The following is a 57,308-nucleotide window of genomic DNA, read 5'->3' as shown; positions in this document are numbered from 1 at the left end:
TCATCGTGGGGCCAGGCACCGAAGCGATCGCCGGCGAAGGCCACCTGGTGACCGCCGGCGGCATCGACACCCACATCCACTTCATCTGCCCCCAGCAGATCGAAACCGCCCTGGCCAGCGGGGTCACCACCCTGCTGGGGGGCGGCACGGGTCCGGCCACCGGCACCAACGCCACCACCTGCACCCCCGGCGCCTTCCACCTGGCGCGCATGCTCCAGGCAGCCGAAGGGCTGCCGGTGAACCTGGGCTTCTTCGGCAAGGGCAACGCCACCACCCCCGAGGCCCTCGAAGAGCAGATCCGCGCCGGCGCCTGCGGTCTCAAGCTCCACGAAGACTGGGGCACCACGCCAGCAGCGATCGACTGCTGCCTGTCGGTGGCCGACCAGTTCGACGTGCAGGTCTGCATCCACTCCGACACCCTCAACGAAGCGGGGTTCGTGGAAGACACGATCCGCGCTATCGGCGGACGCACGATCCACACCTTCCACACCGAGGGGGCCGGCGGTGGCCATGCCCCCGACATCATCCGGATCTGCGGCGAGGCCAACGTGCTGCCCAGCTCCACCAACCCCACCCGTCCCTACACCCGCAACACGCTCGAGGAGCACCTCGACATGCTGATGGTGTGCCACCACCTGGATCCATCGATCCCGGAAGATGTGGCCTTCGCCGAATCGCGCATCCGCCGCGAGACGATCGCCGCCGAAGACATCCTCCACGACCTGGGCGCCTTCTCGATCATCGCCAGCGACTCCCAGGCCATGGGCCGGGTGGGGGAGGTGATCACCCGCACCTTCCAGACCGCCCACAAGATGAAGGTGCAGCGCGGCCCCCTGCCGGAGGATGCGGCCGCCGGTGGCCGCCACGACAACACGCGCATCCGGCGCTACGTGGCCAAGTTCACGATCAACCCCGCCATCGCCCACGGCCTCGACAGCCAGATCGGCTCGGTGGAGGTGGGCAAGCTGGCCGATCTGGTGCTCTGGAAACCCGGCTTTTTTGGGGTCAAGCCAGAGCTGGTGCTGAAGGGGGGTTCGATCGTCTGGGCGCAGATGGGCGATGCCAACGCCTCGATTCCCACCCCTGGCCCCGTGCACGGCCGGCCCATGTTCGCCGCCTACGGCGGCGCCCTCGCCCCCAGCTGCCTCACCTTCTTGAGCCAGGCCGCCCTCGACGCTGACCTGCCCAGGAAACTGGGCCTGAGGCGGCCCTGCGTGCCGGTGGTGAACACCCGCGGCATCGGCAAGGCTGAGATGCGCAACAACAGCGCCCTGCCCAAGGTGGAGGTGGACCCCCAGACCTACGAAGTGTTCGCCGACGGCGAGCTGCTCACCTGCGAACCGGCCGAGGTGCTGCCGATGGCCCAGCGGTATTTTCTGCTGTGATCAGCCTGCTGTGAGCAGCCTGCCCTGATGCAAGCCCTTCTGCTTCTGGCCCTCGCCGCCTGCCCGCCCCAGGCCAGCGCCGTGGTGCAGGACGTCTACGGGTGGTACCTCAAGAATCAGAACCGCTGGCCTCGCTCCCTGCCGAGCCAACGGGAGCGGTTCGAGCCCGGGCTCTACGCCAAGCTGAGTGAAGCGAGCAAGCCCTTCCAATCTCCCCGCAACGACGGCAGCGGCGTGCTGGATTCCGATCCCTTCCAGGGCACCCAGGCGGGCGCCCTGGGCTTCCGCATCGCCGGCTGCCAGCTGACGGCACCGGAACGGGCCGTTTTGTCGGTTCCGGTGCGTGTGGGGCGCTCCAAGGCCTCCGCCAGCCTCCAGGCCATCCAGGTGCAGGTGAACGCCACCGGCGGCCGCTGGCGCCTCGCCGACATCACCTTTCCCCCGCCCGAGGGATCGCCGGAGCAGACCCCCCGCCGCACCTTGAGCGGTCAACTGCGGCAGATCCTGGCCATGCGCAGCCCCTCATGGGTCCCCCCCGGAACGAAAGGCCCGGTCTACACGCCGTAGCTGCACCAGCCCCCAGCCGCTGGCGATCAGCCACGCCGCCGCCACCAGGGCCAGGGGCCAGGGGGAGCCGTTGCCAGGGGCGCGCAGGGCACCGCTCCAGCCCGCCCAGAGCACGAACGCCGTGGCCAGGCCATAGGTCCTGAAGGCGTGGAGGCTCCGGCGGCGGCCGGCGGGATCGACGGGATCCTCGCGGTCATAGCGGCGGGGCGAAAGCACCAGGAAGTGGGCCGCCTGCCCCAGGCAGGAGATCAGGAACGCGGGCACCGCCAGCAGGCTGGAGATGGCGAGCAGCAAGCCGCTCGCCCCCACGAACGCCGCACCGGTGAACAGCCAGAGCGCCCGCTCCCGCACCAAAGGATCAGGGCGCCGCGCCGCGAGGCCATCGAGAGCCGCATCGAGCAGGGTGTCTCGAATCACCGCCCGGGCAGCCACCCCACCGGCGAACGCGTAAAACAGCCCCACCAGCAACGTTGAAGCGGCCGCGGCAGTGCTGGTCATTGCAGATCGTCGTGGAAAGAACCACGCTCCGCCGCCGGCCCTGGATCCAAGGGCTGGGGCTGGTAGGTGGCCCCAACGAAGCGGTAGAGGGTGCGGCCGCGGGGCCCAGAGCGCGTGCGCAGATCGGCGTAGCCCAGGGTGCGGCTCTCCAGGATCTCCAGACCATCCTCGGCGCCACCCATCAATTCGCCGTAGACCCCGTCGGGGCGCCGCTCGACGATCCAGAAGGGCACCGCATGGCCGCCGAAGCAGGCCGGGCAACGGCAGGTGGGGACCACGAGCCAGGCCGCGCCCGAAGGCGACAGGCGCGGCAGGGGCAGCGCCGCGAAGAACGCCTCGGCCCGGCGGAGGCCCACGGAGGGATCGGCCACGCAGCGGGCGAACGGAGACCGGTGCTCAGGTCCGGAGGTGCCTGTGTGCCGGCGGCGGCACGCATCCGTTGCTCGAGGTCGTAGCTCTCGGCCTGGGCAGCGCTGACTCCGGGCAGCGCCAGAAGAAGCAGCCAGTGCACTGGAGCGGTTCCCCAACGTTTCAACCGTCCAGCCCTGCGGCCCCGCCGAGCGTACCGAAGGTGTGCGGCCCCGGGTCAGGCCCGACCGCAGGCATGCTGGCTGTCCGGAAGGGTCCAGGCTTCGCCCGTGCGCAGGTTGCGCGTGGTGTATCTCCGTCCGCGCCGATCGTCCTTCGCGGCCTGCCGGCAATCGGGAATGAAGCTCATGCACAGCTGCACCGCATCCCCCTCGCGGCTGCGATGGATCGCCGGCACGGTGTCATAGGAGACCTGGTAGCCGCCGTTGCTGAAGGTGATGGCGGAGCCCGACCCCGGCATGGGGATCAGGACGCCGTTGGCATCGGTGGAGCTGAGCCGGTAGAGCACCTCCTTGACGCTGCTGCGGCGGCACTCCCCCAGCCGCTGGGGCAAGGGAGCCCCCTGGGCCCCGGCGGGAAGCAGCGCCACCGGGCTGAGCAGCCACGCCAGGCCCAGCGGCCGCCAGCTTGTGGCGCCCCTGATCCTGAGCAAGGTGATCCAGGGCGCCGGTCCACCGCGACGGCGGGCAGGGGGGAACTGAAACGCCATGGGAACTCCTCGGCTTGGAGGGGATGGGGTCGACGACGATTCTGGCCATGGGCCCACCGATGGACATTGGCCGCCAACTCCGTCGCTCAGGCCGTTCCAGGGCAGGGCCCGAAGCTTGGCCCTGCACCCCGTGCCGAGGCGGCTGCTCTCCCAACGCCACCCCTTCCTGTGCCGGGCCTCGGGGGCGGTCCACCGCCTGCGTGCCCGCTTCGATGGCCGCACCTACGGCACAGCCGCCAACGTTGGCGCCGAACCGCTGCCTTACCGGATCAAGAAGCCCTAGGAATCTGTTGCGCATGCTCGGCAGCACCGACCTGCGGCTGGTGGTGGCCACCCTCGATGGCGTGCTGTTGCGCCCGGGGGAAACCTGCTCCTTCTGTCAGCTGGTGGGCCAACCCAGCCGCCGGCGCGGCCGGGCATCGGCGGCGGCATCGACCCATCAACCAACCTGCTCGACTGACTGGCTGGCGCGGAGATCCCGATCAGCGAGCGCCATCACCACACCTGTGATCCCCCCCCCCCCCCGACGAGGGCCGGGCGCTGCCCTGGTCATCGGGCGCGGCGATCATCTACATCGACCTCGACTTCCAGCTCACCAACCCCATCGAGGCCACGTTTCAGATCCGCCTCTGGCTCACGGACAGCCACCGCTTTCTCCATGACGGGACCGCCTACATCCGCAGCCATGAGCTCTGGCGCCGCGCCGTGAACCCGCCGCGGACTGGCGACTCGAAGCCATGCACCCGGAATGGCCACCTCCCTCCAGAACCTGGCCTCCCTGGGGGCCAGCCGGGGGGAGAGAGCGAAGGCCAAGGCGCTTTCGACAAGGCGGAGCCCCTCCACCGGCGCAGCCTGGGCAACCTGGCGGAGCTGCTGGACCGACAGTGACGAATGGTCTGCACTGAGTCCAGGAACCAAGCCGACTCCGATGGAACCGATCAGCACCGATACACCTGTGAAGGAAGAAATCCAGCCCAACCCGTCCCCAGGGGAGGGACACCGATGGGCCTGCGACGTCACGGGATTTCGATTGACCGCAGCGAGGCCACGTCCCGCCCCAGAGCGCTCGGTTCGATGTTCCGGGTCTTTTTCTCAAGAGCAGCCCCCTCCAGCGTTGCTCCCGCTCTTCCGGCCGGTGGCGCTGCTGTTCTCCGTCGTGCTCTTGTTCGGATGGGGGAGGAGTCTTGCTGCCCCCACCAACGACTCGACCCTCATTCCAGCCGTCGTTCAGGGAAGCCGCTCAGCAGATCGGCGCAGCGATTCCACCCTGTCAGCCTCGGTTCTGACCTGGATTGTCGAGGCCCGATCGCTCCACGAGCGAGGGGCCTTCAAAGAAGCAGCCGAGCGCTGGGCACGGGTATTGGTCTGGATCGAGCGGACCCTCGGGCCTGACCATCCGTTCGCCGCCAACGCCCTGAGCAACCTGGCCTTCCAGCACCTCAGCGCCGGTGCCTTGAACCAAGCCGAACCTCTCTTTCGACGGGCCCTGTTGATCGTCGAGAGCACGCGGGGGCAGGAGCACCCCGACACAGCCGCCATTCTCAATAATCTCGGCGTGCTTTACAACAGTCAGGCCGCCCTGGGCAAAGCCCAGCCCCTGCTGGAGAGGGCCCTAACAATCCGGTCAAAGGTCTTGGGCCCTGAACACCCGGACACGCTCCAAACGCTCAACAACCTCGCCGGCCTGACACTCAACCGCGGAGCAGCCACCGAAGCGGAGCCACTGCTGCTCCGGGTGCTGGCCCTCCGCCGCCGCCTTCTGGGGGAGCTGAACCCCGACACCGCTCAGTCCTTCAACAACCTGGCCTCTCTCTACGAGCGTCAAGGCCAGTACGCCAGAGCCTTGCCCCATGCCATGGGCGCCCTGAGCATCTGGGAGCAAGTCCTCGGACCTGAGCACCCGCAAACCGCCATGGGCCTGAACAATCTGGCCATGCTGCATCTGCACCTCGGCGCCGACCAGCGCGCCGAACCCCTGTTGCTCCGAGCTCTCGCCATCCGCAGAACCGTGTTGGGGGAGAACCATCCCGACACACTGATGAGCCTCAACAACATGGCCTTTCTTCTGGAGCGCCGTGGTGCCTATGCCAGGTCGGAATCGTTCTACAGGGAGGCCCTGGCGATCAGCGAAAAGATCCTGCCGCCAGAGCATCCAGACCGAGCTCAAGTCCTCAACAACCTGGCTGCGTTGTACGACAGTTCCGGCCAGCCAAGCAAGGCCGTGCAACTGCTGCGCCGAGGCCTCGAGATTCAGACCCTCTACCTGCAGCGCGAAATCCCCCTACTGCCGGAAACTCAGCGCCTAAAGCTGATCAATGGACTCGATCCTGCCTGGGAGGTGAGCTTCTCCTACGCCGGTCGCCAGGGCGAAGGCACGGCCCTTGCGCTGTTTTCACGCCTCAACCGTCACGGCCTGCTGCAGGACATCGAGCGCCGTCAGGCGCTTCTCTCTCGTGAGCCAGGAGCGGCTCAGGAAACGGCTGACCGGCTGATTGCTTTGCTTAGGGAGCTGAGCAACCTGGCACTTGACCCGTCCCAGAGGCAGCTCCTCCTAGAAGAGCGCAACCGGCTCGAAAGCCAACTTTACCTCCAGTTACCAGCCCTCCAGCCACGCCTGGTCCAGAGCGACCAGGTGGCCAAAGCCCTGCCCGCCGATGGTGCCCTGGTCGAGTTCCAGCGCTATCGCCCCTTCGAAGGACGTCATTCCACAGGACGGCAATGGGGACCATCCCGCTATCTGGCGCTGATCCTGCTCCGCGGCAATGCCATCCATGCGGTCGACCTTGGACCGACCACACCCCTTGAGGATCTGATCCGCCAGGCCCTGGCCGTGAGTGAGAAGGGCGAACGACCCGCCGATCCCCTCTGGCAGCAGGTCTCCAACCTGGTGCTCGGCCCCCTCCTGCCCCAACTGAGCGGGTGGCGCCGCTGGTTCCTCTCCCCCGACGGGGAGCTCAACCGCCTTCCCTTCGCCGCCCTACCTGCCCCCGGCGCCCGGCCAGCCCAACCGGGCCAAAACCAACCGCGTCTCGCCGAAACCGTGCAGTTGCGGCTGCTCACCAGTGGTCGAGACCTGCTCAAAGCCACTGAACCCACCCCAGCGTCCGGTCGCTCCCTGGTGCTCGCCGCACCCGATTTCGGAGGCCCTGCCCCCTGGGCTCCGTTGCCCGCCACCCTGCAAGAAGGAGTGCGCGTGGCGGACCTGCTCGGGGCCACCTTGATCACGGGTACGGCGGCCACCCCCAGCACCCTCCAGCAGGCCCGCGGGCCCAGGGTGCTGCACGTGGCCAGCCATGGCTTCTTCCGCGAGCGCCAGGGGGCGACCTCCACCGCCGTTTCTCCCAACCGCGCCCAAGACAGTCCCCACGGGCAGCCCCTCGATTCACCCTCCATCGGCAGCGACCCCCTGCTCGACTCCGGCCTCGTGCTCGCCGGCGCCAACCGCAGCGGCCTGCCCAACCAGCCCAACGCCCCAGCCGCCTCCCCCACCACCCGCTCAGGCGCCTCCCCCGACGACGGCTACCTCACCGCCAAGGAGGCCGCCCAGCTCCAGCTCGACGGCACCCAGCTCGTCGTCCTCTCCGCCTGTGACACCGGTTCGGGCACCTCCCAGGGCGGGGAAGGGGTCTACGGACTCCAGCGCGCCCTCACCGTCGCCGGGGCGCGCTCCACCCTCCTCTCCCTCTGGAAAGTCGACGATGCCGCCACCGCACGCTTCATGCAGCGCTTCTACGACCTCCTCAAGGCCGGCAAGGGACGCATGGACGCCCTCGTCCAAGTCCAGGAGGAGTTCCGCACCAACCCGCCCGTCCGCGACTGGCGCGACCACAGGTACTGGGCCGCCTGGCAGCTCAGCGGGGATGACGCTCCCTTGCAGGGCTTGTGACGGGGCCGCTGCTGCGCCGCTGGAGGAACCTGGGGGCTCTGCTCAGTCTCTGGAGCCTGGTCGGGCTTCCGGCCCTGGCCGCACCCCAGCCCCTGCCGGCCCCGGTGCAGGCCTGGATCCAGCGGGCGAGCGCACTCCAGGCCAAGGGGTCCTACGCCGAGGCGGCCGCCCTCTGGGAGCAGGTGGTGGCCACCATGGAACGCGAGCGCGGGGCAGAGGACCCGGACACCCTGGCGGCCCTCAACAACGTCGCGGCCCTGAAGGTGAAGGCCAGCGCCTACGCCGGGGCCGAACCCCTCTACCTGCGGGTGCTCGCCGTGCGGGAACGGCGCCTGGGCCCCCAGAGCCCGCCTGTGGCCACCACCCTCAACAACCTGGCGGAGCTGTATTTCGTCCAGGGGCTCTATGACAAAGCCGAGCCCCTCTTCCGCCGGGCCCTGGCGATCCGGGAGAAGGCCCTCGGCCCCGGCCACCCCGACATCGCCCTGGCCCTCAACAACCTGGCCGCCCTGCTCGATGGCCGGGGGCTCCATGCCCGGGCCGAACCGCTTTACCGCCGGGCCCTGGCGATCCGGGAGAAAGCCCTGGGGCCAGACGATCCCGCCACGGCCAGCTCCCTCAACAACCTGGCCGCCCTGCTCGACGCCCAAGGGCTCTATGCGAAGGCCGAACCGCTCTACCGCAGGGCCCTGGCGATCCAGGAGCACAGCCTCGGCCCCGACCACCCCACCACCGCCACCACCCTCAACAACCTGGCCCTGGTGCTGGCCAACCGGGGGCGGCCGGAGCTGGCCGAGTCCCTCTTCCGCCGGGCCCTGGCGATCCGGGAGCAGGTGCTGGGCCCCACCCACCCCGAGACCGCCGTCACCCTCAGCAACCTGGCCCTGCAGCTACAGGAGCGGGGGCTCTATGCCGAAGCCCAGACCCTCTTCGAGCGCTCCGTGCGCAGCAACGAAGCGGCCCTCGGCCCCGACCACCCCAACACCGCCACCTCCTTGAACAACCTGGCCCTGCTGTTCGACACCCAGGGCCTGCTGTCCCAGGCGGAGCCGCTCTACCAGCGGGTGCTGGCCATCCGGGAACGGGTCCTCGGGCCCAACCATCCAGAGACGGCCAATGCCTTCAACAACCTGGCCGCCCTGGCCCGCAGCCGCGGCGCCCTGGCCCAGGCCGAAACGGGCTACCGCCGCGCCCTGGCGGTCCGGGAGCTGGCCCTGGGCGCCAACCATCCCGACACCGCCCTCTCCCTCGACAACCTCAGCGAACTTCTCGTCGAGCAGGGCCGCACCGGCGAGGCTGAACCCCTCGCCCGCCGGTCCCTGGCGATCCGCGAGCGGACCCTCGGAGCGCACCACCCCGTCACGGCCCGCTCGCTCAACAACCTGGCCGTCCTGCTCGAACGCCGGGGCGCCCTGGCCGAGGCGGAAGCCCTGCTTCGACGCTCCCTGGCAATCCGGGAGAAAGCCCTGGCACCCGACCACCCCGACACCGCCATCGCCCTGAACAACCTGGCCCTGCGGCTGGCGGAACGGGGCGCCGGCGCCGAGGCCGAACCCCTGTTGGAGCGGGCCCTGGCGATCCAGCAGGGGCGCCTGGGTCCGGAGCATCCCGACACCGCCCGCGCCCTGATCAATCTGGCGGTGCTCCAGGTCAACCGGGGGTCGGAGGAGAACGCCCTCACCCTGCTGCGGCGCGGCATCCTTGGCCAGACCCTGTTCCTTCAGCGCGAACTCCCCCTGCTGCCCGAGGCCCAGCGCCAGAACCAGATCCGCACGCTTGGCAACGCCTGGGAGGCCGCCTACACCTTCACCGGGCGGTCCCCTGGCGGCACCGCGCTGGCCCTGTTCACCCGCCTCAACCGCCACGGGCTGCTGCAGGACATCGCGCGCCGGCAGGCCCTGCTCGAGCGCGCCCCCGGCCCCCAGCGGGAGCTCAGCCGTCGCCTGGCCACCCTCACCAGCCGGCTGGCCAACCTCGCCCTCCCGGCTCCCCAGCGCGCCGCCCTGGCGGAGCGCTACCAGCAGCTGGAGCAGGAGCTCTACCGCCTGCTGCCCGCCCTGGCACCGCGCATTGTTTCCGCCGCCCAGGTGGCCCGGGTCCTGCCCGCCGATGGGGTGCTGATCGAATTTCAGCGCTACCGCCCCTTCGACGGCCGCCAACCGACCGAGCGTCGCTGGGGAGCACACCGCTATCTGGCCCTGGTGCTGCAGCCCTCTGGCACCTCCAGCAGCGTCGACCTGGGCCCCGCCGCCCTGATCGACCGATTGGTGGCCCAGGCCCTCGCCCGCGCCGAGCGCGGCATCGAGCCCGTCGAGCCCCTCTGGCAGCAGCTGGTCGACGCGCTCTTCGCACCTCTCCAGCGCCCCCTCAGCGGCCAGCGCCGCTGGTTCATCTCCCCCGACGCCGAACTCAACCGCCTGCCCTTCGCCGCCCTTCCCGCCCCGGGTCAGCCCAACCAACGGCTTCCCCAGGCGGTCCAACTGCGCCTGCTTACCAGCGGCCGCGACCTGCTCGAACCACCAGGGCCTGCGGCCAAGGGGGGTTCCGCCCGGGCCCTGGTGCTCGCCAACCCCGATTTCGGAGGCGTCTCACCCTGGTCAGCGCTGCCCTACACCGCTGGAGAGGGCCGGCAGGTGGCCGCCCAGCTCGGAGCCGAGCTCCTCGAGGGCAAGGCCGCCAGCACCGCCGCCCTCCAGGACGCCCGTGGCCCCCGCCTCCTTCACATCGCCAGCCATGGCTTCTTCCGCAACCCCAGCAGCCGGGGCGGGGATCCTCTGCTCGAGAGCGGCATCGTCCTGGCCGGTGCCAATGCCCCCGGGGCCCGCCGCGACGATGGCTACCTCACGGCCAAGGAAGCCGCCCAGCTGCAGCTCGATGGCACTCGCCTCGTCGTGCTTTCCGCCTGCGACACCGCCGCTGGCCGCTTCGAGAGCGGCGAAGGCGTCTATGGCCTGCAGCGGGCGCTCACGGTGGCCGGTGCCCGCTCCACCCTCCTTTCCCTCTGGAAGGTGGACGATGCCGCCACCGCGTATTTCATGGAGCGCTTCTACGCTCGCCTCAAGGCCGGCAGGGGCCCGATGGCGGCCCTCGTCGAGGTGCAGGAGGAATTCCGCTCCACCCCGAAAGTCCGCTCCTGGCGCGATCCCAATTACTGGGCCGCCTGGCAGCTCAGCGGGGATGACGCTCCCTTGCAGGGCTTGTGAGACGGCAACACACTGAACCTGCGCACCCCCTCCCGTCGTGTTCCAGCCCTCGATTCCCTGGTCCCTGATCACGGGTCTCCTGATCGCCTCCTGCGCCGGTGCGGTGGTCCCTGCGGTGGCCCAACCCGCCCCGGACCCTCCGGGAAACCTGGAGGCCAGCGTTCAGGATGTCGGTGGCCGCCTGCGCCAGGCCTGGACGAGTGATCCAGCCACCGCCTCCCTGGCCTGGCCCAGCCTGCGGCTGGTCGCTTCGGGCGGCGGACTGCTCGCCAGCTGCCCCAGCGCCCCGGGCGCCAGCACCGACACCACCGCCCTCTACTGCCCGGCCAGCGGCGAGCTGCTGCTCGATGGGAAGGGAATGGGCGGCGAGCAGGAGCGCTACGGCGCCTGGGGACTCGCCTACTGGATCGCCACCGGCCTGGGCCAGGCCTTCCTCGCCCGCCAGAGGGCCGGCACCGCCCCCGAGGGGCCGGCACGCAATCTCCAGGCCGTCTGTCTCGCAGGGGTGCTGCTGGATTCCAGCCCGGGACTCAGGCCCAGCACCCCCGCCCAGAAGCTTTCCCCGGCACGCACCGCCTACGGCAGCGCCGATGCGGCCCTGCAGGGCACCCGCAGCCAGCGGGCCTATGCCCTGCTCAGCGGCTTTGGCGCCACCGCCAGCCCCTGCACGGCGGCGGCCATGGACGGCCTGGCGAACGACCGTGTCAGCGATCCGAAGTTGCTGGCCGAGGTGGGCGTGGATCCCGGCAACAGGGCCCTCAGCAGCGTCAGCAACGCCCCGATCGCCTCCTGTCGTAAGCCCCTGCGCTGCCCCCGCCGGGTCGGTGAGGTCTTCTCCGCCGCCCGGCCCTGAGCGATGGCCGCGCCAGAGCAACCGCCCACGCCGACACCCCCCGCACCGGCAACAACCGCCCGAGCATCCAAGGATCCGGTTCCCTCCTGGGTTCGCTCGAACCTGCTGCACAACTGGATCCAGTCGATCGGCATCGTGGTGGCGGCCACCTGGGGGGCCTACACGTTCATCTGGAAGGAGATCCTGGTGCCGGACATGGCGCCCGCCAGCCTCAGCCTGAAGATCACGGTGAGCCCCAGCCGTCGGCTGCGGCCGACCCGGACGCCGGGGCAGGCCAATCTGGAACTTGACGTGGAGATCACCGCCTCCAATGCCAGCAGCCGCAGGCTGTACCTGCTCCCCAGCGTCTGGCAGCTGAAGGGAATCCGTCTCCATCAGGGGGGCGAGGATCCGGACTTCGCCGAACGGGCCACCGAGGTGCTGGTTCTGCTGGGACCCCAGGACCGGGCCGAGCGCTTCGCCCCCGCCGAACCCGGCCGCACCCTCTCCACCGGCTGGCTCTTCCTCGACGACGTGATCCACCCCGGCGAGACGTTGAGCCGCAACCTGCTGCTGCGACTGCCGGCCAAGCGCTTCGAGGCCGCCAGCTTCGATCTGCTGATCCCCGCGCTCACCCAGCCACCGAAACCATCCCTGTTCGGGGGCCGCGCCCTGCGCTGGTCCTATGACCCACGGGCGACGGCGGCCATGGAACTGGTGCCCAACCTCTGCCCCCGGGATCCTTCCCAGGATTGCGCTCCGATCAGCCTTGAGGCCCTCACCCGCCAGGTGAAGGCCTTCGATCCCAAGTCGATCTTCTTCAAAGCCACCCGGGAGGTGGCCCTGTAGCGGCCGAGCCACTCCCTAGGCCAGGGAGGGCAAGCGCTCAAAGGGCTGATCAAAGCCCACGCCGAGGCTCACCAGCAGGCCACCCTTGACGAACCAGCGCAGGCCCACCGGGAGCTGCTCGATGCCAAAGCCTGGCTGGCTTCTGAGGTTGAGGACCAGGTGCGCGTTGGGCTCGAAATCCTGACCCGCCATGAGCACAAGGCAAAGGCCTCCCGTGCTGAGATCGAGGATGTCGGCAGAGATCCAGGGGCTGATCGGCTCGCCCTGGGGGGAGGCGAGCGCCAGGCCGATGGGTCGGGTGACCTCGATCGGGCTGCGGAAATGTTCCCGGCGGTTGCCGAAATCGACGTCCGCCTGCGTGGCCCTGAGCGCAGTGCCGGCGGCCAGGGGCTCGCTGAGAACCTGGCAAGAGAGGCTTTGCTCGCTTTCCAGTGTGGACATCCCCGCACCTTTGAATGGTCGAGCCGGGGGGCCGATCATTTCCCTCACATTAATGGTGTCTCCCCATGGATGCACGTCAAGCCCTGCACCAATCCGAACCGTTTGCAGGCTTGACAGCCGCCCTCCCATCCCCCTCGATTCGTATCAACGGTCACCAGAGCGGTCCCCACCGCTGCCCATGATCACGACCTGCGCGGGGCGCCCATGTTCACGGACTACAAGCCACAGAAGGGCTACGACGAATACTTCAGTGCCACCGCCCAGCCCCGCAAGGCCCTCCAGCCCCTGCTCTCCTCCCTGGGTCAGCTGGGCCTCGATCAGCTCAACACCAGCCATGCGGCAGCCGGAATTCTGCTCAAGCGCCTCGGGGCCACCTTCCGCCTCAACGACGCGGACCAGAAGGGAGGTGAACGCATTCTGCCCTTTGATCCCCTGCCACGGCTGATCTCCACCAGCGCCTGGCAGCGGCTGGAAAAGGGCCTGATCCAGCGCCTGGAGGCCATCGATGCCTTCCTCGCCGATGTCTACGGGCCCCAGAAGATCCTTCAGGATGGTGTCATCCCGCGCGAGGACGTCGAGAGCTCCCAGGGCTGGCGGCCCCAGATGATCGGCTTCAAGCCCCCCCTGGGTCGCTGGTGTCATATCTCCGGTCTGGATCTGATCCGCGATGGTTCCGGCACTTGGAGGGTGCTGGAGGACAACCTGCGCTGCCCCTCCGGCGTGGCCTATTTCCTGGAGAACCGGCGCGTGATGAAGCGCATGTTCCCCAGCCTGTTCGTCGGGCGGGCTGTGCAGCCGATCGACGACTACCCCTCCCACCTGCTCCAGACCCTGCGGGAGCTGGCCCCCTGGACCGACACCCCCAAGGTGGTGTTGCTCACCCCCGGGGTGTTCAACAGCGCCTACTTCGAGCACAGCTACCTGGCCCAGCAGATGGGCATCCAGCTCGTGGAGGGCCGCGACCTGGTCTGCGAGGGCAACCGGGTGTGGATGCGCAGCACCGCGGGCCTGGAGGCGGTGGATGTCATCTACCGCCGCATCGACGATGACTTCCTCGATCCCGCCGTCTTCCGCGGCGATTCAATGCTGGGTGTTCACGGACTGATGGAGTCCTACCGGGCCGGACGGGTCGCGATTGCCAATGCCCCCGGCACCGGTGTTGCCGACGACAAGCTTATTTATGCGTATGTGCCGGAGATGATCCGCTACTACCTGGGCGAGGATCCGATCATCGAAAACGTCCCCACCTACATCTGTGCCCGCGACGACGACCGCGCCTACGTGCTCGCCCACCTCAAAGAGCTGGTGGTGAAATCAGTGGCTGAAGCCGGCGGCTACGGCATGCTGATCGGCCCCCATTCCAGCGCAGAGGAGATCCTCTCCTTCGCCGGGAAGATCCAGGCCGATCCCCGCAACTTCATTGCCCAGCCCACCCTGGAACTCTCCACCGTGCCCTCCTTGAGCGAGGGCGAGCTTTACCCCTGCCATGTGGATCTGCGCCCCTACGTGCTGCGCGGCAAGGGGGCCTGGGTGAGCCCCGGCGGCCTGACCCGCGTTGCCCTGCGCCGGGGCTCGCTGGTGGTGAACTCCTCCCAGGGGGGCGGCTGCAAGGACACCTGGATCGTGGACGAAGCCTCATGCTGAGCCGTGTTGCCGACTCGCTCTACTGGATCAACCGCAATGTGGAACGGGCCGAGAACATTTCCCGCTTTGTTGAAGTCAGTGAAGCGATGGCCCTGGACTGCCCCCCCGGCAGCGCCGAACCCTGGCTGCCGCTGATCGACGCCAGCGGCGAGCGGGAACTGTTCGACAAGCTCTATCCCCAGGGGCAACCCGACGATGTGGTGCGCTTCCTGGTGCGGGAAGAGGCCAACCCCAGCAGCATCGTCAACTGCATCGGGGTGGCGCGGGAGAACGCCCGCCAGATCCGCGAGGTGATCACCACCGAGATGTGGGAGCAGATCAACGACATCTACTGGATCCTGCTGGAAAGCGACCGCTTCTGGAACCAGCCGCTGCAGGAGCAGCTGCGGGAAGTCCGCCGCGCCTGCCAACTCTTCTATGGCATCTCCGATGCCACCTTGAGCCGCGATTTGTCGTGGCACTTCAGCCGCCTGGGCCGATTGATCGAGCGCGCCGACAAGACCAGTCGCATCCTCGATGTGAAGTACTTCCTACTGTTGCCCAGCCCGGAGGAGGTGGGCGGAGTGCTGGATGAGCTGCAGTGGATCGCCCTGCTGCGCTGCACCGGGGCGTACCAGATGTTTCGCCAGGCCCAGCAACAGGGGATCAGCCCCAAGGCCGTGGCGGCGTTCCTGCTGCTCGATCCGATCTTCCCCCGTTCGGTGCGCTACTGCCTGGAGGGGATCAACCGCGCCCTGGGGGTGATCCGTGGCACCCCCGTGCCCGGCCCCCCCGATGATCTGGAATCCCTCGGCGGCCTGATGCTGGCCTCCTGGAGCTACGTGCGGATCGATGAACTGATGGCCCAGGGGCTCCATGAGGCCATCGATCGCTTCCAGAGCGATCTCAACCAGCTGCACGGGCAGATCGACGAGCGCTACTTCGTCAGGCCCACTCCCTCCACCCCCAGTCCAGCGGAGCCGGCATGCGCGCCCGACTGAGCCACACGTTCAGCTACAGCTACAGCGCGCCGGTCCAGCTCGGCCCCCATCGGCTCTGCCTCAAGCCCCGCGGCCATGGCTTCCAGCGCCTGATCAGCTTTGGGGTGCGCCTGTCTCCCGAGCCCAGCCGCTTCTGGCCCCTGGTGGCGGCCAGCGGTGATGAAATCCTGCGCGCCTGGTTCCTGGGCCACACCGAGAGCTTCGAACTGCAGTCGATCAGCGAGGTGGAGACCCAGATGCCGCCCCCCCTGGAGCAGTGCCTGGAGTACGACGGTCTCGCCCTGCCCTATCCCGTGGGCCATCTCAACGGGGATCTGATGGGCAGCCTCGAGGGCTGGCTCCCCAATGGGCAGCACGATCCTGCCGCCGTGGAACTTGCCCAGGAGGCCCTGATGGGCAGTGATCAGCGGGCGCTGATGTTCTTGAGCCAGTTGGTGGAGACGATCCAGGACAGAGTCAAGTACACCCAGCGCCACAGCGGTCCGGCCTGGCCCGCCGGGCGCACCCTCAAAGAGCGCGTGGGCTCCTGCCGCGACCTGGCGATGCTGATGGTCGAGGCCTGCCGCTGCGTGGGGCTGCCGGCCCGCTTCGTCAGCGGCTACCACCTGGTGGAACCGGCCCCCGAGCGCTACGACCTGCACGCCTGGGCGGAGATCTACCTGCCCGGGGCCGGGTGGCGCGGCTTCGACCCCAGCGGCATGGGCCCCATCGATGACCGCTACATCCCCCTGGCCACCTCTTCGAAACCCGACCTCACAGCCGCCGTCAGTGGCAGCTATTCCGGTCCACCGGGTGTGAAGAGCACATTCGACTGGTCGATCACAGCCGAGGTCCTCGACGAGACTTCCCTGGTGATGTTGATCGAACCGAGCCTCAGCCGATGACCCTCGCCGGCAACCCGATCCAGTCGAACCTGGCCGAGGAGGTCAACCGGCGCCTGGTTCGCATCATGGCGTTGGTGGGTCTGCTCGGGAGTGCTCTGATCGCGGCCTCCACCGGCACCCTGGCCCTGATCGCCGCCAACCGCAACATCGTGCGCCAAAGCGATCAAATCAGCGCCGCGATCAGCACCTTTCTGCAAGCCGAGCAAAATGGAGGGAAGCAACAGCGGATGGTGCAGCTGTACCGCAGCCAGCCGCTCAGCTCCGACGCCGACATGCTCGATCAACTGGTGGTCTTCGATGGGCGGGGTCGGGTGCTGTTGAGCTCAAGGCCCTCCCTGCTGGGACAGTCACTCAACGACCTTCTCGACAAAGGAGCCTTGGGAGCCGGCGCCGATCCAGCCACCCTGCGCTGCTTCACCCAGCCCAGCTCGGGGTGCCGTCTGGCGGACCGTTCCTTTCACCTGCCGTGGCAGAGCACCCAGACGGAGTGGCGGGTGCTCAAGCCCCTCAGCTTCGACGCCAGTCCGCGGGAGCAGCGGTACCTCGTGCTGATGACCTTCAACTCGGAGGCCACCAACCTCCTGGTGTTTCAGCAGGTTGTCTTGCTGGCGAGCCTGAGCATCCTGATCCTGGGCAGCCTGCTGACCGTGCTGACCCTGACCCTCAAGCAGAGCCTGCTTCCGGGCTTGCACAGGGTGGCGGAAACTGATGGGCTCACAGGGCTGGCCAACCGCCGCACCTTCATGGAGATCAGCGAGAAGATGCTCAACCGCGGCCTCGATGAAGGCCTGCCCTTCGTGCTCACGGTGATCGACATCGACTTCTTCAAACGCATCAACGACACCCACGGCCATGTCTGTGGCGACGCGGTGCTCAGGGGGGTGGCCCAGCAGATCCGCTCATCGCTGCGGGGACGAGATCTGGTCGGCCGGCTCGGGGGCGAGGAATTCGGCCTGCTTCTGCCCAGCACCAGCGCCATGGCCGATTCGATTCTTGAGCGCGTGCGCCGTCAGGTGGAAGCCTCCTCAATCGATTGGGAGGGAGAATCCGTGCGCGTGACGATCAGCCTGGGGGCTGCCAGCAGCGAGCGTCTGGACCATCAGCTCGATCACCTCTATGCCGCCGCCGATACGGCCCTCTATGGCGCCAAGGAGGAGGGGCGGAACCGGGTGCGCTGGGCGACGGTGCCGAACCCAGATTCCAGCGCCGCCACCAGCCCACCGAAAACCCCGCGAGCCGAACGCCGATGACCTCACCCCCCTGGCTCGCCGGGTCCCTGGCGGTCGCCCGCGAGATCGACCGGCGCCTGAGCGCCGCCGGCGTGCAGCTCACCCTTGGTGGTGAACCCACCTACGTTCCCAACCGGCCGGAAGGGGCCGAATGGAGCGTGGCCGCCGATGGCCCCACCAAGCTCGGTTACGCCAAAGCCCTGGGCCAGGAGCTGCAGCGACGGGTCTGGCCCGAGAGCACCTTGATCTATTGCCCCGGCAAGCGCTACGACGGCGAGGTGAACCCCCGCTGGGCCCTGCGCCTGATCATCGGCGCCAACGGTAAGCCGATCGTGCGCTGGCCCCAGGACGGGGGCTCCGAGGATGACGCCACGGCCCCAGGGCCCCTGCTCGAGGCCGACGCCCTCACCTTCCTGGAGTCCATCGGAACAGCCCTGGGCTGCGGCCTGCGGCCTTTGGCCTTGCGCGACACCCTCGATCCAGATCGGCGGGTCTGGGCCGCCCCCTTGTGCCACCACGACCTTGAACTCGATCCAGAGGCCCCACCGGGCTGGGAAGCGTCCGAATGGCCGCTCGACGACTCCTTGAGGGAGTTGCTGCCCGCCGCAGGTCCGGCGGGTCTCCGCTTGCCGCTGCAGCACTTCCCCGAGGGGGTGCTGCGCCAGGTGCTCACCCTGGAGGTGCACCCTGGTGGCTGGAGCTTGTTCCTGCCGCCCCTGGCCCGGGAGCCTCTGGAGCAGTTGCTGCGACTGATTGCCGCAGCCAGCGCCGGCCACAGCCAACCCGCCCTCAGTGGCGTGCTCCCCCTCGACATCACGGGGCACTGGCAGGTGCTTGGCCTGACCGCCGATCCCGGCGTGCTTGAGGTGAACCTGCCCGTCTGCGCCAACTGGGAGGCCTACGCCGGCTGGATGGCTGAACTGGAAGCGGCGGGGGCGACGGTGGGCCTGCGCTCCTGGAAGGACGACGAAGGCCACGTGGTCAGCACCGGCGGAGGCAATCACCTGCTCTGGGGCGGCCCCGATCTGGAGACGAACCCCTTTTTCAGCCGCCCGCGCTGGCTGGTGGGGGTGCTGCGCTTCTGGCAGCGCCATCCGAGCCTGGCCTATCTGTTCAGCAGCCCCTCGGTGGGCCCCGCCTCCCAGGCCCCGCGGCCCGATGAGGGAAGTGCCTCCTGGCTCGATCTGGAACTGGCCCATGGCGTGCTTGAAACCCTGCCGGAGGGCGACCAACGGGTGCTGATCAGCGAAACCCTCCGCCACCTCCATGCCGATCGCAGCGGCAACACCCACCGCAGCGAGATCAGTCTCGACAAGTTCTGGAACCCCGCCTGGGCCGCCGGCTGCCAGGGGTTGATCGAGTTCCGGGCGATCGAGACCCTCCCGACCGCCGAAGCGATGGCGACGATCGCCCTGCTCTGGAGCGCCCTGGCGGTGCACCTGCTCGAGCCACGGAATCGACCAGAGGCGATGCAGCCCTTCGGCCCCCGGCTCCACGACGAAACGATGCTGCCCAGCGCCCTCCTGGCCGACCTGGAAGGCCTGTTGGCGCGGCTGGCGGCCGATGGCCTCAGGCTTGATCCCAAGCCGTTCCGGACGATCTGGGAAAGCCATTGCCCGCGGCTGCTGGCTTGGCAGCAGGGGGCAGCAACGCTGGAGATCCGCCGGGCCCGGGAGGCCTGGCCGCTGCTCTGTGACACGCCTGTGGAAGGAGGCAGCACCAGCCGCTTCGTCGACAGTTCCCTGCGCCGCTTTGAGCTGATCAGCAACGGGGCCTTCCGCGAGCGGTTCGGGGTGGTCTTGAACGGTCGACCCCTGCACCTGGGGGCAGGCCCCGTGGCCGTGCGTTACCGCCAGGATCAGCTCTACCCCTGCCTGCACCCGGCGATCGCTCCCCATCTCCCCCTCGCGCTCTCGATCCTGGACACCGCTACGACGACGCTGGCGGGCCATTGGACGCTGACCTGCGAGCGCGACGGTTTCAAGAGTGCCGCCATCGCCGATCCTGCCATCGCCATCCCATGGCTGAGCGCCGCCCCCTGGCGCGTCGCCAACCCCGGGGAAGTCACCGTGGATCTGCGCCTGGAGCCCCTGCCAGGCTGAGCCACCCCCCGGCCGTGGTTGGGAGCCCAGGGGCTCCGCCAGGCGCTACCAGGTCACCCCGTGCAGCTTCGGCAGCGGCGCCGTGCGGGACGTGGTGGCGAACAGGCGCGGGATGCGGCTACTGTTGTACACACGGAACTCCCTCACCAGGCTGGCCCCCTCCTCCCGCACCGCCTGGTTGAGCACCAGGGAGCCATTGGGGTCAGAGACCGAGCGGTGGAAGGTGCCGGGCGGGATGCGGAGGATGTCACCTCCCATCTCCAGGCGCACGATGTGGAAGGGATAATTCCAGCCCAGGTTCACCAGATAAAAGGTGCGGCCACCCTGCATCGCCAGCAGGTTGTCCTCCTGGTGCGGGTGCAGATAGAACTGCCAGGCGCCGGTCTCGGGGTCGTCCGGGGGGCTGACCGCCGGTCCGGTGTGGACCACCAGATCACGGGCATTGGAGGTGGGCACGGTGATATCGAAGAAGCGCACCGCCGGGGTGTCGCGGAACTTCTCGTAGGGGATCAGCTCGAACATGGGCGCCGGCCGCGGCGCGCGCTGGGCAGGATCCTGGAGCAGGCCGGAGTTGGGCATGGGAAGCTCCCTTCCGTTACTGAAAGGTTAAGTCGTCCCACATAAACGAAAGGCACCTCCCCCAGGGAGTCCAGTTCGCTACCGAACGGGCAAGATTCCCCCGTTCGCAGCCGGTGTCGCAAGTGGCGTCACCCGCCATCCGTCTACCCCCAGGGACGTTGCTTCAATGAACAGCTCACCGTGCCCGAGCCCGCCGTGCCCTCCCTGCGTGCGTTTCTGTCACCGCTTACGGCCTTGCTGCTGCTGGCGGGCCAGGGCTTGAGCCCCCTGGCCGCCGGTGCCCAGTCAAGCCTGCCGATCCGCTCCAACCAGCGCCGACCCACCGTCTCGGTGCCCGACTTCAAGAACAACGTGACGGCAGGCACCTGGTGGTGGCAGGGGCCCGTGGCCCAGGACCTGGCCGCCGCCCTGGCCAACGAACTCCAGGCCACCGGTGATCTGCAGGTGGTGGAGCGCCGCAACCTCAAAGAGGTGCTCTCCGAGCAGGAGCTGGCCGAACTGGGCATCGTGCGCAAAGGCACGGGCAGTTCCGCCGCCCAGAAAAGCCAGATGACCGGCGCCCGATACATCGTGCTCGGCACTGTCAGCTCCTACGACAGCAACGTGGAGAGCAAGGGCTCCGGCAGCAACTTCGGCCTGATGGGCGTGGGCACCGCCAAGGAGCAGCTGGAAACCAAGGACTACGTGGCGATCGACATCCGGGTGGTGGACAGCAGCACCGGCGAGGTGGTGGGCTCCCGCACCGTGGAGGGCCGGGCCAGCAACGCCGCCGAAGCCCAATCAACCGGGGTCAGCCTGCTGCCGGCCGCGGCCCTGGCCCTGCTGCTGGCCCCCAACATGGGGCGCACCGGCCAGGTGCTCACCGGCGCCGCCGGCACGCTCAACTTCGGCAACCGCAACAGCCAGAGCCAGCGCACGCCGGCCGCCAAGGCGCTGCGGGCCGCCCTGATCGATGCTTCCAGCTACGTGAGCTGCCTGCTGGTGCCCAAGCCCGGCTGCCTGGCCGCCTTTGAGGCCCAGGAGCAAGAGCGTCGCGAGCGCACCAGGGGGGTGCTCAAGCTGGACTAGATCACCGTTCGCCCACCCGCCGACCCCGTGCCCTTCGTGATGTCCCCCCAGGTCGGCAGCCAACGGCTGCCCAGCCGTACGGCACTGGCGCTCCTGGGGCTGACCCTGCTGGCCATCGGCGGCAATCAGCTGGAGCTCTCGCCCTTCTTCGGGTTGAGGCTTCAGCTGGGTTCGATCGCGGCGGTGTTCGCCTTGCTGCGCTATGGCTGGTGGGGGCTGACCGTGGGCGTGGCGACGGCCCTGGTCAGTGCCCAGCTCCGGGGCGTGCCCGCGGCGGCGATCATCTACAGCCTCGAACTGCTTTGGCTGCAGCTGTATCTGGTCCACTTGAACGGCGGCAAGCGCAACGCCGACAACGGCCGCCTCCTGCTCGCCGACATCGGCTATTGGCTGGTGGTGGGCCTCCCCCTGGCCACCTTTCTCTTTGGACGGCTGGCCACCCTCGAACAGACCAATCTGCTGACGATCGCCCTGGGCCAAGCCGTCAACAGTGTCATCAACACCACCATTGGCTTCACTCTCTTCCTGGCTGCCAAGCACTGGTTCCCGCGCCTAACCGGCGTCAAGGGCGTCTCGATCCGGGGCATCACCATGGGGGCGATGCTGCTGGCGATCACGATCCCGGCGCTGTTGATCACCTCCCTCCACTCGCGCAACCTTCAGGGCAGCGTGGAGCAGGGGCAATTCGCGAAGTTGGGCCTGATCAGCTCCACAGTCGCCAGCCTGCGGATCAGTGAACTCGCGGAGCTCAGCGCCAGCCTGCCCAAGGGCGAGCAACGGATCGACATTCAGCGCTTGGATCTCCAAGGGAATGTGTTCGAGACAGCTCCGGAGCTGTTCCGGCAGCTGGAGCGCAATGACCAACCTGCCGAGGAACGGGCGACGCAACGGCCCGGCCTCACCCTGTTGCTGCCGCCGAAAAAGGCGCCACTGACCGCCCGGCTGATGGAGGCCTATTGGCTGCGCGAAACGCGGATTCATCACCGCCATCCCCTCACCCCCGACGTGATCATTCGGGTGGTCGAACCCGCGCGCTCCACGGTGCTCCAGCTGCAGCGACAGAGCCTCGAATCGGCCGCTCTGCTGGCCTGGGTGATCCTGATCGGATCCCTGCTGAGCGAATGGTTGAGCCGCAGCCTGGATGGTCAGTTCAGCAAGGTGATGGCGCCGATCTTCCGGCACCAGGCCCGGGCGGGCGCCCACGATCCCAGAGTTGAAACCTCGTACACGATGCCGACCCTGGCCACCTCGTTCATCCGTGAACTGAACGGCATGGTCAAGCTGATCAACAACCGCATCGGCCGCGTCAATCGCCTCACCGCCTACCTGGAGGACAGCAACCGGGCCCTGGATGCCTCAAAGCAGGAGCTGGAACTGCTCAGCACCACCGATCCGCTCACCGGCTGCTTCAACCGACGGGAACTGATGCGCCGGCTCAACGAAGAGATACTGCGGGTGAGTCGCCAGGGCGGTGATCTGAGCTTCCTCTGCTTCGACATCGACCACTTCAAGGCGGTCAACGACACCTACGGCCATCCCATGGGAGATGCGGTGCTGCGCAGTCTTGCCGATGTGGTGCGCAGCCGGCTGAGGGCCTCCGACTGCTTCTGTCGCAGTGGCGGTGAAGAATTTGCGCTCGTCCTGCCCGTCTGCGATCCAGAGGCAGCCCGGGGCTATGGGGAGTTGCTGCGCCTCAGCGTGGCCAGCCACACCACCCATCACAACGGCCAGGCCGTGAAGGTCACCTTGAGCATCGGGATCGCCAGCTTCCGCCCCGACGACGACGCCGACCAGCTGATGGCCCGCTGTGACCAGGCCCTCTACAGAGCCAAAGAAACGGGACGTGATCAGGTGGTGGTGGCCCCCTGAAGCGGGGAAAGCCACTCAGAACGGAATCGGCATCTCGGCATCGGCCGGCGGAGGGGCGCATTCCGGCACCCGCTGCTCCACCACCTGACCGATCACCACCACTGAGGGGGAGCCAAAGTCCTCAGCTTCCACCCGGTCCGCCAGCTCCCCCAGCACCGTCACCAGCTGGCGCTGGCCGAGCACTGTGCCCTGCTGGACGACAGCGGCGGGGGTGGCGGCCCCCAGGCCTCCCGCCATCAGCTCCTCGCAGATCCGGCGCAGGTTGTGCAGACCCATGTAGATCACCAGCCCGTCGCTGCTGCGGGCCAGACCGCGCCAGTCGACCCCGGGGCGCCCCTTGTCGATCTCCTCATGCCCGGTCACGAAGGTGACCGAGGAGCCCGCCCGGCGATGGGTGATCGGGATGCCCACATAGGCCGGCGCCGCGATGCCGGCGGTCACCCCGGGCACCACTTCCACCGGCACCCCATGGCGCACCAGATGGGCCGCCTCTTCGCCACCGCGGCCGAACAGGAACGGGTCGCCGCCCTTGAGCCGCACCACGGAGCGGTGCCGCTGGGCCAGCTCCACCAGCACGGCGTTGGTGCTGGGCTGGGGCACCGAATGGTGGCCCCGGCGCTTGCCCACGAAGTGGCGCTCGCAATGCTCCGGCGTGAGCTCCAGCAGCGTCTGCGGCACCAGGGAGTCGTAGACGAGGGCATCGCACGCGCATAGGAGCCGATGGGCCTTGAGCGTGAGCAACTCGGGATCCCCGGGACCTGCCCCCACCAGGTACACCTTGCCGGGGATCGACTCGCTCATGGCAAGTCGCCCAGCACATCCAGCAGCAGCGCTCGGAAACGGGGGCGCTGCAGCAGGGGCGGCCCGAGCAGAGCGCCCAGGCTGTCGGTGAGTCGGTTGGCCGCCAGGGTGAGGGGCAGGGCTCCAGTGGGGATCGTCAGCGTCAACGCCTCCAGATCTGCCGCACTGTATGGACTGGCCACGCAGATCGCCCCGGTGACCTCGCTCAGATGGCGCAGGTAGCGCTGCCCCAGGGCGCCCTCGACGGGGTGATGCAGCAACCGGGGCGACTCCGGGCCACTGGACACCGGGGTCCCCTGGGCCTGCTCGGCCCGTTCGGCCAGTTCAGCCCTGAGGGCCCGCTGCCAGGCGGGCCAGGCCCCCAGAAACGGCAGCCGCCGCAGCGGCCCCGCCTGGCGCCAGGCGGCGGCGATCACCGGCACGTCGTGGCGCACATGGCCGCCGGGCAGCAGCAACAGCGGCACCAGCAGCCAAGGGGGGCGGATCCCCTCAGCCGTGCCCGCCGGTGCTGCCACTGCCGTTGCTGCTGTGAGGGCGTGGAAGCGCACCGGGGCCCCACGGCGGTGCTCCAGGACCTCGGCCAGCTCCAGCAGCTCGGGCGGAATCACCCCCTCCGAGCGCCCGTGCACCACCAGCAACAGGGGACTGGCCGCCGCTGCCGCCAGACGCCTGTGCAGGCGAGCACCCACGGCGGGATCCAGGGGCCGGCGGGCCAGACGCGCCAGGCCGGCGCGGCCAGCGGGAAGACGGGCCAGCAGATCCACGGCCTCGGCGGCCAGGGTGCCGTCGAGATCCTGGGCCAGCCGCTCCAGGAGCTGACGCAGGGGGGCGAGGGGCCAGGCGCTCAACCCCACCGCCAGCCCTTCGAGCGCTCCCCGGCGCAGGGCCCTCGGCCCTGGGTCACCGGCCAGCCGCGCCAACAAAGGGAAATCGTCGCCATCCCGCTGCAGACCCAAGGGCGGCAGCAGGGCCGCCAGCAGGGGGAGGTCAGCGTTCTCCAACTTCTCCACCGCCAGGCGCAGGGCCCGGGCGCAGGCGGGGTGGCGCCGGCGGCCGATCAGGGCCAGCTGTTCCGCCTCTCCGGGCGCCCCGAAGCGGGACCCGCCGGGGCCATGGTCATTGAGCCAGCCAACCAGCAGTCGTGCGGCATCGGCCCCCTCCAGCCGGTCGGCCAGCACCGCCAGCAGGTCAGTCTCGGGGGCGAGGGATCCCGCCTCCAGCGCCCGCAGCCAGGGCTCCAGCTCGCTGGGCTCCAGGCGCCGCAGCTGCTGCAGCATCGGCCAGCGGCCGCCATCGCCGGGGGGCGGCAGGAGGGCGGGGAGCGGCGGATCCTTGGGGGCGCCGTTCAAGGAGCTGTGCACGCGCTCAGGAATCGCCCACCCCCAGCCAGGAAGGCCCACACCTTGGCACCCCTCCAGCGCCAGCGCTGGTTCCCTGGCGGGGGCTGCATCGAAGGCCGGGGGCCCGTTGACCGATGGCGCCTCATTGGTAGCCATCGCTACGTTTCATGTGCTGGTGGCGGTGGGGCCTGAACCTCGGTGGCGGCGTGAGTAGCACTGGGACAGGACTGAGCTGGACGGGCGCCATGGCTGGGAACCAAACCGTTGTTGGGACCACAGGATCGAGGGCCTGCCCCCAGCTCAGCTTCACGGACTTGAAGGAACGGCATCTGGTATGGCTGCTGGTGCGGCAACTGGGCCATGGGCAGTTCGAGCGGGCTGATGCCGCCCTCAGCCAACGGCTCTGGCAGGAGGTGGCGGCCCTTGGGATCGATCCCGAGCGCATCTGTGCCTTGCTCTACGGCGGCCACGACCTGGGCGACCAAGGGGCGCTTGAGGAGCTGGACCGCAGCTTTAGCCAGAGGTGCCGACCCAAGCTCAGCAGCAGGCGCGGGCCACGGGGCTGGCTCCCGGGACGCCCAGGCCGCTCCCTCAAAGGGGCTGCGTTCGCCGCCGGGCCCCGAAGCGCTCCACCAGCAGCGCCTCAAGCACATCGGGCAGCTGGCTGAGCGGAACGGGCGTTTCGTGCACTTCGCCCAGGCGGGGATCCCCCGCCATGGAGCCGTCCAGGAAGATCTTGACCGCTTCCACCATCTGGCCCTCCAGGCGGGCTTTGGCACCCATCAGACCGATTTCGCCCATGTAGGGCTGCCCGCAGGCGTTGGGGCAGCCGGTCCAGTGGGTGCGCACCCCATGGGGCAGCTCCAGCCGTTGCTCCAGTTCATCGACCACGGCCTGGGCCGTGCTCTTGGTGGGGATGAGCGCAAAGCTGCAATAACGGTTGCCGGTGCAGCTCACCGCTTCGGCCTGCAGGGGCCCCGGGGTCACCTGGAAGCGTTCCAGCAGGGGCTCCTCCAGCAGGGCCTCCAGCTGGCCCTGGGGCACATGGGCGATCAGGACGTTCTGGCTTTCGCTCAACCGCAGTTCACCTGTGCCGTGCTCCCTAGCCAGGCGGGCGAGCTCCACCATGTCGGCGGCCTCCAGCCGGCCCATCGGCACGTGCAGGCCAACCCAGTGGAGGCCCTCCTGCTTCTGGCCATGGACCCCACAGATGTCCCGCGGGGCCCGGTCCACCAGGTGGGAACCGTCGTGGCCTGGCACCGCCGCCGCTGCCGCCGCACCGGCGAACTCGCCGTAGGTGCCCAGCACCTCGCTGCGATAGCGCTCGAGGCCGAGGGCATCGATCAGATACATCAACCGGGTCTTGTTGCGGTTGGTGCGATCTCCCTGGCGCTCGTAGTGACGCAGCACCGCGAGGCTGAACTCGGGCAACTGATCGCCTCGCAGCCAAACACCGAGCGGGATGGCCAGCTCGTTGCGCTGGGCCGAGAAGAACCCCCCCACCATCACGGTGAAGCCGAGTTCGTCGCCGCGATAGGCCGGCAGGAAGGCCAGATCGTTGTGGAGCAGGAAGCTGTCGGGCGCGCCCCCTACAGCCACATTGAACTTGCGCGGCAAGTTGCGGGGGCCATCGGGCCCGAGCAACGCCTCCTGGATAGCGTCGACCAGGGGGCGGGTGTCGACGAACTCCTCCGGATCAATCCCCGCCAGGGGATTGCCGGTGATGTTGCGGGGGTTGTCGTGGCCGGACTGCCGGCTGGTGAGGCCCACGGCCTCCATCGCCGCCACCAGGGGCGCCATGTCTTCGAGCAACAAGCCCCGCAGCTGCAGGTTCTGGCGGGTGGTGATGTCGGCACTGCCATGGTCGCCGCAGCGGTCCAGCACCTCGGCCAGCACCTCGAGCTGGCTCGCCTGGATCAGCCCATTGGGGAGCCGCAGCCGCACCATGAACCGACCGGGGGTCACCGGCCGGAAGAAGATCCCCAGCCACTTCAGATGAATGGTGAGGGTGGCTTCGTCGAGGGATTCCCAGCCGGCTTGACCCAGCTCGGCCAACCGGGGCTGGAGATCAAGGCCGCAGAAGTCGGCCTTGGCCTGCTCCACTTTGTTGCGCTTGGCCGGAGTGCCGGGGGAGGGGGCTGTGATGGGGGTTGTCACGGAGCGGCGCTGGGGCCAGTCATTCTTGGGGACAATGTTTCAGGGGGCGCGCCCAGCACTTGTCGCAACCATCACTCAAGGCCATCAAGGGGAGCCACCCCTCTGAGCTGGAGCGACGGCCGGCGATGGCGGCCCCTGGCCTGCGCTTCCGTGAGTTGCTTGCCAAAGTGGGCAGTGGCGAGCACACCAGCACGGGCCTGAGCCGGGGCGAGGCCCGTGAGGCGATGGACCTGATGCTGGCTGGCGAAGTGGGGGAAGCCCAGCTCGGCGCCTTCCTGATCGCCCATCGGATCCGGCGGCCTTCGCCGATCGAGCTCACCGGCATGCTCGACAGTTACCGCGCCCATGGTCCGGTGTTGCGCAGTCCGGGCCGCAGGCCGCTCTGCTTCGGGGTGCCCTACGACGGCCGCAGCCGCACGGCGCCCCTGGTGCCCATGGTGGCGCTGTTGCTGGCGGCCAGCGGCCAGCCGGTGGTGCTCCACGGCGGCGATCCGATGCCGGTGAAGTACGGAGTCACCCTCGCCGAGCTGTTTGCGGTGCTGGGGATCGAGTGGCGGGGTCTGCCGCTGGCGGCGGTGCAGGCGCGGCTCGATGATCACAACCTGGCCCTCACCCACCAGCCCCTGCACTTCAGCGCCGCCGATCGCCTCCGGCCGGTGCGCGACGCGATCGGCAAGCGTCCGCCGGTGGCCAGCCTGGAGCTGCTCTGGACACCCCACCAAGGCGAGCACCTGCTGGTGAGTGGTTTCGTTCACCCCCCCACCGAGAGCCGGGCCTGGGAAGCCCTCGCCGCCGCAGGGGAAACCGACCTGCTCACGGTCAAGGGGCTGGAGGGCTCCACCGATCTGCCCACCACCCGCGCCGGCATCACCGCCCGGGTGCGCCAGGGGGTGGTGGAACGGCTGATCCTGCACCCCCGCGACCACGGCATCGCCAGCGAGGAGGTGCGCTGGGAGTCGCTCGAAGCCTGGGGCACGCAGGCCCGCCAGGCCTTGGTGGGGGAGGGGCCCCTGGCGGAGGCCCTGGTCTGGAACCTGGGGGCGCTGCTGTGGCTTTCGGAGGCCTGCTCAGGCCTGGAGGAAGGGGTGCAGCAGGCCAGGGCCCTGCTGGCCGCCCGGGCCGGCGAGCGCCTGCGGGCCGCCCTGGCGGAGGTGCGCTGAATGGCACCGGGGGCTGAGGGGCTGCACGCGCGCGATTTCGCCTTCGAGGCCGACTTCGCCTCCAACCTGCGCTGCATTCCGATGGCGGTGCGGCGCAAACTCGATCTGGCGGGGGTGAAACTGAAGCTCAGCCATTGGCTGGCGCTGCCGGAGCCGGAACGGCACACCCTGGTGGAGTGGCCCGACGACCCCGGCGCGATCACAGACCTGCGCCGGCATCTGCTGGCTCGCACGGCCGCCCTGGCGGACGGGCCCGCCCGCCCTATGCCCCCCGCCAGAGACGAGCCCTGGCAGCAACGGGGCAGCGTGCCCGAGGCCGTGCTGGCCGCCTGCATTGCCCTGGGACTGCGGCTCGATGACGTCGACTGGGCCGGGCTCGACGAACTGCAACGCTTCGTGCTGGTGAAGCTCAGCCAGCCAGGGCATGAACACCGCAACCTGGCCGCCGCCGTTGCCGAATTCCTGACCGACCCGGGCCGTCCGTAACAATCGTCACCCTGCGGGCCTGCTTCACGTGGTGATGTTTAGACGTTGGTCAGCTTGAGCGCCAACACGATCCTTGATCCATCGGCACTGGTCGCCGCGTTCTGAAGCCAGTCCGATCGCGCGCGTCCTTCCGGCCCTGGCCGCCAAGGGAAAGTCATGCCGCCCACCACTGCTGTTTCGCCTGCCTCCGTGCCTGCCGCCTCCATGCCGCCTCTCTCCCGTCGATCCTTCCTGATTCGCACCAGCCTCTCCACCGCCTGCCTGGGACTCTCCCTTGGGATGGCCGGCACCGGGCTGCTGGCACCCCTGGCGGCCCAGGCGGCGCCCGGCAAACCGGAAACCACCGAGGTGGACCTCGGCTTCATCGCCCTCACCGATGCCGCACCGTTGATCATCGCCAAGGAGAAGGGCTTCTTCGCCAAGCAGGGGATGACCGGGGTGACGCTCAAGAAGCAGACCTCCTGGGCCGTCACCCGCGATAACTTGGAGCTCGGCAGCAGCAAAGGCGGCATCGACGGCGCCCACCTGCTCACCCCGATGGCCTACCTGCTCACCACCGGGGCGATCGCCAAGAGCAAGCAACCGGTGCCGATGAACATCCTCGCCCGCCTGAACGTGAATGGCCAGGGCATTTCGCTCTCCAATGCGTTCCTCAAGGACATGTTCACAGTCAAGTCTCCGGGCCTGAGCAAGGCTGTGGCCAAGAAGAACGCCACGGGTGACAAGTTCAAGGCCGCTGTCACCTTCCCCGGCGGCACCCACGACCTCTGGATGCGTTACTGGCTGGCGGCCAACGGCGTCGATCCCAACAAGAATGCCGACCTGGTGGTGATCCCACCGCCGCAGATGGTCGCCAACATGCAGTCGGGAACCATGGACACCTTCTGCGTGGGCGAACCCTGGAACGAGCGGCTGGTGAACAAGAAACTCGGCTATTCCGCCCTGATCACCGGCGAGCTCTGGAAAGACCATCCCGAGAAGGCCTTCGCCCTTCGGGCCGACTGGGTCAAGAAGAATCCCAACGCTGCCCTACGCCTGCTGATGGCCGTTCAGCAGGCCCAGAAATGGTCTGACAACCCCTCCAACACCAAGGAACTGGCCACGATCCTTGCGCAGGACAAGTACGTCAAAGCGACCGTGGACGACCTGCTGCCCCGTCTCAGGGGGGACATCGACTACGGCACCGGCAGGGTGGTTAAGAACAGCCCGTTGAAGATGAAGTTCTGGGCTAACAACGCCTCCTTCCCCTACAAGAGCCACGACACCTGGTTCGTGACCGAGGACATCCGCTGGGGCTACCTGCCCAAGGGCACCAACATCAAGGGCCTGGTGGCGAAGGTGAACCGCTCCGACCTCTGGCGCGCCGCCGCCAAGGCCAACGGCTACAAGGAGATCCCCAGCGGCGATTCCCGTGGAGTGGAGGTCTTCTTCGACGGCGTCAAGTTCGATGCCGCCAACCCCCAGGCCTACCTCAAGGGCCTGAAGATCAAGGCCCTCAAGTAGGCCTGCCTGGGCCCATGGCTCCGCTCCGGAGGCGTCCCTAGGCCTCCGGAGCCTTCTTTGTTCTCTCCACTCGCACCGGTCCCGATGATCACGGCCTCTGCCCCCCGTCGCGCCGCCGGTCAGACGCGCGGTCGCCCCTCCCGGCCTCCTGCGCCGACCTGGCTGAGCAGCCCCCTGGCCCGGCAGATCAAGGCTCCGGTGATCTGCATCGGGCTTACTTTGCTGGTGTGGCAAGTTGTCTGCAGCCTCAGCGGCAGCGCCTTCCCCGGACCGATCCAGGTGGTCACCCAGACCTGGACGCCCTACATCAGCAAGCCCTTCTACGACGACGGCGGCACGGCCAAGGGCATGGGCTGGCAGATCCTGATCTCCCTGCAACGGGTGGCAATCGGCTACAGCCTGGCGGCGGTGGTCGGCATCGCTGCGGGCATGGCCCTGGGTCTCAACGGTTTCATCCGCAAGGGGTTTGATCCGATGATCCAGGTGCTGCGCACGGTGCCGCCCCTGGCCTGGCTGCCGATCTCGCTGTTGCTGTTCCAGCAGGCGGATTTGGCGGCGATCTTCGTGATCTTCATCACGGCCGTGTGGCCGATCGTGATCAACACCGCCGTGGGCATCCAGGAGATCCCCCAGGACTACACCAATGTGGCCCGGGTGCTGAGGCTGAGCAAACGTGCCTACATCCGAGAAATCGTCATTCCCTCCACTGTTCCCTATGTGTTCACGGGCCTGCGCATTGCCATCGGCCTGGCCTGGCTGGCGATCGTGGCCGCTGAGATGCTCAAGGCTGATGGTGGCATCGGCTACTTCATCTGGGATGCCTACAACGCCGGCGGCGACAGCAGCACCAGCCAGATCATCCTGGCCATCGTCTACGTGGGCATCGTGGGCCTGATTCTCGATCGGCTCATCGCCTACATCGGCAGCCGCCTGAACACCGGAGCCCACTGAAACCATGCCTGCCCTGTTCACGGTCGACAACATCACCCAGAGCTTTGCGCTCAAAGGCGGGGGCCAGTACAACGCCCTGAAGGATGTTTTTCTCGACATCGCCGAGGGCGAGTTCGTCTCCCTGGTCGGCCACTCGGGCTGTGGAAAGTCAACGCTGCTCAACCTGCTGGCTGGTCTCACCCAGGCCACAGAAGGAGGCATCCTGATGGAGGGGCGCCAGGTCACCGATCCGGGGCCGGACCGGATGGTGGTGTTTCAGAACTATTCGCTGCTGCCCTGGAAAACAGTGCACCAGAACATCGCCCTGGCCGTCGACAACGTGATGGCTTCCAGCAGCAAGGCCGAGCGGGAATCGATCATTGATCACCACATCAAGCTGGTGGGGCTCAAGGCGGCGGCCGACAAGTATCCCCATGAAATTTCAGGAGGGATGAAGCAGCGGGTGGCGATCGCCCGGGCCCTGGCCCTGCGCCCCAAGCTGTTGCTGCTTGATGAACCCTTCGGCGCCCTTGATGCCCTCACTCGGGGCAACCTTCAGGAGCAGTTGATGCGCATCTGCGAAGAGGCCAAAGTCACCACGGTGATGGTCACCCACGATGTCGATGAGGCCTTGCTGCTCTCCGATCGCATCGTGCTGATGACCAACGGCCCAGAGGCCTACATCGGCCAGATCATGGAGGTTGATCTGCCCCGGCCCCGCACCCACCTGAGCGCGGCGGCGCATCCCACCTACTACTCCCAGCGGGGGGAGGTGGTTCAGTTCCTCAACCAGCAGCGACTGGCCCGGCTCCAGCGCCTCAATCCAGCCACCGCCATCGCCGCCAACACGCTTGAAAAGGTGAATCTGGAGATCGGTTTCATCCCGCTTACGGATTGCGCTCCCCTGGTGGTGGCCCAGGAGCGGGGCTTCTTCGCCAAGTACGGCCTGGAGCAGGTGACGTTGCGACGCGAGACCAACTGGAAGACCCTCGAAGCCAACGTGCGCCAGAAGGTGCTGGATGCGGGCCAGATGGTGGCGGGGATGCCCTTCGCCATGACCCTCGGGTGCGGCGGACAGCCACCAACGCCTGTGATCTCGGCGCTCACCCTCTCACGCAACGGCAATGCGATCAGCTTGCATCGCCGTTTTGCCGAGGCCGGCGTGCACAGCCTGGCCGACCTGAAGGCCTGGACCGTTGCCAACCCCGGCCGCAAGCCTGTGCTGGCGATGGTGCATCCCGCCTCGATGCATAACCTGATCCTGCGGGCCTGGCTGGCCTCCGGCGGCATGGAACCCGGTCGGGATGTGGAGCTGATCGTGATCCCGCCGCCCCAGATGGTGGCCACGCTCAAGGCCGGCAGCATCGATGGTTTCTGTGTTGGGGAGCCATGGAACAGCCGCGCCGTGCAGGAGGGGCTGGGCACGGTGATCGCCACCGACGGGGAGCTCTGGAACGGCCACTGCGAAAAGGTGCTGGGCGTCCGTGAAGACTGGGCCGCCGCCCACCCGCTCACCCACCAGGCCCTGATCAAAGCCCTGATCGAAGCCTGCCGCTATTGCGATGATCCCGCCAACCGCGCCGATCTCAGCGAGCTGCTGGCCCGCAGGGAGTATGTGGGCGCCGACGAGTCCCTGCTGCGCCCGGGCCTGATTGGTCCTTTCGACCGTGGCCTGGGCGAGCCGCAGCCGATGCCGGAGTTCTTCCGCTTCTACGGGGCCCAGATCAACCCGCCCGACCCCAGCGATGCGGCCTGGATCCTCACCCAGCTGGCGCGCTGGGGCATCAGCCCCTTCCCGCTCAACTGGCAGGAGGTGATCGAGCGGGTGCAGCGCCCCGATCTTTACGCCGCCGCCGCCGAGTCGCTGGGCCTGCCGCTCCAGAGCCGGGCGTCCACAGCGCTGCAGCCGTTCGGAGCGCCAAGGCTCGACCCCGGCGACCCCCTGGGCTACCTCGAGGCGCTCGGCACCAACGGCGCGATCAGCCGCGAAACGGTTGTTTTGCCGCCCAGACCCGGCCCGATCCCCGTCTCCCCGTCCCCACTTCGCTGAGTCGCCAAGCCCATGCAGACCGAAACCATCACGGCGCCGCTGGCCGAACAGACCCGGGAACCCTTCCTGGTGATCGATGGCGTCTCGAAGGTGTACCCCACCAAGACAGGGCTCTTCCCCGTTCTCGACAACATTCAACTCAGCGTTGCCGAGTGTGAGTTCGTCTGTCTGATCGGCCATTCCGGTTGCGGCAAGTCCACCCTGCTCGACATGGTGTCGGGATTCCGCCAGCCCACCGAGGGAGAGGTGCGGCTGGAATCCCAGACGATTCAGGAGCCGGGGCCAGACCGGATGGTGGTGTTCCAGAACTATTCGCTGCTGCCCTGGCTGAGTGCCTACGACAACATCGCCCTTGCGGTGAACCATGTGTTCCCGGAGCTGAAACGCAACGGCCAGGCCCGGGAGCTGGTGGAGCGGAGCCTGGCCATGGTGGGGCTCACTGAAGCGGCCGACAAGAAGCCGGCAAGCCTCTCGGGGGGCATGAAGCAGCGGGTTTCGATTGCCCGGGCCCTGGCGTTGAGGCCCAAGGTTCTGGTGCTCGATGAGCCGTTCGGTGCCCTCGATCCAATCACCCGGGAGGAACTGCAGGAGGAGCTGCTGCGCATCTGGGCCGACCACAAGGTGACGGTGCTGATGATCACCCACGACATCGATGAGGCCCTGTTCCTCGCCGACCGGATCGTGATGATGACCAATGGCCCAGCCGCCACGATCGGCGAGGTGCTGGAGCTGCCGTTTGCGCGCCCACGGGATCGGGCCCGTCTGATGGAGCAGCCGGAATACTTTGATCTGCGCAATCGCGCGCTTGATTTTCTTTACCGCCGCTTCGCCCACGACGACGAATGAGCCGGGCCTCCCTGCTCAGACCCGCCCGACCCGGGCTCAGGCTGGAGCAGGGCCAATCCGTTCTGTTGGATGCCAACACGCCCCTGCTGAGCCTCGGCCTACGGGTGGAAGCGGGATTGGTGCGGGTCTACCTGCCCAGCCCCGAAGGGGTGGAGATCACGATCGGCTTCCTGCAGAGCGGGGAGGGCCTCAACCCGGAGACCGTGCTCCGGGACTGGGTGGGGCTGGAGGCGCTCTGTCCGGCCACCCTCTCCACCCTGACACCGGCCGATCCGCCCCCGAAGGCGGGCGAGGGCGTGGGCGACTGGATGCTGGAACTGCTGCTGATCCGTCACCTCAACCCATGCGAGCAGCGCCTCCAGGCTCTGCTGACCCTGCTGGTGCTGCGCTTGGGGCGACGCAACGGTGCCTGGTACGAACTGCCCATGCGCCTGACCCACGAACGCCTCGCTGAACTGATCGGCAGCACCCGGGTCACGGTCACCAAGATGATGTCGCGATGGCGGGAGACCGATCTGGTGGCTTACGGCGATGGCGGCAGCACGGGGCTGCGCCTGGCGCCGGCCCTGGTCGAGTCGGAGCGACTGGTGGCCTAAACGTCCACCGCCTCGAGGAACACCGCCGCCGCTTTGAGCTCGGGCTGCCTGGAAATCGGGCAACCCAGCTCGTGCATCAGGCGGTTGGCCTCACAGGGAGTCGCCTGGGCTGCCCCCCAGTGCATCGGCAGGAAGACCGTGCCCGGGCGGATGCGCCTGGTGATCGTCACCGTGGCCGTGAGGCTGCCCCGCCGGGAGCTGATCAAGGCCAGGCCACCCTCACGGAGGGCGGCGAGCTCGGCATCGTCGGGATGGACCTCCAGCAGCGGCTCCGGTTCCATCGCCAGCAGACGTTCCACCTTGCCGGTGCGCGTCATCGTGTGCCACTGGCTGAGATGGCGTCCCACGGTGAGCACCAGGGGGTAGTCGTCGTCGGGGGGCTCAGCCAGGCCAAGGGGTTGATCGGCCAGGAACCGCGCCCGGCCGCTGGGGGTGGGGAAGCGGCCCTCGGTGTACAGGCGGCTCCCACCACCACCGGGACGGGTGCCCAGGGGGAACGGCCACTGCTGGGGGCCGTGCTCGGCCAGCAACGGGTGGCTCAAGCCGCCATGGTCGCAGAGCCGGCCGCGGGTACAGGCGGTGAACTCGTCGTAGACCTCGGCGCTGGAGCCGTAGCTGAACAACTCGACGAACCCCAGGCGGCGGCCCAGCTCGGCGAACACGGCCCAGTCGGGGCGGGCTTCACCGGGGGGCGCTCGGAAGGCGGAGCAAAGGGTGACGCGGCGCTCGGAGTTGGTCATCACCCCGGCCTTCTCGCTCCATTGGGCCGCCGGCAACACCAGGTGCGCCACGGCTTCGGTTTCGGTGCCCACGTAGGCCTCCGACAGCACCACCAACGGGCAGCGGGCGACGGCGGCACGCACCCGATCGAGGAAGGGCAGACTCACCAGCGGGTTGGTGGCCGCCACCCACCACAGCCCCAGTTGATCGCGCTCCATCGCCTCGATCTGCCGCCACACATCCAGCCCCGGTTCGGCGGAGATCGCGCCCGGGGCCAGGCCCCAGTGGCGCTCCAACTCGGCCCGGTGCGTCGGCTCGGCCACGGCGCGGTAGCCGGGCAGCAACTGGGCCAGGCCCCCCGCCTCACGGCCACCCATGGCGTTGGGCTGGCCGGTGAGCGAAAAGGGCCCCGCCCCCGGCCGACCGATCTGGCCGGTGAGCAGGTGCAGGTTGATGATCCCGCTGACGGTCGCCGAGCCCTCCGCCGACTGGTTGACTCCCATCGACCACAGACTCAGCACCGCGCGGCTGCGTCCCCAGAGCCGAGCCACCTCCTGGAGCTGCTCTTCGCTGATGCCGCAGAGCTGGGCGACCCGGGACGGCGTCCACTCCTGGAGCAGCGCGGCGTAGGCGGTGAAGCCCTCGGTCGCTTGCTCGATGAAGCTGTAGTCGATCGCGGCCTGCTTCAGCAGCAGATGGCCCATGCCATGCAGCAGCACCAGATCGGTGCCGGGGTGGATGGCGAGGTAGTGGTCGGCGATGCCGATGGTGGCGGTTTCGCGCGGATCGACGACCACCACCCGAAGCTCATCGGGGTCACGGCGCTTGCGATGGCGCTTGACGAGCCGCTGGAACAGAACCGGATGGCACTCAGCGATGTTGGCACCGATGACGAACACCGTGTCGGCGACATCGAGATCGTCGTAGCAGCAGGGGGGCCCATCGGAGCCGAGGCTGCGGGCGTAGCCCGACACCGCCGAACTCATGCACAGGCGGGAGTTGGCATCGAAGTTGTTGCTGCCCAGGGCCCCCTTGAACAGCTTCTGGGCCAGGTAGTAGTCCTCGGTGAGGAACTGACCCGATCCATACATCGCCAGGCCCTGCGGCCCCAGCTCGGCGCGCACGTTCTGGATCTGCCGCACCAGAATCTCGAAAGCCTGCTCCCAGTCGATCGGGGTGAAGGTCTCATCGGTGCGCTCGCGGTACAGGGGCGTGGTGAGGCGGCCGCGGTCGAGCGTTTCGCCAACGGTGGCCCCCTTGATGCACACCTGCCCCAGGGAGGAGGGGTGCTGGCGATCACCCCGGGCCGTCCAGCTGCCACCCAGTTCGGCCGGGGGTTTGAGATCGAGGCCGCAACCCACACCGCAATAGGGACACTGGGCGCGGGCGTTGCCGGACTCGGCGCCACTCACCACTTGCGGTAGGGCAGGAACTTGCCATTCATCGTCACCTTCACCCGATCGCCCTTGGGGTCCTCCATCCGATCGACATGGAGGGTGAAGTCGATCGCCGACATGATGCCGTCGCCGAACTTTTCCTGGATCACATCCTTGAGCGGCAACCCATAGACCTGCAGGATTTCAAAGAAGCGGTACAGCAGGGGATCGGTGGGAATCACCGGATTGAGGGCTCCCTTCAGCGGGTAGGCGGTGAGCTCATCGAGCAGGGAGGCCTCGAGCTGCAGAGCCGTCAGCAGCGTGGAGGCCTCCTGGGCGGTCGCCGTCGCCTGGCCATGCAGCAGGCTCGCCACCCAGACCTCATCGGTGCCGATCAGGGCGCCCAGATCAGCGAAGCTCAAACCAAGCCGACGCTTGGCCGCCAGCAGCGTGGTGGTGAGCTCGGAAGGGACCGAAGCGGCGGCCATGGCTGGTGGGAACGGTGGCCGGACCCTACGGAGCGACCAGGGCCGCTCCAGTGGCAACCACTACGGAATCGATGGGCTCGGCGCTGCCCTCGGAATGGGGGCGCCATAGGGTGAGCCGCTGCCGCCGTTGGCCTTGGACCCGCGGACCATGCCCCCCCTGCGGACCTGCCTGCTCAGTGGCGGCGAGAGCCGCCGCATGGGCCGCGACAAGGCCCTGCTGCCCCACCAGGAAGGGGGCAGCTGGCTAGAGCGCAGCCTGCGCTTGCTGGCCCTGGCTGGCGCCCCGATCACTGTGCTCAGCCGGCACCCCAGCCACCTGGAGCTGGCCCGAGCCATCGCCCCCTCCCTGGCGGTGCCGCTGGAGGTGCTCGAAGAACCGGCCCCCTGGGAGGGGCCCCTGCGGGCCCTGGCCCGGCTGATGGAGCACCACCCGGGTGCCCTGCTGTTGCTCTGTCCCGTCGACATGCCCTGGCTGGATGGCGCCAGCCTCGACATCCTTTGCCAGGAAGCGCATCGCGACCCCGGGCAGGTGCTGGTGGCCCACGATGGCGAACGCCTGCAGCCGCTGCTGGGGATCTACCCAGCCGATCGACAGCAGCGGACCTCGGTTCAGGCGCACCTCGCCCTGGGCCGCCGCAGCCTGCAGGGCTGGCTGGAGGCGGTGGGTGCCCGCAGCGTGCCCTTGCCGGCCGCCGCCCTGCGCAACGCCAACGACCCCGCCACCGCCGCCGCGCTCTGGCCCTAGCGTGCGCCCCATGGCGCAAGGTCCCCTGGATCAGCTCGGCCGGCCCCTGGGGGTGCTGCGCCTGTCGCTCACGGCCCGCTGCAACCTGGCCTGCCCCTACTGCTGCCCGGAGGGCACGGATCCCCCTGAGCTGCTCAGTCAGGGCGAGCGCGTTCAGCTGGTGGAGACCGCCGTATCCCTTGGGGCGCACACCCTGCGGCTCACCGGTGGTGAGCCCTTGCTGCATCCAGGGCTCGAAGCACTGATTGCGGCCCTTCAACCCCTGCGCCAACGGGCCGAAGGCGATCGCCGCGGCCGTCTGCGCGAGATCGCCCTCACCAGCAATGGGGTGTTGCTGAGCGCTGAACGGGCCCGGGCGCTCAAGGCGGCGGGGTTGGACCGAATCACCCTCAGCCTCGATGGCAGCGATGGCGCCAGCGTGGCGCGCATGGCCGGGCTGACCGGGGGGACCGCCGCCGGAGCGGTGGTGCTGGAGAAGGTGCTCGCGGCCATCGAGCACGCCCGCGCGGCGGGCTTTGATCCAGCCACCGGGGCGCTCAAGCTCAACGCCGTGCTCACCCGCGGCGGCAACGGCGACCAGCTGCTGCCCCTGGCGCAGCTGGCCCGGGAGCGGGGGCTGGAGCTGCGCCTGATCGAGTTCATGGATGTGGGCCATCGCAACGGCTGGTCAGCCGATCAGGTGCTGAGCGCCGCCGAGATGGTGGCCCGCCTCGGCGAGCGCTGGCCCCTGGAACCCATCGGCCGCAGCGCCCACGGCACCGCCAGCCGCTGGCGTTACCGCGATGGCGAGGCGCACGTTGCCGTGGTGGCCTCGATCAGCGCCCCCTTCTGCGGCGACTGCAACCGCTTGCGCGTCACCGCCGATGGGATCGCCTACGGCTGCCTGTTCGCCACAGGCGGCACCGATCTCAAACCCTGGCTGCGGCCCGCCCTCGATGGGAGTGGCCTGGCACGCAACCTGGGGGGCCTGTGGGAGGCGCGCACCGATCGCTACAGCGAGGAGCGCCAGGAGCAACAACGGGTTGCGAGCAGCCCACAAGCCGCGGCCCCACGGGCCGAGATGGCCTACCTCGGGGGTTGAGCACTGGTGACCCTGCTGCGCTACTTCGCCAACCTGCGCCCGGGCAAGCAGGTGCTCTGGTGCTACCTGATCTGGTACCTGGTCAGCGCCTTCGCCCTGTTCGAGCCCGACCCCCTGCTGTGGCTGAACTCCCTGGGCCTCAGCGTGATCATCGGTGTGGGCCTGATGCTCAGCGTCTCCAGGGATGTCGCTTCGCCAACCGATCCCTGGCAGACCCTGCGGCTGTTCCTGATGCCGTTCTGCGTGTCGAGCTTCGCGGCGCTCACCAAGGGGAAGGGCTACGTGCTGCTGGTCCCCGCTCGAGGAGAGGTGCTCACCGTTTCCCTGGTCGCCTGCGGCGGATTTCTGCTGGCCTGCCGACTGCTCAAGACCCAGCGGCGCGCGGGCTGAGACCGAACGCGGGACGTTGGTTCTCAACCGGGCGCCGCGGCGTTGATCAGCACCGCTGCCGCCTCCCGTGCGGCCTGGGCCGCACGGGGATCGCGCTCGAGGAACGACAACACGAGTGCGCCTTCGAGCAGGAGATGCAGCTGACGGGCCAGATGAGAGGGATCAGCGATCCCGAGTTCGTGGCATTGCTCCTCCATCAGCGCGCGGCAACCTGCCTTGAATGTCTCCGCGGCCTGGCGGGGGCGATCGGTGGCCTCGGGGTACTCACTGGCCGCCTTGATGAACAGACACCCGTGGAAATCGGGGGAGCGGACCCAGTCCGCCAGCCAGTCGAACACCGCCAGGAGCCGGCCTTGGCTCCCTCCCGCCGCGCGGGCAAGCCGGGCGGTGAGCGCCGCACTGATCTGCCCGGCCAGGCGTTCCAGCACGGCGGCGATCAGCTCTTCCTTGGAGCCGAACTGCTTGTAGAGCGTCATTTTGGCCACCCCGGCCTCGGCCAGCAGGGTGTCGATGCCCACGGCCCTGTAGCCCTGACGCGAGAAGAGATCCTGGGCCGTGCTCAGCAGGGCCTCACGCTTGGCGGAAGCCCGGTTAACGGTGGCGCTGGCGGTCATGGCGCTCATGTTGTGAACAAAGCCTAGACAGTAGACAGAACAGTCTGCTACCTATAAGGAGACAGAACGATCTGTCTGATCTCTCTCGGTCTGTGCCGTGGGCCCCCCTTTCCCTTTACGGGGGCTCCACCTCAGCCATTGCACCCCTTCGCGCCTCACTGCCATGCTTCGTCTCCACGGCCACGAACTCTCCGGCAACAGCTACAAAGTGCGCCTGCTGCTCGAGCTTCTCGGGGTTCCCTACGAATGGGTGCGCGTCGATCTGATGCAGGGCGAGCACAAGTCCGAGCCCTTTCTGGCGCTCAACCCCTTCGGCCAGGTGCCCGTTCTGGAATCGGACGACACCATCCTTTCCGATGCCCAGGCGATCCTCTACTACCTGGCGGCCCTCCAGGGCGACGGCGAATGGCTCCCCAGTGAGCCTCTGGCGCAGGCCAGGGTGGTGCGCTGGCTCTCCACAGCCGCCGGGGAGGTCAGGCAGGGCCCCGAGAGCGCCCGTCTGCACCACCTCTTCGGGGTCACCAGCCTTCCGATCGAGCGCGCCTTGGAGAAGGCCGCCTTCATCCTCGACCAGTTGGAGCGCCACCTGAGCGATCGACTCTGGCTGGAGCTGGATCGCCCCACCATCGCCGACATCGCCGTTTTCCCCTACGTGGCCTTGGCGGGGGATGGGGGCATCGATCTGGCTCCCTATCCCAACGTTTGTGCCTGGATCGGACGCATCCAGGCGCTGCCGGGCTACAGAGCGATGGCGGGCCTGAAGGCCTGAGCGGAGCATCCACCGATGACCCAGCACTACCTGCATCGCCATCTCACCCCCGCCGTCGGGGAGGCCCAGCGCCAGGCCTATGGGCAGAGCCAGGCGGTACCACCGGCCCCCGCGTCCGATCGGCTCGGGGCGAAGGAAACCGCCTTCATCCAAGCGCGCGACAGCTTCTACCTGGCCAGCCTCACCGAGACGGGCGCGCCCTACCTCCAGCACCGCGGTGGCCCGGTGGGCTTTCTGAAGGTGCTGGATGACCACACCCTTGGTTTCGCCGACTACGGGGGCAACCGGCAGCTGCTCACCACGGGACACCTCCGCCGCGATCCGCGGGTGGCTCTGTTCCTGATGGATTACGGCGCCCGGCGGAGACTGAAGCTTGACGGCGAGGCCGCGGTCGTTTCCCTCGACGGCGATTCATCTCTGCGGCAACGGCTGTGGCTGGATGAGTCAGAGGCCGGTGAACCTGAGCGCCTCTTCCGCATCAAGGTGGAGGCCTTCGACTGGAACTGCCCGCAATTCATCACCCCCCGTTTCACGGCAGCGGAGGTTGAGGCGCGGGAACGGCCGTTGCGGGAACGGATCGCGTCCCTGGAGCAGGAGCGGCTCCAGGCTCAGCATCCCGCTTGCGAACCTTCGTCGCACCAACCCGACCGTTGAAGGAGCCTCTGCTGGGGATTCAAGTCCCCAGGCAGATTGATCGCCGGAATCCCCGGCCAGAGGCCCGGCGCTCAACCGGGCATCCAGCCACCGAATTGCAGCTCCAGGGCTTTGAGCGGAGCCAGCAACTCCTGGAAGGACTGCTGCGAAACGGGATCAGGCAGCACAACCTCTTGACCGGTAAGGATCGCCTCCAGGGAGGCTTTGGCCACATCGATCGGGGCGACCTTCTCCACGGGAAGACCCTCGGCCATCGCCGTATCCACGGGCCCTGGGTAGACCCCGACCACCAGGGTGCCCTGGGAGGCCAGTTCAGCACGGATTCCCTGGGTCAACGAATGGAGGGCGGCCTTGGAGGCGCTGTAGGAGCTGAACAACGGTGCATTGGCAACAGCAACCACAGACATCATGTTGACGATCGCGCCGCCGCCGTTCGCCTTCAGGACCGGCGCGAAGGTTCTCACCATCGACAGCGTGCCGAAGTAGTTCGTTTCCATTTCCCAGCGGGCCGTCTCGATACTGGAGGGGGTGAACAGGCCCCCTGAGCCAAGCACCCCAGCGTTGTTGATCAGTAAGGAGATGTCTCCAGCGATGGCGGCGACGTTCTGAACCTGATCGATCTGAGTGATATCGAGGGCAAGCGGCAGGATGCGCTCCGGGGCGAGGGCAACCAGCTCTTGCAGGCTCTCCAGGGAGCGTGCTGTGGCATGGATGCGGCGCACGCCGCCCTCGAGCAGGGCCTCGACGAAAGCGCGGCCGATGCCGCGGTTGGCACCGGTGACGAGGGCGCTGGTGTTCGAAAGCTCCATGGATCGCTGGGCTGAGTGGTCAGACCAAAGCGTGTTCCATTCCCATGGATTTGAGAAGAGGGCCAATGAGACTAGAATTCATTCCATTGGCGAATGATTGAACCGTGGATCGGCTGACCCTGCTCCAGGTCTTCGTTCGGGTGGTGGAGCTGGGGAGCTTTTCGGCCGCCTCCAGGGAGCTGGGCACGTCCCAGCCCACCGTGAGCAAGCAGATCGCCAGCTTGGAGCGCAACCTCGACGTGCAACTGCTGCGCCGCTCCACCCGTCGGTTGAGCCTGACCCCCGAAGGAGAGCGGCTCTTCGCCCATTGCCAACCAGCCCTGGATGCGCTGGCAGCAGCAACGGCCAGCGTCGGTCAACGGAACCGCCTGGAAGGCTGCCTGCGGGTGTCGTGTCCGGTGGCCTTCGGCCAGCAAGTGGTCATGCCATTTGTGCGCTCGTTCCTGGAGCGCCATCCAAGACTTCAGCTGGATCTGAAGCTCAGCGACGCCTTCGTCGATCTGGTGGAAGAGGCTGTGGATGTGGCGATTCGGATCGGCGAGATCCGCGACCCATCCCTGATCGCCTATCCCATCGGCATCACCCGGCGCGTCACCGTGGCGGCCGCCACGTATTTCGCCGCGCGGCCCGTTCCCCAGACTCCCGATGACCTCCTCCATCACAATTGCCTCCTCTTCAGCCGCCATACGTCGCTGAACGACTGGCACTTTGACCATCCCCTCCATGGGCCCCTACGGGTGAGCGTCGGAGGAAACTTCCGAACCGACAACTCCTCGGTGATCCGGGAGGCTGTTCTCGCCGGCATGGGGATTGCCGTCTGTCCTGTCTGGCTCTTTGGCGAAGAGATCGCCTCCGATCGGCTACAGGTTGTTCTTGAGGCCTACCAGCCCAAACCATTGCCGATCCACGCGCTGCACCGCCCGGATCGCTTCGTTCCAGCCCGGGTCCATGCCTTCATCCAAGCCATCAGCCATCACTTCAGAAGGCATCCATGGGTCTCCTGCGATCCACTGGCACCTGAACAGGACGCCATGCCATCGCCACCAGGAAGGAGCTCGCGCATGGACCAGCAGGGCGCTGCGGTCTGAGGCTGGCCGCGCGTGCCATGAACGCTTCGTCGTTCCCCTCGCTGGAGCAGAACGAGCCCCGCCCTGGTAGCGACAGCCTCCAAGGCCTGATTGATGAAGGAGAGTCCCATGGCCAGCGGCAACAGCGGGCCGGGCTGGGCTGGCCTCGCTGGCCTAGCTGGAACGCTCAGCAGCCCGGGCGGCCCGCTCCTGGATCAACAGGGCCACCAGGCCGGTCCAGCCCGTCTGGTGGCTCGCGCCCAGGCCGGTGCCGTTGTCACCATGGAAATACTCATGGAACAGATGCAAGGGCTGTCCGCCGGCATCGCTGAGGAAGGCGGCGGAGGCGCCGTAGGCCGGCGCAGGTCCGTGGCCATAGGGGAGAAAAAGGGCGATCAACCGGTCGGTGATCAGGTCGGCGGCCTGCTGGAGGCTCATCCAGCAGCCCGAACCGGTGGGGCATTCCACCAGGAAGTCGTCACCGGCGTAGCGGTGGAACTGGTGCAGGGCCTTGATCAGCAGGTAGTTGACTGGAAACCACACCGGGCCGCGCCAATTGGAGTTGCCCCCGAACAGGCCGGAACAGGATTCCGCCGGCTCGTAACCGACCCGGTGCTCGTGGCCTTCGAACGAGAACACATAGGGGTGCTCGGCGTGGTGGCGGGAGAGGGAGCGGATGCCGTGGTCGCCGAGGAATTCGGCGGGATCGAGGAGGCGATTCAGGATGCGGCGGAAGCGATCCTGCGCCACGAAGCGGTTAGGGCTGAGGTAGGTGAGGGCGAGCAGGCGGCGGGCCTTCTGCCCCCGGGTCTCCATGCAAGCCACGTTGACCTTGAGATCAGGCCGGTGACAAATGAACCACTCCAGCCGCTCCTTGAACTTCGGTAGTCGCTCAAGCACATCGGGCTCCAGGATCGCTGTGGCGAAGAGGGGAATCAGCCCCACCATCGAGCGAATCTTCAGGGGCAGGCGGCTGCCATCCGGCAGATGCAGCACGTCGTAGAAGAAGCCGTCCCCATCGTCCCAGAGCCGGTTGCCACCACTGCCGATGGGATTCATCGCCGCAGCGATGTAGAGGAAATGCTCGAAGAACTTCGTCGCCATGTCCTCGTAGACGGGATTTTCCAGCGCCAGCTCGAGAGAAATGGTGAGCATGTTGAGACAGAACATGCCCATCCAGCTGGTGCCATCGGCCTGCTCGATGAAGCCCCCGGTGGGCAGAGGCGCGCTGCGATCGAACACACCGATGTTGTCGAGCCCGAGGAAGCCTCCCTGGAAGATGTTGTTGCCCTCTGCATCCTTGCGGTTCACCCACCAGGTGAAATTGAGCAGCAGCTTCTGGAACACCCGCTCAAGAAAAGGTCGATCACCTGTGCCGTTAGCCCGCTTCTCCATGCTGTACACCTGCCACGTGGCCCAGGCGTGGACAGGCGGATTGACATCGTCGAAGGCCCATTCGTAGGCGGGCAGCTGTCCGTTGGGATGCATGTACCACTCCCGCGTCAACAGATCGAGTTGCTGCTTGGCGAAGCCGGGATCCACCAGGGCGAGGGGCACGCAGTGGAAGGCCAGATCCCAGGCGGCGAACCAGGGGTACTCCCATTTGTCGGGCATCGACAGAACGTCGTCGGCGTGGAAGTGCTGCCACTGATGGTTGCGGCCGAGCCGGTGCCCCGGTGGCGGCGGCGTGGGCGGATCCCCCTCGAGCCAGTCGCGGATCACATAGAGGTAGGTCTGCTTGCTCCAGAGCAGCCCGGCCAGGGCCTGGCGCTGCAGGTCGCGCAGGGGGGCCGGCAGGGAGGCCGGAATCAGCTCGGCGTAGAAGGCGTCGGCCTCCTGCTGGCGCGCCAGGAAGATGGCCTCGAAGCCGCCCCCAAGGGGATCGTCCGGGAGCCGGCGATCCACCAGCCGCAAGCGCAGTACCCGGGTTTCCCCCGCCGCCAGAGGCAGGACGTAGTGCAGGGCGGCCTTGGTGCCGATGCCTTCGGGATGCACAGCCCCCCGCTCGCCCTCCACCACGCAGTTGTTGATGCCGTCCTTCACGAAGGGGCTGGGGTTCTCCGCGCCGAAGAGCTTTTGGGCATTGGTCTCGTTATCGGTGGCCAGCAGCTCGGGCTGCGCGCCCCTGGAACCATCGGGGGCCGCGTCCAACGCTTCGGCATGCAGCCAGAATTCGCCCATGGCAGGGTGGCTCGCCACCAGGCTGAGCCAGGGCACGGCGTCCGGGGCAACGGCCGGGATCGAGCCTGATGCGGATCGCCCGTCGGGACTGATCGAAGGGCGCGGTTCATCGCCTCCCCAGCTCCAGGTGTTGCGAAACCAGAGCGTGGGCAGCAGGTGAAGGGTGTGGGGATCGGGCCCGCGGTTGGTGACGCTGAGGCGGATCAGGATGTCGTCAGGGGCTTGCTTGACGTACTCCACCTGCACGTCGCAGAAGCGATCGCCCGCGAAGATGCCGGTGTCGAGCAGTTCATATTCAGGCGCGTCGCGGCCCCGGCGGCCGTTCTCCTCGATCAGTTCCTCGTAGGGGAAGCGGCCATGGGGGTAGCGGTACAGCCCCTTCATGAAGCTGTGGCTGGGGGTGTTGTCGCGGTGAAAGTAGATCTCCTTGACGTCCTCCCCGTGGTTGCCCTGGGAGCCACTCAGACCGAAGAGCCGTTCCTTGAGGAAGGGGTCCAGGCCATTCCAGAGGGCGAAGGAGAAACAGAGGCGCTGGTGGTTATCGCAGAGGCCCAGCAGGCCGTCCTCCCCCCAGCGGTAGGCCCGGGAGCGGGCCTGATCGAAGGGGAAATGGTTCCAGGCCTCGCCATCGCCGCTGTAGTCCTCGCGGACCGTTCCCCACTGGCGGTCGCTGAGGTAGGGCCCCCAGCGGCGCCAGCGCTCCTCACGGAGGTCGTCAGCGACGAGCCGCTGCCGTTCAGCCGACACGGTTTGCCGCCACGGGGCCCCGCACCAGCACCGGCACCCGCTTGAACGCCGGGGTACCGCTGCGGGGATCGCTGGGGGCCCGGATGATCGCGTTCACCTCCGGATAGAACATCAGCGCCGCCCCCTTGCGGATCTCGCCGGGGATGATCTCCACGTTCTCCAGGGCGCCGGCCTCCCCCTGTACCGTCACGCGCTGGTGGGCGCGCAGGCCCGAGCGCTTCAGATCGGCGCGGTTCATCAGGATCGTGTTCCGGTGGGGCATGCCCCGGTAGGCGTCGCCCTCCTTGTAGACAACCGTGTTGTGCTGGGAGTAGCTGCGCGCCGTGATCAACGCCAGCACCAGCCCCGCATCTCCCGGCGCCAGGCCGCCGAAGTGGGCCAGCTCGGGCAACACCAGCTCCGGCAGGGGTGTGGGCTCCATCCGCGCTTTCCCGGATGGCGTGGGGAACGTCGGCTCGCTGAACAGCCTCCCCTGCACACTGAATTCCTGCTTGGTGGCATCGATGCTGGCGATCGGGCCATACCCCGGCACGGTGCGGGCGATCAGCTGGCGCACGTAGAGCGGATCCTGGTGCTGGGACCAGTCCAAAGGATCGCTGCCCAGCAAGCGGGCCGCCAGGGTGGAGAGGAAGCCCACCTCGCTGATCAGATCGGCGCGCTTGAGGTGGGTGCGGCCGGGCTCGTTGAGGCGCACGAAGTTGTTGCCCGCTTCGGTGGTGGTGCGGTGCGGCGTCTCGAAGCGGTTGAACACCGGCAGCACCAGGGTGCGCTTCGCCCCCAGCCCATGGAAATGACCCTGGTTGGGTTTGGTGGCGAGATAGATCAGGGTGTCGATCCGCCCCAGGGCCCGTTTCGCCTGGGCCGAATCGGGGTTGGCGCCCCAGAGGTTGCCGCCCAGGCAGAGCAGCGTGTCGACGTTGCCGGCTTCGGCCGCCTCGATCAGGGCGCGGGTGTCGTAGCCGGGCACACGGCTGAGGGGCCGGCCCAGCAGCTGCTCAAGCGCCCGCTGCATCTCGGCGTGCAGCTTCACGCTCACCCCCATCGAGCCGAAGCCCTGGACGTTGGAGTGGCCGCGGATCGGCATCGTGCCCGCTCCGCTCCGGCCGACGTTGCCGCTCAGCAGGGCAGTGTTGGCGATGGCGTGCACGTTGGCGGTGCCGTTGGCGTGGTGGGTGATGCCCATCGCCCAGGCGAACACCACGCCCTTGGCCCGGGCGATCACGGCGGCGGTGTGCTCGAGCTCCTGGCGGCTGAGGCCGCAGCAGGCGGTGATCGCCTCCCAGGGGGAGGAACGCAGCTGCTCCAGCACCGCCTCGGAGCCTTCGGTGTGGGCGGCGAGGAAAGCGTGGCGCACCTGGTGGGCCTCCAGCAGGGCCTTCTGGATCCCCAGGAACACCGCCGTATCACTGCCGGGAATCGGCTGCAGGAACAGCGAAGCAATCTCTGAGCCCCGCAACATCGATTGGATCGGGAAGGCCGGAGAGCCGAACTTGAGCAGGCCCACCTCCAGCACCGGATTGATCACGATCACGGAGCCGCCGCGCTCCCGCAGGCGGATCAGCTCGTTCATCAGCCGCGGATGGTTGGCCGGCGCATTGGAGCCCACCAGCACCACGCAGTCGGCCTGCTGCAGGCTCTCCAAACTCACCATCGAGGTGCCCGAGCCGAACACCTCGTCCAGCCCCACGGTGGAGGGGGCATGGCAGAGGTCGGAGCAGTCGGCCAGGTTGCCCGAGCCCAGCGCCCGCACCAGCAGCTGCAGCAGGTAGGCGGCCTCATTGGAGGAGCGGCCGGAGCTGTAGGAAGCCAGCCGCTCCGGCGGCACGCGGAAGGCGGCCTCGGCCAGCTCGAAGACCTCGTCCCAGCCGAGGCGTTCGTAGTGGCTGCGGCCCTCCCGCAGAATCAGGGGATGGCTGAGGCGCCCCAGCCGGTCGGCCTCCAGGGAGCTGAGGGTCTGCAGCTCCGCCAGGCTGCGCTGGGCGAATACGCCCTCGCTCACCGCCGGCTGCAGTTCCGCCGCGATCGCCTCGACGCTCTTGAGGCAGCGCTGCAGCGGTTCACCCAGCTCATCGACGAAGCCGCCGTTCTGACCTCCCGTGCCCCAGGCGCAGGAGAGGCAGGCGCTCTTGTGCAGCAGCGTCTGCCACAGCAGCGGGCCGCGGGGGGACAGGGTGGCCTTGGCCCAGCCGTCGATCACGGGCCAGCCGCCCCCGGAGCTGGGGGTGCCGCTGGATCCGGGCTGTTCTGCCTTCACGATGCTCGCTGCGACGGCCACTGGTTCAGGATGGCGCGCCCCACCGCCCGCAGGGCCCAGGCGCGGGTTTCGGCTTGTTGCCGCCGATACGATCAAGGCCCATCCACAGGATCCGGCATCCCCCCAGTCACAGCGCACCGGACTCAGATCCTCTACGGCTGCGCCGGCACGTTCCTGGGCCAGTCGGGCCTGTTCATCGATTTGCCCTCCCTTCCGCTCCTGGCGCGCGACTTTCAGGTGAGCGCCGCCGCCAGCCAGGGGTCGATCACCGCCTACGCGCTGGGCTACGGCTTCTCGCAGTTGGTCTGGGGCCCTCTCTCCGATCGCTGGGGCCGCCGGCCCACGGCTCTCACAGGCCTGGCCCTTTTCAGCCTGGCCAGCCTGCTGCTGCTGGTGGTCTCGGGCTTTGCTCCATTCCTGATCATGCGCCTGATCCAGGGCATCGGCGCGGGCTGCGGCACCTCGGTGTCACGGGCCTGCCTGCGCGATGTCTTCAGCGACCGGCAGCTGACCAGGGCCATGTCTTTCGTTGCCATGAGCTATGCCGTGGCACTTGGCCTGGCGCCCTTTCTGGGCGGACTGATCGCCCGGGTGGCTCCATGGCGCGCTGATTTCCTGCTGCTGGCGCTGTTGGGGGCGGCCACGGCCGCGCTGCTCTCCCGCGGGCTCAATGAAGTCCGCCGCCTGGCCCCGGCGGAGCGGCGAGCGGCTTTGGGGCTGGGCGAGATCGCCTTGGGCTATGGCCGCCTGGCCCGTGATTACCGCTTCCTGGTGCCCACCTTGATTGCCACCTTCGGCACCGGGCTAATGGTGGTCTACGGCGCGGTCAGTCCGTTTGATTTCGAGAAGGGATTTGGCTTCAGCCCGTCTCAGTTCGGTGCCGTCTCCCTCAGCCTGAGCGTGCCTTATCTGCTCGGCGCCGCCATCGTGAGCCGCTGGGTGATGGGCCTGGGCCAGGAGCGGTTGCTGCGTGGCGGGCTCGGCGCGGTGTTGGCCGGTGCTGGGTTGATGCTGGTGCTGGGGTTGGCGGGCCGCTTCGGTGCCGCTTCCCTGCTGCTGCCGATGCTCGTGGTCACCCTGGGCGCCGGCCTCCTGGTTCCGATCGGCCTGGCCATGCCGATGCAGGCGTTCCCCGCCCAGGCTGGACAGGCCACGGCGCTGACGGGCTTCCTGCAGCAGGAGGGAACGGGCCTGCTGGTGGCCATGGCTGTGGGTATATCCGTCAGCTCCCAGGTGCCCCTGGCCCTGGCCCTGTTGGCCCTTGGCGCGATCCTGGCGCTGCTGGTGCGCGCCTACGGCCGCCTTGACCCGCGTCGATGACCGAGCCCCTCCCAGTTGAGGTGGTCTGGGTTTTCGTTGCCGCGATCCCAGCGAGCTGCCTGAATTCCGCTGGATCAATACGGTACTCAGGAACCTAAACATCAGCTTCAGCGGCACGATTCACGCCTCGCGATTCGACAAGAATGTCGATCGCGACTTAAGAGTTTGCGAAAAACCGTCTAAACAGTCGCCTTTTCCCTTCCATCGCGCTCCTGGGTCGCCGATCGGACTGGATTCCGGCGTTTCAGCGGCTCGGAGCACCTGATTTCGCTCGTTTTGCCCTGTTTGGGCTCTCCGGCCGCCGCCGGGTGGCCACACCTCTGGTCAACATGGTGTTCATGCCGCCTCCGGCGCCGGCTACTCCTTCGGAGAAGGCTGCGCCAAGAGCAGGTTCCCCAGGCGGATCAGGTTGTAGGCGATCCGGTGCAGGCCAGACACGGCGCTGACGCTTTCGGTGCCGCGAACGTTGAACTGGCGCAGTCCCCCGAATGCTTTGATCCAGCCAAACACCTTCTCGATCCCCCGGCGGGCGTTGATCGATTGGGCGTAGCCCTGGTGGCGAGTGGTGCGGCGATCGATCGCTGAGCCACCTGATCGTGCCGTGTTTTGCGCCACATGTGCTGTGACACCTATCCACCGCATCTCAGCGACGAATCCCTTGGTGTCGTAGTTCTTGTCGGCGCCGATGGTCTTCTGGTGGGCACCGGCCAGGTCTGCAGCCATTGATTGGGCGGCATCACGCTCACCAGTGCCGTTGGCAGGTGTGACCCTGTCGTCAACGATCAGGTCATGGCGGTTGTCCATGAGTACATGACCCCTGTAGCTCAGCTGCGCTGAATGGGCGATGGACTTGAGCGCCAACAAGGCGTTGGGATCGGTGCTGGAGCGGTGGGTGTCATTGCTGATCTTGATGCCGCGGAAATCTCCTTCCGCCCGTTTTTTGCCGGGCTTGGGGGCACCGAAACCCTCACCAGGGCCAGTCGGTGGTGGCGGTGGGTCCTCCTCGCCATCAATCCGCTTCAGCGAGGCATGGGAAGCCCAGGCCTGCAACAGGGTGCCGTCCACCGAAAAATGCTCGTTGCTGAGCAGTGTTTTGACCTCCGGAGCACCGATCAGCTTCTCCAGGAATTTGCCCATCACGCGCTCGTTCAAGAGCCGCTGCCTGTTCTTGGTCAACGTGGTGGGGTGCCAGATCGGATCGTCGGGGCTCAGGTCCACAAACCAACGGAACAGCCGGTTGTCGTGCAGCTGCTCCAGGAGCAACCGCTCCGAGCGGATCCCGTAGAACGCTTGCAGCAAAGAGGCCAGCAAGAGCTGCTCGGGCGGCACCGATGGCCGACCTTCTGGGGCATACAGCTCGCAGAAGGAGGAATTGAGTCGATCAAGGGCCGGATCCGCCAGCTTCCGGATCCGCCTGAGGGGATGGCTGGCCGGGATTCGCTCCTCGATCGACACGTAGGAGAACAGGGAGCCGCTGCGCTCCTGTTCTCCTCGCATCTCAGCCAGGCAGTTGGCTCATTTTCACAGAGCTGGCGGGTTTTTTCAACGAACTCCCCCGAAACGGATAGCTGAAGGCAGGCAGGCCCGCACCCCACCAGACCACTCCAGACAAGGAGCGCCATGCCGAGGTCTGTGCCAAGACTGGGGCACTCCAGGTGGCGAGAAGGACAACCACAAGGGCCAGAACGGAAGCCAACCCCAGAAACCATGAGCGCCGAATCGACGCCAGGGCCTTGATGTGCATCAGCGACAGCGCAGGGGGGAATGCCTTGGAGCAACGGGTATATCGCCACGGGCTCAGTGAGGCTTTGTGCGACAGGATGCGAAACGAACCATTTCATCCATTGGCGTTCCGGTGTGAAGCCAGTTCACCCAACTCTCGGTAGGGACAGATGGGTGGACAAGCTTGGCCGAGAGCAACACTGAGACCGCCATGGTGATCAGCAGAGGGACATCATTTTTGGATCAGCTCGCCACCTTCCTGGCGGATCTGCGCCTACGCCTGGCTGAGCCTGATCCCTCGCTGCAGCGTCAGTTGCGGCTGGTCTGGCTGGATACGGCGGCTACAGCCATCGCCAACCTTTCGGAACCCGAGCTGGTGGCGCTGCAGGAGCAGTACGGCCGCCTGTCGCCTGGAGAGCACCGACTACCTGGATTTCATACAGCGCTCTCACCGGCCGCGTCCGCACTGGTGCTGGCGGCCTCCTGCTGCTGGGATGAACTGGTGGAGGGCTTTGCACCAGCCCATGGCCGACCGGCACTGCACGCAGTTCCGCTGTGCCTGAGCCTTGGGCGAAGCCTGGACAGCAGGCTGGACAAGGCGCTGGAGGCCCTCCTGTTGGCCTATGAACTGGGGGCCCGGTTGGGGGAGTGCTACCGGGTTCCACCGGGGGAGCATGTGGACGGTACCTGGGGCACGGCCGTGGCGAGCCTGGCGGCCGCCGTGATGCTGGAGATCGGCTCCAGCGGCGAACGGAGGGCGGTGAGCGCGGCTCTCTGTCAGATGAGCCGCAGTCTCTTCGCACCGGTGCAGGAGGGGGCCAGCTGCCGGCTGCTCTACCCCGGCCTCGCGGCCAGCCGCGGGCTGGATCTGGCCGTGGCGGCGGCTGCCGGTTGGCGTGGCTCAGAGGCCCTCGATCACGATCCGGTGCTGCTGGCGCTGAAGGCCATGCCACTCGATCTGGCACCGCGCAGCAGCTTGGCGATCAGCGGTGGCTACGTGAAGCTGCTGCCTGGAGCGCGTCACCTGCACTACGCCGCCGAAGCGGCGCGGCTCTGGCGTCAGCGCCATGGCCCCGTGCGTGATCTGGACTCATCACCGGAGTCCTTGGAGGGGGCGGGCCCCATCCAGGTGCGCACCTACCCAGAAGCGATTCATTACTGCGGCCAACGGGCCCCAGCCAATCGAATTCAGGCCCAGTTCAGTCTTGCCTTTGCTGTCGCGGCCAGTCTGCGCTGGGGGGAGTTGCACCGGGAGCAGTTCACCCCCGAGGCCCTTGGCGATGCAGGTCTGCAGGCGTTGATGCGGCGCATCCATCTGGTGGCTGCAGCCGGAGAGTCTGGGAGATGGGCCGAGGTGACATTGGCTGATGCGCGAGGGCACTCGCAGAGCACCCGGGTGGATGGTCTTCCAGGTGATCCGAGTCAACCGATCACAGAAGAAGCTCGCCTGGCCAAGGCACGAGACCTGATGGAACCGGTGCTCGGCGGTGGTGACAGCGGTGCCCTGATCGAACACTGGTTGGAGGCCGCGGGCTCCAGCCCGCTGTGGCCGCTCAGAGCTGGGTGCCGAAGGGATTGAACACGTTGTCCGCAGCAGCCTGCTCAGGGGATGGCCTGAAGTGCTGGAGCTTGGCGAGCAACTGACGTTGAAGGGTGGTTCCACGTGACCCCTGGCTGCAGCCCAACAGCCACTGGGCGATGCAGAGATTGGAAGACATGATCGGGGCTGAAAAGCTCTCAATCAGATCGGCCATCGCGCTGAGTGTATGCATCCCGGTGCCGGAGAGGAGAACCAAAGTATCTGGAGAAACTTGCAGCCTCTTGAGGTAATCATCCAATTCTTGAAAGCTAATGTCATAGGCGCTCTTCGCTCCAATGCACTCAAGCAGACTGTGGTGAGCCACCACCTCAAGACCTGCCGCCTGCCAATAGTCAACAGCCGACTTGATCAACCAGCCAGGATATGGAAGCTCCAGCTGAAGCCTGGTGAATCCCAGTGCCTGGATCATCTGTAGAGTGGCCAGACTGGCCGTCACCAGGGGGCGTCCGAGAGCCGCAGAGATCACCTCGCAACGCCGCCGATCTTCCTCGGGGCCAAGACGGTAGTTGGCCCCCGTGCAGCCAATGATGATGCCCTTGAGCGGCAGAGTGCCAAAACTGAGTGCTGTATCCAGGTAGCGATCAAGATAAATCTCATTCCGAGCCGCCAGATCCCCATTAGCGCAGTAAGGGAGCCTGGAAATGTGAAGGCGAGGAACAGTATCAATCAGGCTTTCTATCTCCTCCTCCAGGGTTGGATTGGATGGGGGGACAATCAGTCCAACCGCGTCCGGACATGGCGATGCAGAGGTTGTGGTATTGAAACGGTTTTCAGATCCGGTCTCTGGGCTGTTCTGTGTCATTCGTGCTGGTCTTGTGCGTGGTACTTGCGCGATCCTCGGGGGCTGACCAGCCGTCATGTCGCATCACGCTCCCTGGCGGCAATCAGATCGAGAAGGCAGGCCTGGCGCAACAGCTTAGAGGCGTAATCTGGACGCAGTTCCCCGTGGCCCCCGGCCAAAGGGTTAGAACCATTGAGGAGCTGGGAGGTGCGGGCCATCAACACCGAGTGAGTTCGCTCTTGCCAGAGCACGGCCCAGGCCTCGACGGCCAATGGCTGATCGGTGCCATCCCCATGGCTTGAACGGGCCAATGTTTCAGCCAGATCAAGGCCTTCCAGCAGGCCAAAGTTCATGTTCAGGCCGCCTCGGGTGTTGGTGATGTGGGCTGCATCACCGATCAACAGGCAGCGACCCTTTTGGCGCACTGACACACAGCGCTGACCAATACGGTAGTGATCGCGAGCCATGGGCAGGGATTGCCAGGCGCTGGACTCGCAATAACTGGAGAAGATCTGAATCAGGCGCTGCCTGGCCCACTGCTCATCCGCGAGGGCCGGCTCGACCTCTGCAGCCGTCGGACGCAGGATCAGACGCCAGTCCGCCCGCATGCGCAGGGCGCTGAGTGTCCCCAGGGGATGGCGAATGTAAGTGAGTCCCGCCAGTTGTTCCTCCACAGCTTCGGGCAGCCGGGCCAGCATCAACCTCAGCACCGGAGCCGGCAGATCGTGTCCCTCGAACGGCAGTTGCAGAAGCTGGCGCACCGTGCTGTGAGCTCCATCGGCAGCCACCAGCCATCGGGCCGTCAGCTTCTGGGGCTGCGGAGCCTTTCCCATCACCCAGACCTCGATGGGCTCACGTCGATTCGGGGCTGGATTGTTGCCCAGGGCCATCAATTCCTGCCCCCACAACACAGCTGGCTGGCCTGCAGGCTGCAGCTGATTCAGGCGCTCCAGCAGTAACTGACAGAGCCAGTGCTGCTCCAGATGCAATCGAAAGGGATGCTGGGTGTGACTCTTCAGGCCGGCGAAGCTATGGTCCCGGCGCTGGCCGGACGGAAGCTCAAGGTGGCGCAGCATCTCAACCCGGTGGCCATGGTGGAGGAGCGCTGGCAGCAGGCCGAGGCTGGAGAGTCGATCCAGGCAGGCTGGCTGAAACGTGGAGGCCCTGGACGCTCTCGAATGTTCAAGGCGTTTCTCCAGCACCAAGCAGGAGAGCCCCAGGCATCGCAGGCGATAAGCCGTGAGCAGACCAACAGGCCCCGCCCCCACCACCAACACGTCTGCGGCCAGAGGCCGACCTGAATGAGAAGCCTTGGCCAGGCTCGAGCGCTCACCGAGAGGCAGATCGATGTCAGAAAACGGGCTTGACGCAGATCTTGAATGATTGGATCCTGTCTTCAAGTGTTGCTGTGCTGTTGGCGTAGAAAGTGGTCAGCCGCATAGCCGATGATCCAGCGGGCCCCACAGCGGCGGAAGGCGGCATTGATTTCGTCATAATAGTCGTCTTCGTTCAACAGACCAGCCTTGGCAGCCAGCCGGGCCATCATGAACTCGCCGCTGACGTGATAGACGGCTACAGGCTTGCTGGAGCGTTTAATCGTTTCCGCCAGCACATCCAGGTAGGGTAAAGCTGGCTTAACGATTGTTGCCACAGCCCCTTGGCGCAGATCTTCTTCCATCTGATCGATGGCTGCAGGGCTGTCATTGAAGTCAAACTGGTAGCTCTTTCGCAACGAGCCAAGTTTGGAGCCGATGGCCTGGCGGTAAGGACCGTAAAGCGATGAGGAAAACTTGGTGCTGTATGGAAACACCTCACAGTCGAGCGAGGCGGCATCAAAGGAATCACGTATCCTGCTTGTCTGCTGCGGCAGCGATAGGCAGGGGGCGACAGCATCCGCTCCAGCCTGAGCAAACCTCAAGGACAACTGCACGACAGCTTTATAGGAGGCCTCGTGGTCAATCTGGCCATCCGTATTGATGACGCTATGGCCCGACTGCTGATAGGGAGACAATCCAGCATCTGCAATCAGCGTGATTGCATCCCCCCAGCGTAGGCGCGCCTTCATCAGGACTTGATGAACGCAGAATGCATCCTGCTGGGCTAATTCCAGCGTGGGCCTTGCATTGACGGCAATCAGCAATATGTAGCGCAATCCTTGGTCAATGCGATGTTCAAGATGGTCCAGGGCTGATGCCACACTATGAATCCAGCAGCCATCGATCGCGGCTGGCTTGGGCGCAGGCTGGAAGTCGCTGACAAATAAACATTCGATATAGTCAAAACCACTTGGTTGAGCCGAGAGGGATGCCATGGGGTTCAACGCTGAGGGATGAGGCGCTCAAAGCCTCGAAACTGCCGGCCAATCTACAGCCTGGATTCGGTTCGTTCGCAATGCAGGCTTTCGAGTGGCTTGCACAATAGAGAAAATATCGCGGCTCCTTGCATTTTGGAGGTTTGCAGCTACATGGATTGATCCAGTACAGTGGCTCAGGTGTTCACTCGGCCTGGACCAATTGAGGGGCGCATCACCCCAGCGCCTCAATGAGTAGGCCAAGTTTATTATATCCAAATCTTAGTGTTTCTCAAGCGCCTCCGCTGCCATCACCCCAGGCCAACCCTGGGATCCTGAAGTCTGTGGCTTGCTTCTCGGCGTTCCCCACGATCTGGTCTGATCCATGTCTGCGGAGTGTGGCCATTGTGTGCCTTGGTTCAGTCCCCGTGGGACCACTTGGCCAGGTCTCTGGCCCGCTGAGGCCAGGATGTGGGCGATCCTCGCTGATGTGAACCGTGATCGGTTTGATCTGCTGCCAAGCCGATCGGGCCGGGCATGATGGGTCGCTGAGGCCTTTGTTCTCCAGCCGCCCGCCATGACGCTGACCGCCACGGACCGCGAGGCCTTCCAGCTTGATCCCTGCCTGCCGGGTCATCCCGACCCTTATCCGATTTATGGCGCCCTGGGCTCCGAAAGCCCGGTGCACTGGTGCGAGGGGCCGCAGATGTGGATCATCCTCGGCCATCCCGAAGCGG

Annotated in this window: 47 protein-coding genes and 1 pseudogene (1 of these 48 running past the window's edge); 30 read left to right on the top strand and 18 right to left on the bottom strand. The window is 67.2% G+C overall.

Annotation, left to right across the window (positions count from 1 at the left end; all coding sequences use genetic code 11):
• Both ureC and KBY88_RS14515 read left to right on the top strand, forming a co-directional pair.
• On the top strand, positions 1-1,385 hold the 3' portion of the coding sequence (gene ureC / locus KBY88_RS14520) for an urease subunit alpha (RefSeq protein ID WP_254940658.1). The gene continues 334 nt to the left of window position 1, outside the view; 1,385 of the gene's 1,719 nt are visible here — the last part of the coding sequence; its start codon lies off the left edge, out of view; it ends in the stop codon at positions 1,383-1,385.
• A gap of 27 nt (positions 1,386-1,412) precedes the next feature.
• Complete coding sequence (locus tag KBY88_RS14515) at positions 1,413-1,952, top strand: YqhG/Tai3 family protein (protein ID WP_254940657.1); 540 nt, start codon at positions 1,413-1,415, stop codon at positions 1,950-1,952.
• Here the strand turns inward: KBY88_RS14515 and KBY88_RS14510 are convergent.
• The 3 genes from KBY88_RS14510 to KBY88_RS14500 form a co-directional block, all read right to left on the bottom strand.
• Entirely contained in the window at positions 1,908-2,450 is a 543-nt protein-coding gene (locus KBY88_RS14510) for a hypothetical protein (RefSeq protein ID WP_254940656.1), read from the bottom strand. The two genes, KBY88_RS14515 and KBY88_RS14510, sit on opposite strands and share 45 nt — an antisense overlap.
• Positions 2,447-2,821 (bottom strand): hypothetical protein, encoded by a 375-nt coding sequence (locus KBY88_RS14505; RefSeq protein WP_254940655.1) that lies wholly within the window; start codon positions 2,819-2,821, stop codon positions 2,447-2,449. Before KBY88_RS14505 ends, KBY88_RS14510 begins: the two co-directional genes overlap by 4 nt.
• Before the next feature lie 215 nt (positions 2,822-3,036).
• Positions 3,037-3,528 (bottom strand): hypothetical protein, encoded by a 492-nt coding sequence (locus KBY88_RS14500; RefSeq protein ID WP_254940654.1) that lies wholly within the window; start codon positions 3,526-3,528, stop codon positions 3,037-3,039.
• Positions 3,529-3,643: 115 nt separating this feature from the next.
• On the opposite strand from KBY88_RS14500, the gene KBY88_RS14495 reads away from it, so the two are divergent.
• The 5 genes from KBY88_RS14495 to KBY88_RS14475 all read left to right on the top strand — a co-directional run bounded on the left by KBY88_RS14495 (position 3,644) and on the right by KBY88_RS14475 (position 12,298).
• Entirely contained in the window at positions 3,644-3,811 is a 168-nt protein-coding gene (locus KBY88_RS14495) for a hypothetical protein (RefSeq protein ID WP_254940653.1), read from the top strand.
• Positions 3,812-4,642: 831 nt separating this feature from the next.
• Complete coding sequence (locus tag KBY88_RS14490) at positions 4,643-7,414, top strand: CHAT domain-containing tetratricopeptide repeat protein (RefSeq protein WP_254940652.1); 2,772 nt, start codon at positions 4,643-4,645, stop codon at positions 7,412-7,414.
• Positions 7,411-10,617 (top strand): tetratricopeptide repeat protein, encoded by a 3,207-nt coding sequence (locus tag KBY88_RS14485; protein ID WP_254940651.1) that lies wholly within the window; start codon positions 7,411-7,413, stop codon positions 10,615-10,617. The genes KBY88_RS14490 and KBY88_RS14485 overlap by 4 nt, the downstream gene beginning before the upstream one ends.
• A gap of 37 nt (positions 10,618-10,654) precedes the next feature.
• Positions 10,655-11,470, top strand: coding sequence for a hypothetical protein (locus tag KBY88_RS14480; protein ID WP_254940650.1), 816 nt, complete (start codon positions 10,655-10,657; stop codon positions 11,468-11,470).
• Positions 11,471-11,473: 3 nt separating this feature from the next.
• Positions 11,474-12,298, top strand: coding sequence for a hypothetical protein (locus KBY88_RS14475; protein WP_254940649.1), 825 nt, complete (start codon positions 11,474-11,476; stop codon positions 12,296-12,298).
• Between the two features lie 15 nt (positions 12,299-12,313).
• Here KBY88_RS14475 and KBY88_RS14470 read toward each other — a convergent pair whose 3' ends face one another.
• Positions 12,314-12,739: a PilZ domain-containing protein gene (locus KBY88_RS14470; RefSeq protein ID WP_254940648.1), complete on the bottom strand. Its 426-nt coding sequence runs from the start codon at positions 12,737-12,739 to the stop codon at positions 12,314-12,316.
• A 204-nt stretch (positions 12,740-12,943) separates the two neighbouring features.
• On the opposite strand from KBY88_RS14470, the gene KBY88_RS14465 reads away from it, so the two are divergent.
• Genes KBY88_RS14465 through KBY88_RS14445 form a run of 5 tightly spaced genes read left to right on the top strand, consistent with a single transcriptional unit; the run spans position 12,944 to position 19,578 of the window.
• Positions 12,944-14,383: a circularly permuted type 2 ATP-grasp protein gene (locus KBY88_RS14465; RefSeq protein ID WP_254940647.1), complete on the top strand. Its 1,440-nt coding sequence runs from the start codon at positions 12,944-12,946 to the stop codon at positions 14,381-14,383.
• On the top strand, positions 14,377-15,363 hold the full coding sequence (locus tag KBY88_RS14460) for an alpha-E domain-containing protein (RefSeq protein ID WP_254940646.1): 987 nt from the start codon (positions 14,377-14,379) through the stop codon (positions 15,361-15,363). Before KBY88_RS14465 ends, KBY88_RS14460 begins: the two co-directional genes overlap by 7 nt.
• Positions 15,348-16,247 carry a transglutaminase family protein gene (locus KBY88_RS14455; RefSeq protein ID WP_254940645.1) on the top strand — a complete coding sequence of 300 codons (900 nt, stop codon included), beginning with the start codon at positions 15,348-15,350 and terminating at the stop codon, positions 16,245-16,247. The genes KBY88_RS14460 and KBY88_RS14455 overlap by 16 nt, the downstream gene beginning before the upstream one ends.
• Positions 16,244-17,497 (top strand): sensor domain-containing diguanylate cyclase, encoded by a 1,254-nt coding sequence (locus tag KBY88_RS14450; RefSeq protein WP_254940644.1) that lies wholly within the window; start codon positions 16,244-16,246, stop codon positions 17,495-17,497. Before KBY88_RS14455 ends, KBY88_RS14450 begins: the two co-directional genes overlap by 4 nt.
• Positions 17,494-19,578, top strand: a complete 2,085-nt coding sequence (locus KBY88_RS14445) for a transglutaminase family protein (protein ID WP_254940643.1) — start codon at positions 17,494-17,496, stop codon at positions 19,576-19,578. Before KBY88_RS14450 ends, KBY88_RS14445 begins: the two co-directional genes overlap by 4 nt.
• Before the next feature lie 45 nt (positions 19,579-19,623).
• On the opposite strand, the gene KBY88_RS14440 is transcribed toward KBY88_RS14445, so the two are convergent.
• Positions 19,624-20,100, bottom strand: coding sequence for a redox protein (locus tag KBY88_RS14440; protein ID WP_254940667.1), 477 nt, complete (start codon positions 20,098-20,100; stop codon positions 19,624-19,626).
• A gap of 237 nt (positions 20,101-20,337) precedes the next feature.
• Here KBY88_RS14440 and KBY88_RS14435 point away from each other — a divergent pair, with 237 nt between their 5' ends.
• Positions 20,338-21,225: a CsgG/HfaB family protein gene (locus KBY88_RS14435; protein WP_254940642.1), complete on the top strand. Its 888-nt coding sequence runs from the start codon at positions 20,338-20,340 to the stop codon at positions 21,223-21,225.
• A 39-nt stretch (positions 21,226-21,264) separates the two neighbouring features.
• On the top strand, positions 21,265-23,094 hold the full coding sequence (locus KBY88_RS14430) for a GGDEF domain-containing protein (RefSeq protein ID WP_254940641.1): 1,830 nt from the start codon (positions 21,265-21,267) through the stop codon (positions 23,092-23,094).
• 15 nt (positions 23,095-23,109) lie between these two features.
• On the opposite strand, the gene cobA is transcribed toward KBY88_RS14430, so the two are convergent.
• The 3 genes from cobA to KBY88_RS14415 all read right to left on the bottom strand — a co-directional run bounded on the left by cobA (position 23,110) and on the right by KBY88_RS14415 (position 27,392).
• A complete protein-coding gene (cobA, locus tag KBY88_RS14425; RefSeq protein ID WP_254940640.1) occupies positions 23,110-23,895 on the bottom strand; it encodes a uroporphyrinogen-III C-methyltransferase in 786 nt (261 codons plus the stop codon).
• A complete protein-coding gene (locus tag KBY88_RS14420; protein WP_254940639.1) occupies positions 23,892-25,256 on the bottom strand; it encodes a CbiX/SirB N-terminal domain-containing protein in 1,365 nt (454 codons plus the stop codon). The genes cobA and KBY88_RS14420 overlap by 4 nt, the downstream gene beginning before the upstream one ends.
• A gap of 570 nt (positions 25,257-25,826) precedes the next feature.
• Entirely contained in the window at positions 25,827-27,392 is a 1,566-nt protein-coding gene (locus KBY88_RS14415) for a ferredoxin--nitrite reductase (RefSeq protein WP_254940638.1), read from the bottom strand.
• A gap of 125 nt (positions 27,393-27,517) precedes the next feature.
• On the opposite strand from KBY88_RS14415, the gene KBY88_RS14410 reads away from it, so the two are divergent.
• The 7 genes from KBY88_RS14410 to KBY88_RS14380 all read left to right on the top strand — a co-directional run bounded on the left by KBY88_RS14410 (position 27,518) and on the right by KBY88_RS14380 (position 34,963).
• Positions 27,518-28,552, top strand: a complete 1,035-nt coding sequence (locus KBY88_RS14410) for an anthranilate phosphoribosyltransferase family protein (protein WP_254940666.1) — start codon at positions 27,518-27,520, stop codon at positions 28,550-28,552.
• Positions 28,553-29,038, top strand: a complete 486-nt coding sequence (locus KBY88_RS14405; protein WP_254940637.1) for a nitrate reductase associated protein — start codon at positions 28,553-28,555, stop codon at positions 29,036-29,038.
• A 204-nt stretch (positions 29,039-29,242) separates the two neighbouring features.
• A complete protein-coding gene (locus KBY88_RS14400; protein WP_254940636.1) occupies positions 29,243-30,541 on the top strand; it encodes a CmpA/NrtA family ABC transporter substrate-binding protein in 1,299 nt (432 codons plus the stop codon).
• 84 nt (positions 30,542-30,625) lie between these two features.
• Positions 30,626-31,492 carry a nitrate ABC transporter permease gene (ntrB, locus tag KBY88_RS14395; RefSeq protein WP_315858142.1) on the top strand — a complete coding sequence of 289 codons (867 nt, stop codon included), beginning with the start codon at positions 30,626-30,628 and terminating at the stop codon, positions 31,490-31,492.
• A 4-nt stretch (positions 31,493-31,496) separates the two neighbouring features.
• Entirely contained in the window at positions 31,497-33,521 is a 2,025-nt protein-coding gene (locus tag KBY88_RS14390) for an ABC transporter ATP-binding/substrate-binding protein (protein WP_254940635.1), read from the top strand.
• Between the two features lie 12 nt (positions 33,522-33,533).
• On the top strand, positions 33,534-34,367 hold the full coding sequence (locus KBY88_RS14385; protein ID WP_254940634.1) for a nitrate ABC transporter ATP-binding protein: 834 nt from the start codon (positions 33,534-33,536) through the stop codon (positions 34,365-34,367).
• Positions 34,364-34,963 carry a helix-turn-helix domain-containing protein gene (locus tag KBY88_RS14380; protein ID WP_254940633.1) on the top strand — a complete coding sequence of 200 codons (600 nt, stop codon included), beginning with the start codon at positions 34,364-34,366 and terminating at the stop codon, positions 34,961-34,963. The genes KBY88_RS14385 and KBY88_RS14380 overlap by 4 nt, the downstream gene beginning before the upstream one ends.
• Here the strand turns inward: KBY88_RS14380 and KBY88_RS14375 are convergent.
• A complete protein-coding gene (locus tag KBY88_RS14375; protein ID WP_254940632.1) occupies positions 34,960-37,095 on the bottom strand; it encodes a molybdopterin oxidoreductase family protein in 2,136 nt (711 codons plus the stop codon). The two genes, KBY88_RS14380 and KBY88_RS14375, sit on opposite strands and share 4 nt — an antisense overlap.
• On the bottom strand, positions 37,092-37,547 hold the full coding sequence (gene cynS, locus KBY88_RS14370) for a cyanase (RefSeq protein ID WP_254940631.1): 456 nt from the start codon (positions 37,545-37,547) through the stop codon (positions 37,092-37,094). Before cynS ends, KBY88_RS14375 begins: the two co-directional genes overlap by 4 nt.
• Before the next feature lie 148 nt (positions 37,548-37,695).
• Between cynS and KBY88_RS14365 the strand changes: the two genes are divergently transcribed.
• Genes KBY88_RS14365 through KBY88_RS14355 form a run of 3 tightly spaced genes read left to right on the top strand, consistent with a single transcriptional unit; the run spans position 37,696 to position 39,763 of the window.
• Positions 37,696-38,292, top strand: a complete 597-nt coding sequence (locus KBY88_RS14365) for a molybdenum cofactor guanylyltransferase (protein WP_254940630.1) — start codon at positions 37,696-37,698, stop codon at positions 38,290-38,292.
• 10 nt (positions 38,293-38,302) lie between these two features.
• Entirely contained in the window at positions 38,303-39,373 is a 1,071-nt protein-coding gene (locus KBY88_RS14360; protein WP_254940629.1) for a GTP 3',8-cyclase MoaA, read from the top strand.
• A 6-nt stretch (positions 39,374-39,379) separates the two neighbouring features.
• Entirely contained in the window at positions 39,380-39,763 is a 384-nt protein-coding gene (locus tag KBY88_RS14355; RefSeq protein WP_254940628.1) for a hypothetical protein, read from the top strand.
• Between the two features lie 23 nt (positions 39,764-39,786).
• On the opposite strand, the gene KBY88_RS14350 is transcribed toward KBY88_RS14355, so the two are convergent.
• Positions 39,787-40,377, bottom strand: a complete 591-nt coding sequence (locus tag KBY88_RS14350; RefSeq protein ID WP_254940627.1) for a TetR/AcrR family transcriptional regulator — start codon at positions 40,375-40,377, stop codon at positions 39,787-39,789.
• 163 nt (positions 40,378-40,540) lie between these two features.
• Here KBY88_RS14350 and KBY88_RS14345 point away from each other — a divergent pair, with 163 nt between their 5' ends.
• Together KBY88_RS14345 and KBY88_RS14340 are read left to right on the top strand one after the other, a co-directional pair.
• Positions 40,541-41,146, top strand: a complete 606-nt coding sequence (locus tag KBY88_RS14345; protein WP_254940626.1) for a glutathione S-transferase family protein — start codon at positions 40,541-40,543, stop codon at positions 41,144-41,146.
• A 15-nt stretch (positions 41,147-41,161) separates the two neighbouring features.
• Positions 41,162-41,800, top strand: coding sequence for a pyridoxamine 5'-phosphate oxidase family protein (locus KBY88_RS14340; RefSeq protein ID WP_254940625.1), 639 nt, complete (start codon positions 41,162-41,164; stop codon positions 41,798-41,800).
• Positions 41,801-41,871: 71 nt separating this feature from the next.
• Here KBY88_RS14340 and KBY88_RS14335 read toward each other — a convergent pair whose 3' ends face one another.
• Positions 41,872-42,609 carry an SDR family oxidoreductase gene (locus KBY88_RS14335; protein WP_254940624.1) on the bottom strand — a complete coding sequence of 246 codons (738 nt, stop codon included), beginning with the start codon at positions 42,607-42,609 and terminating at the stop codon, positions 41,872-41,874.
• A gap of 104 nt (positions 42,610-42,713) precedes the next feature.
• Between KBY88_RS14335 and KBY88_RS14330 the strand changes: the two genes are divergently transcribed.
• On the top strand, positions 42,714-43,697 hold the full coding sequence (locus tag KBY88_RS14330) for a LysR family transcriptional regulator (protein WP_254940623.1): 984 nt from the start codon (positions 42,714-42,716) through the stop codon (positions 43,695-43,697).
• Between the two features lie 153 nt (positions 43,698-43,850).
• Here the strand turns inward: KBY88_RS14330 and KBY88_RS14325 are convergent, their stop codons facing one another.
• Both KBY88_RS14325 and KBY88_RS14320 read right to left on the bottom strand, forming a co-directional pair.
• Positions 43,851-46,604 carry an MGH1-like glycoside hydrolase domain-containing protein gene (locus tag KBY88_RS14325; RefSeq protein ID WP_254940622.1) on the bottom strand — a complete coding sequence of 918 codons (2,754 nt, stop codon included), beginning with the start codon at positions 46,602-46,604 and terminating at the stop codon, positions 43,851-43,853.
• A complete protein-coding gene (locus KBY88_RS14320) occupies positions 46,594-48,858 on the bottom strand; it encodes an FdhF/YdeP family oxidoreductase (protein ID WP_254940621.1) in 2,265 nt (754 codons plus the stop codon). Before KBY88_RS14320 ends, KBY88_RS14325 begins: the two co-directional genes overlap by 11 nt.
• Positions 48,859-48,888: 30 nt before the next feature.
• Between KBY88_RS14320 and KBY88_RS14315 the strand changes: the two genes are divergently transcribed.
• Both KBY88_RS14315 and KBY88_RS14310 read left to right on the top strand, forming a co-directional pair.
• Positions 48,889-50,178: an MFS transporter gene (locus tag KBY88_RS14315; protein ID WP_254940620.1), complete on the top strand. Its 1,290-nt coding sequence runs from the start codon at positions 48,889-48,891 to the stop codon at positions 50,176-50,178.
• 40 nt (positions 50,179-50,218) lie between these two features.
• Positions 50,219-50,338, top strand: a pseudogene (locus tag KBY88_RS14310) (IS1595 family transposase); the annotation flags it as partial.
• A 197-nt stretch (positions 50,339-50,535) separates the two neighbouring features.
• On the opposite strand, the gene KBY88_RS14305 reads toward KBY88_RS14310, so the two are convergent.
• Positions 50,536-51,675, bottom strand: a complete 1,140-nt coding sequence (locus KBY88_RS14305; RefSeq protein ID WP_254940619.1) for an IS5 family transposase — start codon at positions 51,673-51,675, stop codon at positions 50,536-50,538.
• Positions 51,676-52,084: 409 nt separating this feature from the next.
• Between KBY88_RS14305 and KBY88_RS14300 the strand changes: the two genes are divergently transcribed.
• On the top strand, positions 52,085-53,479 hold the full coding sequence (locus KBY88_RS14300; protein ID WP_254940618.1) for an MmgE/PrpD family protein: 1,395 nt from the start codon (positions 52,085-52,087) through the stop codon (positions 53,477-53,479).
• On the opposite strand, the gene KBY88_RS14295 is transcribed toward KBY88_RS14300, so the two are convergent.
• The 3 genes from KBY88_RS14295 to KBY88_RS14285 form a co-directional block, all read right to left on the bottom strand.
• Positions 53,454-54,302 (bottom strand): maleate cis-trans isomerase family protein, encoded by an 849-nt coding sequence (locus tag KBY88_RS14295; RefSeq protein WP_254940617.1) that lies wholly within the window; start codon positions 54,300-54,302, stop codon positions 53,454-53,456. The genes KBY88_RS14300 and KBY88_RS14295 overlap by 26 nt on opposite strands.
• A gap of 53 nt (positions 54,303-54,355) precedes the next feature.
• Entirely contained in the window at positions 54,356-55,552 is a 1,197-nt protein-coding gene (locus tag KBY88_RS14290; protein WP_254940616.1) for an FAD-dependent oxidoreductase, read from the bottom strand.
• A 125-nt stretch (positions 55,553-55,677) separates the two neighbouring features.
• On the bottom strand, positions 55,678-56,592 hold the full coding sequence (locus tag KBY88_RS14285) for a porphobilinogen synthase (RefSeq protein ID WP_254940615.1): 915 nt from the start codon (positions 56,590-56,592) through the stop codon (positions 55,678-55,680).
• Positions 56,593-57,308: the final 716 nt, after the last annotated feature.

The organism is Cyanobium sp. Morenito 9A2 (assembly GCF_024345575.1).
Taxonomy (GTDB): domain Bacteria; phylum Cyanobacteriota; class Cyanobacteriia; order PCC-6307; family Cyanobiaceae; genus ATX-6F1.
Note: the sequence above shows the minus strand (reverse complement) of the source record. Positions and strands in the feature narration are given on the sequence as shown.

What these genes read in the sequence shown, in the direction of transcription:
- KBY88_RS14515 (WP_254940657.1), top strand. Translation starts at nt 1,413, where the DNA reads ATGCAAGCCCTTCTGCTTCTGGCCCTCGCCGCCTGCCCGCCCCAGGCC.
- KBY88_RS14510 (WP_254940656.1), bottom strand. Translation starts at nt 2,450, where the DNA reads ATGACCAGCACTGCCGCGGCCGCTTCAACGTTGCTGGTGGGGCTGTTT.
- KBY88_RS14500 (WP_254940654.1), bottom strand. Translation starts at nt 3,528, where the DNA reads ATGGCGTTTCAGTTCCCCCCTGCCCGCCGTCGCGGTGGACCGGCGCCC.
- KBY88_RS14475 (WP_254940649.1), top strand. Translation starts at nt 11,474, where the DNA reads ATGGCCGCGCCAGAGCAACCGCCCACGCCGACACCCCCCGCACCGGCA.
- KBY88_RS14470 (WP_254940648.1), bottom strand. Translation starts at nt 12,739, where the DNA reads ATGTCCACACTGGAAAGCGAGCAAAGCCTCTCTTGCCAGGTTCTCAGC.
- KBY88_RS14465 (WP_254940647.1), top strand. Translation starts at nt 12,944, where the DNA reads ATGTTCACGGACTACAAGCCACAGAAGGGCTACGACGAATACTTCAGT.
- KBY88_RS14460 (WP_254940646.1), top strand. Translation starts at nt 14,377, where the DNA reads ATGCTGAGCCGTGTTGCCGACTCGCTCTACTGGATCAACCGCAATGTG.
- KBY88_RS14455 (WP_254940645.1), top strand. Translation starts at nt 15,348, where the DNA reads ATGCGCGCCCGACTGAGCCACACGTTCAGCTACAGCTACAGCGCGCCG.
- KBY88_RS14450 (WP_254940644.1), top strand. Translation starts at nt 16,244, where the DNA reads ATGACCCTCGCCGGCAACCCGATCCAGTCGAACCTGGCCGAGGAGGTC.
- KBY88_RS14445 (WP_254940643.1), top strand. Translation starts at nt 17,494, where the DNA reads ATGACCTCACCCCCCTGGCTCGCCGGGTCCCTGGCGGTCGCCCGCGAG.
- KBY88_RS14440 (WP_254940667.1), bottom strand. Translation starts at nt 20,100, where the DNA reads ATGTTCGAGCTGATCCCCTACGAGAAGTTCCGCGACACCCCGGCGGTG.
- KBY88_RS14430 (WP_254940641.1), top strand. Translation starts at nt 21,265, where the DNA reads ATGTCCCCCCAGGTCGGCAGCCAACGGCTGCCCAGCCGTACGGCACTG.
- cobA (WP_254940640.1), bottom strand. Translation starts at nt 23,895, where the DNA reads ATGAGCGAGTCGATCCCCGGCAAGGTGTACCTGGTGGGGGCAGGTCCC.
- KBY88_RS14410 (WP_254940666.1), top strand. Translation starts at nt 27,518, where the DNA reads ATGGCGGCCCCTGGCCTGCGCTTCCGTGAGTTGCTTGCCAAAGTGGGC.
- KBY88_RS14405 (WP_254940637.1), top strand. Translation starts at nt 28,553, where the DNA reads ATGGCACCGGGGGCTGAGGGGCTGCACGCGCGCGATTTCGCCTTCGAG.
- KBY88_RS14400 (WP_254940636.1), top strand. Translation starts at nt 29,243, where the DNA reads ATGCCGCCTCTCTCCCGTCGATCCTTCCTGATTCGCACCAGCCTCTCC.
- ntrB (WP_315858142.1), top strand. Translation starts at nt 30,626, where the DNA reads ATGATCACGGCCTCTGCCCCCCGTCGCGCCGCCGGTCAGACGCGCGGT.
- KBY88_RS14390 (WP_254940635.1), top strand. Translation starts at nt 31,497, where the DNA reads ATGCCTGCCCTGTTCACGGTCGACAACATCACCCAGAGCTTTGCGCTC.
- KBY88_RS14385 (WP_254940634.1), top strand. Translation starts at nt 33,534, where the DNA reads ATGCAGACCGAAACCATCACGGCGCCGCTGGCCGAACAGACCCGGGAA.
- KBY88_RS14380 (WP_254940633.1), top strand. Translation starts at nt 34,364, where the DNA reads ATGAGCCGGGCCTCCCTGCTCAGACCCGCCCGACCCGGGCTCAGGCTG.
- cynS (WP_254940631.1), bottom strand. Translation starts at nt 37,547, where the DNA reads ATGGCCGCCGCTTCGGTCCCTTCCGAGCTCACCACCACGCTGCTGGCG.
- KBY88_RS14365 (WP_254940630.1), top strand. Translation starts at nt 37,696, where the DNA reads ATGCCCCCCCTGCGGACCTGCCTGCTCAGTGGCGGCGAGAGCCGCCGC.
- KBY88_RS14360 (WP_254940629.1), top strand. Translation starts at nt 38,303, where the DNA reads ATGGCGCAAGGTCCCCTGGATCAGCTCGGCCGGCCCCTGGGGGTGCTG.
- KBY88_RS14350 (WP_254940627.1), bottom strand. Translation starts at nt 40,377, where the DNA reads ATGACCGCCAGCGCCACCGTTAACCGGGCTTCCGCCAAGCGTGAGGCC.
- KBY88_RS14345 (WP_254940626.1), top strand. Translation starts at nt 40,541, where the DNA reads ATGCTTCGTCTCCACGGCCACGAACTCTCCGGCAACAGCTACAAAGTG.
- KBY88_RS14340 (WP_254940625.1), top strand. Translation starts at nt 41,162, where the DNA reads ATGACCCAGCACTACCTGCATCGCCATCTCACCCCCGCCGTCGGGGAG.
- KBY88_RS14335 (WP_254940624.1), bottom strand. Translation starts at nt 42,609, where the DNA reads ATGGAGCTTTCGAACACCAGCGCCCTCGTCACCGGTGCCAACCGCGGC.
- KBY88_RS14315 (WP_254940620.1), top strand. Translation starts at nt 48,889, where the DNA reads ATGGCGCGCCCCACCGCCCGCAGGGCCCAGGCGCGGGTTTCGGCTTGT.
- KBY88_RS14305 (WP_254940619.1), bottom strand. Translation starts at nt 51,675, where the DNA reads ATGCGAGGAGAACAGGAGCGCAGCGGCTCCCTGTTCTCCTACGTGTCG.
- KBY88_RS14295 (WP_254940617.1), bottom strand. Translation starts at nt 54,302, where the DNA reads ATGACACAGAACAGCCCAGAGACCGGATCTGAAAACCGTTTCAATACC.
- KBY88_RS14285 (WP_254940615.1), bottom strand. Translation starts at nt 56,592, where the DNA reads ATGGCATCCCTCTCGGCTCAACCAAGTGGTTTTGACTATATCGAATGT.